Here is a 56,804-nt window from a genome sequence, read left to right on the forward strand (position 1 = left end):
GGCCAAACTCGCTNCGCTCAAACATGCCCAGCCGACTTCCCCCCGCCTGATGAGACTGGCTCGGCGGACTCAACGGGCCGGCACCGCCTGTACAAGGCAGCCCCTGGCTGGCGTTGTGCTCACATAGCGGATGATGGCTTCGCCTGGGCCTTGGGCTGGGGCTGGGGTGTGAGTGGATGTAGTTTCTTTGATGCTAGCAATGAACTGGGCAATAGGTATTCGCCGTTCAGTAATGGCAAATTCAATTGGGTGAAGGGCACGTCGAGATCTATGCCGGCTTGGCGCCAGGCATTCCACACTAAAACTGTGCAGTACGTTCCGGTCGGGTCTGCCACGCGAAAGGGTTTGCCCAACATGGTCTGCGCGTCTTGGACTGCTTGGGTGCGATGCGTCGCATCGGCGTCCACGTGATAGATGGCATAGCGTTTTGAGCGCTTGGGGTCGACGAAGAACGCCAAGGTATCGGACACGACGCCGTCTGGCCGGCCCGGTACCTCGGAGGGGGTTGCGTGCAGCACATGCCAATCGCCCGGCTGGCCGATCAGCATTCCCACATGACTGAATGGACCGCCGTCTACTGCCATGACGGCATCGCTGACGGGCTCGGTGCCTTCGCGAAAAATCAGATCGCCTGGCTGCGCCGCGTCGGGCAATACCACTTGATCTGCATAGGCTTGTGTCAGTATCAGGCAGCCGCCGAGACATAGCGCGGCTAGCCGATGTAGACGGACCGAAATCATTTCAACAGGATTTTCCAGCTGTCGTCTTCTTTGATCAGGCGATGGTTTTCAGTCTGTTCCTTGCCGTTCTTGAATTTGACCTTGGAGCGGACGGTGGCCAGTTTTCCCTCTTCGTTGATCTTCGATTCCAGGGTCTCTACGCTGTCCAAACCGTCGTTCGCCTGGATGCGTGCCTGCATCTCGCCGACGATCATTTGCACTTTTCCTTTGGCAGCCATCATCTGCGCGGCGGGAACGCTCGAAAATGAGATTTGCTGTGTGGCTTTTTCTACATCACCCTTTGCGGCGGCCTCGTAAAAAGTTTCTACTGTCGACTCGGGCTTGCCACCGGAGCATGCCGTCAAGGCCAGAGCGAATACCGCCATGAAGAAAGCCGAAAATATGCGAGAGGGGAACATCTTCTTTTCCTTGGATAAATGAGAACGCGGCATTGAACGTGCGCATCGCGCCGAATCATATCCAGATTTTTTTCGCCATGCCTGCGCATATGCATCAATTTGATGCACACGAATAACTAAACGTATCTTTACGGTTCTTTTGTTGTCATGCAGCTGATCCATCCCTATTTAAGGCGTACACTCCCGCCTGCCTCATAGGCTGACAAAAGCGCCTTTAGGCGATGTTAAGCCTGACCGTCGATATGCATATTTTTTTCGCAGCAGTAAATGGCCATCCGATTGCGCATGGCCGGCCCGGTGTCATGAATAGTGGCATTGCCCTGTCAGCACCGTTCTCTCTCTGTCTGATGTTTCCTCATCAGTCTCTTGCGCGGGTCTCTCGCCTGTGCGCCGCGATGCGTCAATGTTCCTGACGAAAATCTGAATACGACGGTTGTCTTGTTCCACCACTACGTTAAATGACGCAGCTTGCCGTCAGGCCGGCAACTGTGTTGGAGTCTATATGTCTTTTCAAATGAAACCCCTGTTTGCTGCCCTCGTTGTTGCGGGCACGCTGATTCTGAGCGGCTGCAATGACGACAACAAACAGGCCGCCCAACAACCCGAAGCTGCGCAGGTGTCCGCGGAGCAACAGGACATCATCAAGTACAACGCGTTCATCGACGCGGCCAACGGCAATTCGTTTGCCAAGGATCTCGCTGATCACTTGAAATACTACGCGGACGATATCAAGAATAAAAAGCCTCTGACCAATTATTCTGTGGTCAGCACCTATAACATCAAAGCCACGCGCGAGGAGCTGGACAAGGCCCTGGCCCTGCCCGGCAACTTGCCCGAGCTCGACGCAACTGGAAAGCCGCTGAAAGAAGCCTTGGCCAAGCTCGAGCCTATCAATGCCGAGCTGAGCAACTACGCGGAATCAAAAGGCTATCTGGCCGATGACAGCAAAAAAGCTCAGGAAAAAGAAGCGGAATTTGTCGCCGCGCTCACCGAGGTCGCCAAGACCCAGAACGCGTTCTTTGAGGCGATCGCCAAGCGTGATGAAATCAACACGCGCGCGGCCTTTGAAAAGGCTCCCAAAGACACTATCGAGTATTACCGCGCCGGCCTGATCGTGTACGCCAAGGAGGCCGCCAATCGTTCGGACGCCTTCTTTGAAACCAAGGGCGAACAGAAAGCCACGGACGCTCTCAAGGAAAGCCTGAACAAGACCGCTGAGATGGTGGACGGCTGGAACAAGAAAGTGACCGAAGCCAAGCCCGGTGGCTGCTCCAGCGTGACGATGGCGATGAACAGCTTTCTGAGCAGCGGCCGCAACGCGATTGCGCACGCCGCTCGCGGAGACTACCAGCGCGGCCAAGGCATGCTCATGGGCCCGATGCAAATGGACGCGCAGAGCTTTACCCAGGATTTCAACAATCTAATCAACAAGCTGAACGAACAACGCTGCTAAACGCACAGCGTGAGCGAGCGAGCTCAGGGCAACCCGAGCCCGCTCGCGTCTAGTTCAGCTCGGTACGAATTCCCGGTAGCAATACCGCCAACCAACGCGCGCGCCACGACAGCATAAAGGCGACGACCAGCGCCGCAGCAGCCAAGGTCATAAACCACACCAGCGCCGCCATCGTCGCGTGATCCACCGCCAGACACAGCATCAAAGCCCCTAGCAGGGATAGTCCGCCCAGCCACCGGAGCCGTCGCCCTAATGCCGGCGAGCATGCAACCTCGCCATAGACTTGCTCCCAGTGCGCCTCCATCGCCAATGCCAGCCACCCCATCCCGGCAAGGGCGAGCACAAAGGCAAACAACAACACCAAGCTATCAGGCATGGGCAGGCCCCGAGGACTCAGGCTGCAACACGGGCACCCGTTGCGCGCGCTGCTTCAGTTTGCGAGCGGCAAATAAAGCGACGACTGCACCCGCCAACATGAACAGGTCCACTCCCGCCACCGGCCAGTAGCCCGCACCCAGCGTACGCAGCAAGTGATCGCCCGTCGTGGCCCAATTGAGCAACACCGCGACGACGGCCAAACCGGCCACCGCCAGGCATTGCTCGCGCCACGCCGGATTCAACCGTCCCTGCGCGACCGGCCCCGACCGCCAAAACGCATGCACCATGGCGAACGCCCAGACACCCCAGAAAATATAGCGTTCCATCGCCTGCCGTTCCGGCCAGCCCGCTCCCATGGAATCAGGCAGCAATCGATTGGCAATCAAAATCCCCAAGGTCGCGACCACCATGCCTGTCACGGTGGTCACCGCCAACGCGTCTACCACGCGCGCCCCTTGACTGCCCTGCTTGGCGTGTTGCCGTTTGCGTTTTTCGACAAAGAATAAAAAGCCCGTGGCGATGCACACGCATCCCATCAGCCCGCCCAACACATACAGCCATCGCAATAGCCAATGACGGAAGTGCTGCAAATGCAGACCAGTCAGAAACTCGTTCACGCTATCGACCGCACTGCTTGGCGGATCCTCGCGCAACAGCTCACCCGTGGACGCCTTGAAGTGAATCCCCTCGCCGGTCAAGGCGATACGATCCGTGCCGGCGCGGTAAACACTGACGTAGCCATTCGCGTCACCGACGTGCCGCATCGCCAGGAACCCGACCTCTCCGGCCATGCCCTTTTCTGCCCAGCGGCGTTGCGCCTCGACGACCATCGCATCGACAGAAGCCATCGGCGCAGCAACGCCGGCCCGGTCATGCGGCAATCCCGTTTCCTCGGCATCCAGACGCTCGTGCAGCTCGTGCAACGGCTCCAGCTGCGTATGCGTGATGGGAAAATAAATCCCCGCAAATATCACCAGGCCGGTAAAGGCAAAGAAGAAATGGAACGGCAACGCCACCACGCCGGTGAGATTGTGCAGATCGAGCAGGCTGCGCTGTTTGTTCTTGTTGGGCCGGAAAGTGAACAGCTCCCGAAACAGCTTGCGATGCATGATCACACCGCTGACCAGGGCCGCTAACATGATCAGTGCCGCCAACCCTACGATCCAATAGCCGACATTCTTCCAATAAAACGTCAGGCTGTAGTGCATAGGATAGAAAAAGCTGCTGCCTATCTTGAGCCTGTCGTCCGGCAGAGACACTCCGGAACGGGGATCAATCGTACGCAGCGCAAACACACGCGTATCGTGCTCTTTGGCATTGGGCACTTCATAGCCGACAAACAACCCCAGCACGGGATCCCGATGCGTGGTGTACGCGCCCCAGACTGACGGCGTCGTAAAGTGCGTGGGAACCGGGCCATTGACCTTGTTGCGCAGTTGATCGATCCGTTCGGCCGAGGGCTGCATCGTTTCGAAAACGGGCTTGAGCACCTGATCAAACGACGGCATGGGCTGCGCCTCGAAACGCGAGGACGGGATCGCCCACCGATCGATCTCGCGGTCAAATACCGACAAGGCGCCAAAGAAGAACACAATCATCAACACAAACCCGAGCACAAGGCCGAACCAGGTGTGCAACCAAGCCATACTGAGGCGTAAATTCTGGAACATAGAGGCTCCGATCTCTTTTTAATTTTCGTCGGTTCAGACCAACATGTGCTGAATCAAAGAAGCCGATGCCGTCATCAGCCCGCCTCCGCCTAATAGCACCAGCCACACGCGCGGCATGCTGCGAGCGGCAAACGCCCATAAAAAAACCACCAGGAACACCAGGAATCCCAAGATGTTGCACAGGTGTTCGGCATCGTGAAACTCCATCCCTGCCGCAAACAGGCCTGCCACGCCCAGGGCGATCCCACCCCAGGTAAAGACATAGCCGCCCAGCAAAGCCGCCCCAATACGCCCGGCGATGTGAATCTGTTCTGTAGTCATATTTGATATGCGAGTCTTGCGCTGATGGCGTGTCACCAGCCCTCTGGACGGCATGCGCCCAGCCTCACTTTTTCAGCTAACTGTCAATATTGACACAAAATCGCATAGAAGAAAGAATTTTTTAAAATTCGATTATAAGATTGATTCTTGTTTAGAATTCAAGGGCTTTATATCCTCCCTGCCAGCCGATCGTACCGTCCCCAACAATGCGGCAGGAGGATCCACGCCCTCGCATCCCATTTTTCCGATGACACCCCGCCTCCCGAACCGACGCGTCACCACGCTTGCCTGCTTGTCCGCCCTTGCCATGATGGGCGCCCATCTGTCTGCCACGGCCCAATCTCAAAACGCCACGGAGGCGACGGTGACGCTGCCAGACGTCAAAGTCACTGGCACGAGCGAAAGCGATAACAACCTGCCTGCGGTCGCACCTGGCGGCAAGACCGCCACAGGCGCGCGGCTCGGGATACTGGGCAACGCCAACGTCATGGATGCGGCCTTCAGCGTCAAGTCGTATACATCCGAGTTGGCCCAAGACCAGATTGCCATGAGCCTGGGCGATGTGCTGCTGAACGATCCGTCGGTGCAGTACACGACCAACGGCGGGCATCTGATCGAGAACTTCACCATTCGCGGTTTTGGCGTCACGGCAACGGATATCGGCCTGAACGGCATGTACGGCATATTGCCCATCAGCCACGTGCCCATGGAGTTCATCGAGCGCGTCGAAGTCCTGAACGGCCCCAACGCCATGCTGGGCGGCATTTCGCCTAGCGGCGGCGTCGGCGGCATGATCAATCTGGTGACCAAACGCGCCGGCAGCAAGCCCATTACCGAATTCACCACCACGTACTCATCGAAATCGTACTTTCAGCAACAGGTCGACCTGGGCCGGCGGTTCGGTGACGATGACCGATGGGGCATCCGATTCAACGGGGTCTATGGCAACGGCGAGACTGGCGTATCCGGCCAAAAGAAAGGCCGCACGCTAGGCGCGCTGGCGCTGGACTATCAAGGCGACGACTTCAATCTGCAACTGGATGCGTATTCCAACCGCGAGGACATCGAGAACGGCAGCCCCGCGCAGTATTCCATGGCCAAACTGGGCTACCTGGTCAGTCCGCCTGACTCCAGCACGAATATGTTCCGCGGCACGCGCGGTTACTCGCGGACCTCGGGTTTCTTGATGCGAGGCGAATATCAATTCAACGATAAGACCAGCGCCTATGCCGCCTTTGGCGCCGCCAACACCGTAGCGAACGGCTTGCAGTTCGGCACACGCGTTGTCGTGAACAACGAGGACGGCGACGCCACGGGGTACGTCTACAACATCAATAGCATCACGCACACGCGCACGGCAGAGCTCGGCCTGAAAACACAGTTGCAAACCGGCCCCGTCTCGCACAAGGTCACCATGGCGCTGAACCAAATGACCTATAAATACTGGTTGTCCAACACCGCCAACACTGGCTGGGCGCAGAATATCTACGACCCGGTCTCACCCGATGTCCCGGTAGGCCCCAACGGCGCCGCCCTCAACACCGACAACGTTTACAAAGGTGTCGCGCTGGCTGACACGATGGGGATATTCGACGACAAGCTGCTGGTCACACTGGGCGCACGCTATCAAAGCGTCGAGCAGAAAGTCTCGGACAGCAAAAAATCAACGATCACCCCGGCTTTCGGCGTCGTCTATAAACCCTGGGGCGACGATGTGGCGCTCTACGCGAACTACATCGAAGGCCTCTCTCCTGGCGCTACCGTCGGTACGGGCTATGCCAATGCAGGCGAACAGTTTTCACCCTATCGCACCAAGCAAGGCGAAATCGGCCTCAAGATCCGTTCGGACAGTATGCTGAACACCTTCAGTCTATTCCGCATCGAGCAGCCGTCGGTCGTCACGAACGCCGACACCAACACGCAGAGCGTGGACGGAGAGCAGCGTAACCAGGGTTTCGAGTGGAGTTTCTCCGGCCAACTGACGGACACCGTTTCGCTGCTGGGCGGTTTCACCTACACCGATGCCCGCTACCATCGCAACACCGAGGCCCTGCAAGGCAATACGGTCTACGGTGTGCCGAAGACCGCCATCACGCTGGGCGCAGAATGGCGCACTCCCGTACAAGGCTTGAGCCTGAATGGCCGTGTGACACGCGTGGGCGAACAATATCTGAACTCGACCAACACCATCAAACTGCCCGCCTGGTATCGCTTTGACGTCGGTGCGGCCTACGCCACCAGAATCCAGAACACGCCCGTCACGTTCCGCGCCTATGTCGACAACGTGTTTGATCACGACTATTGGTCGGGCGTCTTCAACGATAATTTTGCCATGCTGTCGGCGCCTCGGACCTTCCGCCTGTCGGCCACCATCGCGTTCTGATCATGCTGGCACTCGCTCTCCTATTGGGAACCCTCGGCACGATCTGCGTCGTACTCCGTCATCCCAATCAGGAATGGCGCGAGGGGCGCCGCCTGCCGGCAGGTTGTGGCTGGCTTGGGTTGGCGCTCATCGCCGCATCATTCTGGGCCGCGTGGCAAGCCATGCGGCCAGTGGCATCTGTTTTTGTCATTGCGACGCTGCTGATGCTGACCTTTAGCCTGATCCCCGCGATCGGCCCTGTCTGGCGAGCCCGCCAGACTCATCGGCAAGATGACGACACGCATGACTGAGCGTCCCGCAAAAATACAACGAGACTGGGTCTCTAAAACCATTGCCGGCACGGTGCTGGGATTGGCGCTCGCGCTCGCGGCCGGCGGCGCCGTCATGCGTCTGTCGTCGGCCACACCCATGATCGCCGCCCAATTTGCGATGTGGATCGTGCCGCCCGTCTGGATGGGCGTACTCAGTCTGTGCTATTTATTTCGCAATGGCCTGCGCACCTGGCTGTGGCTGGGCGCGGCCACGCTGTTGGCCTATGCGCTGCTCTATGCGCCTGACGTGGTGCGGTACGCGACGACGTCCGCTGCCCCGACGCCCTGACATGGCCGGCCACATGACCACGTCCACCGTATCCACGCCCTGACATCGCAACACAGTTCATCCATGGTTCGTCCCGACATCGTTCGCCTTTACAAGAGCCTGCATACCTGGACCGGCATCATTTCCGGCATGGCGCTGTTCATTGCGTTTTATGCTGGCGCACTGACGGTATTCAAAGAGCCCATCGCGCGTTGGGTATCGCCGCCCTCGCCTGGTCTCGAATCCGCCACACTGGCTGATGCCCCTCGACTGATCGAGCAAGTATTACAGGAACGTCCGCAAGCCAGCCGCGAGTTCATGCTGTATCTGCAGGCCAGCGAAAACGTCCCTGCCCCGCTTTCCTGGCGAGAACTCTCTGCGGGAGCCCTGCCCTCCGGCCACGACGGGCAAGCCAATGCACAGCACTTTGCCGCGCGCCTCGCAAACGATCGCGTCGTGGTCGAACAACATACGCCCTCGGCTCTGCCTGAATTTATCGATACGCTGCATCGCGTCGTCGGGCTGCCCGAGGATATCGATCCCTATCGCCGCGTCATGGGCGTCATCGCCGCACTCTATGCGATCGCACTGGTCTCGGGCCTCATTGTGCTGCTGCCCACGCTGGCCAAGAGTCTGTTCGCCCTGCACATCGGGCCGAATCTGAAGCGCATGTGGCTCGATGCGCACAACCTGATCGGCCTGGCCAGTCTGCCTTTTCACATCATTATGGCGTTGACCTCGATCGTGTTCGCCTTTCACGACGATATTTTCGCGATCCAGGACCCGATGATTCATGGCGGCAAACTCGAATCCATCTGGCGTGGGCCTGCACCCCCAGCCCAACCGGACGTACAGGCCAAACCCGTACCGCGCAATCCCGCGGACATGCTGCCGCCCGCGGCGCTGCTGGCAAAGGTCAAGGCCATCGCCCCCGATTTTGTGCCCAAGACAATGCAATACACCCAGGTCACGGGCCCTCGAGCCACCGTGCGCATCTGGGGCTTTGACGACAAAGACATCGCGCGATCGGATCAAGGAGGACTCGTCAGAGTCGATCCGTATTCGGGAAACATTCTGGATACCGAATTATTGCCCGGCCAACAATCCCCAGCGGCAGTCACCCTGACCAGTTTCTTTACTCTGCACTTTGCCAATTTTGGCGGCACGCCAGTGCGTTGGCTGTACTTCGTACTGGGCCTGGCGGGTGCGTTCCTGTTTTACTCGGGGAATCTGCTTTGGATCGAATCGCGGCGCAAAGCCCAACGCAAGGGACAACCCATGCCGGTGCAAACGAAGCCGACGCGGGGAATGGCAGCCGCCACCATTGGCGTCTGTCTGGGTTGTGTATGCGGCATATCCCTGAGTGTGGCCGCAGGCAAATGGCTGCACGGCATCGTCGCCGATCTGGCCGCATGGCATATGGCCGTCTATTACGTGGCGTTCTTTGCCTGCATCGCCTGGAGTTTTTACGTCGGCGCGGCTCGCGCCAGCGTGCACCTGCTGTGGCTGGCGTCGTTGAGTACGCTCGCCATTCCGCTCACGTCGCTGGTGGCGTGGGCAATGCCATCGCTGGGTTGGTGGGCATACGGCACTGTGGCTCCGTTGGGCGTGGATGCGACGGCACTATTGGCCTCGGTTGCATGGGCTTGGCTGGCACGCATGACAGCGCGGCGCGCGATGCGTGGGCGTCCAGACAGCGTATGGGCATTGTCTACATCAACGCCCACTTGATCTCAGCGACCTCACAGTCGATTTCACTCCAACAATGGATGCACGAACGCCGATTCGCGAATCTGTTCGCAGGTGATGCGCACAAATTGCGCCACGAGTTGCGCCTGCCGTTGGTTGGCCGGATGAACGACACCAACCTCACGATGCAGTTGGTGCTCTCCCAGATCGAGAACGCGAACGGATGCTTGATGACGCCCCACGTCCTTTATCGGCACCAGCGCGGCGCCCAGCCCAGACGCCACCATTTCAAGAATGGCGTCTACATCCTGTGACTCCACCTGGTATTTAGGCACCAGACGCTGGCTCTGCAAAAAACGATCGACGACCCGTCCGCCAAAGGACGCGCTGTCATAACGGATAAAGGGCAATGTTTTTAGAATCTGCCGCCAATCATCGCCCGCGACATTCGCTGGGCAGATCACTTTGAATGGTTCCTGCAGTAAAGGTACCCATTTCAACTCTGGTGGCAAAGCGAAGAAAGGCTTTACCACGATCGCAGCATCGAGCTTGCCGTGATCGACCAGGGTTAACAGCGGCATCGAGCCTCCCAGCTCCAGATGTGTACTGACATCAGGGTACTCACCGACCAATGCCTGAATGATGCGAGGCAGGTATTGACGCTGCATGCTCTGAATCGCCCCCAATCGCAAATGCCCACGCAGCGCCGTGCGTTGGGACTGATCGCATAGCTCGTCATAAAGATGCAGTATCTGGGTCGCTCGCGCCACAGCGTCGGCACCGGCAGCATTGAGCTTCACTTGGCGTCCTCTGCGATCAAACAGCGATGTCTGCAAAGACTCTTCCAGGCGCTGGATCTGCGCGCTGGCAGCGGCCTGAGTCAAGCCGATGTGCTGTGCAGCGGCCGTGATACTGCCGTGCTTGGCGACGGCCACCAGTGTGCGAAGCTCTTTCAACATAGGTACACAAATAATATTTGTGAATCACACAAAAAAATAGAGTTTTTCAATTACTCGATCTATATATACCATCTTCTCCAGGCTAGACGAAATGGTTCAATTTCCGTTGATGCCTACCACGCCTGACGTGTCGAAGAATACGGACAAGGCAAAAGTTTTTGTTTGAATTCAAAAGCTTAAAAAATCACAAGGGGTTTTAATCATGATGCATATCCGCTTTTTCGAAAGAGGTCTTCGTACAAAGATCCCGGCGCCATCGCCGGGCTGATCATGGCCTGAGTGTAAGTAATCCACTTTCACTTTCTTCCTATCCGGAGGGGCCATGCACCGCTTTTGCGTCTTATCCGGGCTGCTCGCGATCCATAGCGTGATCGCGTGCTCACCGGCATTTGCTCAGGACTTTCCACATAAACCCATCACGCTGGTGGTGCCGTTCACCGCGGCGGGCGGCACCGACCTGACCGCTCGTCTTTTTGCCCGTGCATTGGAGCGGCAATCAGGTCAACCCGTAACAGTGTTGAACAAGCCTGGCGCAGGTGGCGAAATCGGGATGAGCTATGTAGCCAGATCCGAGCCCGATGGCTACACATTAGGCATCATCAACACACCCAATGTGCTGACCATCCCCATCGAACGGCAAGCCCAATTCGATCTGACTTCGTTCGCCCTCATCGCCAATCTGGTCGATGACCCCGCGACATTCAGCGTACATGCCGATCGGCCTATCCTCTCCATTTCCGACCTAGTAGAGGCCGCCAAACGCAATCCGGAGGGCCTGACATATGGGACAGCAGGCATAGGCTCGGCCGGGCATATCGCCATGCTTATGCTCGAACAGGCCGCTGGCATCAAGCTACGCCATGTCCCATTCAAAGGGACCGCCGACGTACGCACCGCGCTGCTTAGCAAACACATTGATATTGCAGCCGCGAATCTCAGTGAAGCGTTGGCCTTTTCTCAAGGTTCGCGCTGGCGCACGTTAGGCGTCATGAAAGCGACGCGATCCACCACGGCTCCCGACGTGCCGACGCTGGCAGAAGCCGGCTACGCGTTACAAGCCGGCTCACTGCGCGGCATCGGTGCACCTGCTGCCATCACGGCACAACGTCAACATCAAGTCGCCGCATTAATAACAAAAGCTGCCAACGATCCTTTATTCATCGAGGACGCACGCAAGGCAGAGCAAGACATCAGGGTGATTCCCGGAGACGAGTACAACAGGGCACTGCAGGAACAGCAGACGCAATTCCAGGCCCTGTGGAAAACATCCCCATGGAACCGCTGAATCCCTTGGAGTCCCATACCATGAAACAAGTCCTCTGCTGCGCCCTGCTTGCCCTGCCCTCACTGTGTTCGGCAGCCTACCCCGCTCATCCCATCAATCTCATCGTGCCGTTTCCGGCTGGCGCGGGTTCGGATCAAACGGCCCGCACGATTGCCGCCTGCATGGAAACCAAGCTCGATTCGGCTCGCATTGTCGTCCTCAACAAACCGGGCGCTTCGGGTGATATCGGCCTGACGGCTTTGGCCCGAGCCGAGCCCGACGGCTACACAATCGGTCTGGTCAATACTCCTGGCGTGATCAGCCTGCCTATCGAACGCAAAACGGCCTATACGCTAGAGAGTTTCGACTTTATTGCCAACCTGGTTGAAGACCCCGGCACGATCAGTGTCCATGCAGACAGTCCCATCCATTCGATCCAGGACTTGATCGCCGCAGCCAAAGCCAAACCCGGTGAAATCACCGTTGGCACACAAGGCGTCGGCTCCGCGGGACATATCTCCGCGCTCTCGCTTGAACATGCAGCGGGTATTCAACTTTCTCCCGTGCCATTCCAAGGAGCCGCTCCCGCCAGTGTGGCACTGCTAGGCAAAGTCGTTGACAGCACAATGGCCAACCTGGGTGAAGCCATCACATTTGCCAACGGCAAACCCTGGCGCATTGTAGGCGTGATGGGTGACAAACGGGCCGAGCAGGCACCAGACATCCCCACGTTTCACGACGCAGGATATGAGGTCATTGGCGGCTCGATGCGTGGATTGGCGGGACCACGCGGTATGCCGGCCGAGGTGATCGCCGATCTGAGCCGGGCCGTGGACGAATGCAATCACGATCAAACCTATCTCAGCCGCGCCAAGGCTTCTTTTCAACCCCTGCGCTATCTCAAACGCGACGACTACATCGCCAGTCTGAAAGCCGTCGATCGGCAGTTACGCGAGCTGTGGACGGTGAAGCCGTGGCAACAGTGAACAGCTCTCTTTTTTTCTAGCACACACAAACAGGCCCTGCATTATGCGAACAGATCAACACCCCTACGATGACATCCGAGCCTATCTGGCAGAACGCGATACCGTCTTGATCCCTGTCGGAGCCGTTGAGCAATACGGCAGCCATCTGGCTACAGGCACCGAATTGCGCATCTGCGAATCCATTGCGACCGAGATCGGTGAGCATACGGGCTTGGCGGTAACGCCCATCGTTCCCGTCAATTATTCGGCCATGTTTCTGGACTACCCCGGCACCTTGTCGGTGGAAATGCACACGATCGAATCCTATTTAAAAGACATGTGCGATGCCTTGGCCGGCCAGGGGTTTCGCCATTTCTTTTTCATCAATATCCACGCGGGCTCGCTGGGACCGATCGAGAGTGTTTGCCGCCATCTGCGTCGCAAATACGACGCGGTTGGCGGCCTGATCGATGTGTTCTCGATCATGCGCGATGTGGCTGGCGACAGCCTTCAGACGAAACGCTCGCCCAGCGGCCATGCCTCTGAAATGGTGACCTCCGTGGCATTGGCCAAATTTCCTGAGCTGGTTTTTATGGACCGCGCACGGGCCACAGAATCACTGCGCCCCTTTACCGCTGACGTCAAGACCGTCAGCAGCGGCAAAGTGTCGTTGGGCAAATCGAGTTTTGCGGTATTCAGCGACATCAGCGACTACGCTCCCATCGGCACTCAGGGCGACCCCACCCATGCCAGCGCCGGCGTCGGACACGCCATCTGGAATGCGACCGTTCAGTATATGAGCGAGGCCGCACTCAAATTCAGCACCATGTCCTTTACCTCGGAAGCCGCCGCCTCATGAAACAAAACCCACTCAAGCAGCTTTGGACTCAGAACAAACCTGTATTTGGCACCTGGGCGACCATGGTGCATCACCCCCGCTTTATGAAACTGCTCGCCACGACTGGCCTGGATTTCGTACTGATCGAAATGGAGCACAGCGACTTTTCGATCGCTGATGTGGCGACACTCTGCCTGGTAGCGCGCGAAGCAGGCATCGTACCCATCGTGCGCCCCGCAGGGTCGGACTCTCATGACTACACGCGCCCGCTGGATGCCGGGGCAATGGGTCTGCTATTGCCCAATATCGAAACGCCGGAGCAACTCGAACAGATTCTGCGTTACACCAAATACTATCCCGATGGACAACGCATTCTGAACATGCGGGGACCGCACACGGACTACATCAAACTGTCGTCACCCCTATCCCAGGCCGCGGAGATCAACGCCAACACCGCCACCGTCGCCATGATGGAAACGCGAGTCGGGCTGGACAATCTGGACCGTATCTGCCAAGTACGGGGCCTGGACGCCATCATGATAGGTCCCGATGATCTCACCCAGGATCTTGGCATTCCGGGTGATATGCAACACCCGCTGTACCAAGAGGCCGTCGAACATGTCATTGCCACATGCAGCCAACACGGCATTCCCTGGGGTTTCAGTTGCCAGGACCTGAATGCCGCCGAGCGTTGGATCGCCCGCGGTATCCGCTGGATGCCGTTCAGCAACGATGTCAACGCCCTGTTCAATACTTTCAACACGGCGGCTGCCGGCTTGAAACGCCTGGCAGCACGCGAGGAGACTGCATAATGCCCGTTCAAACGCTGATGAAAACGACCGCGCAATACCGCCCCTATGGCTGGCGCGCGAAAATTGGGCTGATCGTCCCATCGACCAACACCATCAACGAGCCCGAGTTCTACCGGCTGGCTCCCGAAGGTGTCACAATCCACACGGGCCGTGCCATCAACGCAGGTCCTGCCACACAAGAGAACTACGACCGCATGGCACAAGGCGTGCTCGAAGCCGCCGATCTGATCAAGACTGCCGAAGTGGACGTCGTGGCCTATGGGTGCACGTCCGGTTCGATTGTCTGCTCATTGGACGAACTGTGCGATGGGATGAGCGAGCGCGTCGGCGTCCCAGCCATCGCCACCGCAGGCGCGGCAGTGGCGGCATTACGTGCACTAGGCGCCAAACGCATCGCGGTGGGTACGCCTTATATTGATTTCGTCAATCAACGCGAGCGCGATTTCCTGGAACAATATGGCTTTGATGTAGTATCGATCCAAGGCCTGGATCTGGGCCACACGCAGGAAGAAAGGCGCGATATCGGGCGTGTTCCGCCACAATCTACGTTCCAGTTGGCCCGAGCCATCGATCGCGCGGATGCAGACGCCATCTTTCTATCGTGCACCAACTTGGCCACGATTGATATGATCGCTCATATCGAAGACGAACTGGGCAAGCCTGTCGTCACCAGCAATCAAGCCACTTTCTGGGCATGCTTGCGCCTGCTGGGCCTGTCTAACGCGATCCCAGGCTACGGACGGCTGCTCACAGACCATCTGGCGCCGATCTCCCGCGCCGATTACTCATTGGTATAACCCATGAGCCATCTCCCCGATCCGGATATCGACCTGGCAATCCGCCTCTTCGAGACTTTGCGTACACAGTCGTTCGACGGACTGGGCGTGACCCGCGACACCTACGGTGCCGGAGAACAACGCGCCCACGACTTGATGCAGAACACAGCACGCCAATTAGGTCTGGAAACTCGTGTTGATACCAGTGGCAATCTCTACATCACATTACCGGGACATTATCGGGATCGGCCCGTACGGTTGACAGGCTCGCATCTGGACTCTGTACCTGCCGGCGGGAATTTCGATGGGGCGGCAGGCGTGGTCGCAGGATTGTCGGTGCTGGCAGGTTGGCATACGGCCGGCTATCGGCCACAGGCCGACGTTACCGTCATGGCGATTCGCGCGGAAGAAAGCACCTGGTTTCCTTACTCATATTTGGGCAGCAAGGCCGCCTTTGGTTTGGTCGACGCCTCGGTGCTCGAGCTGCCACGCGCCGATACCCGCCAGACGCTACGTGAACATCTGTCCACCTTGTCTATTGACCCGGCCGCATTCGGACGTGCTGCGCTAAACCCCACCGGGATCGATCGCTTCATCGAGTTGCATATCGAACAAGGCCCGACGCTGGTCGACGCCGACATACCTGTGGGCATCGTTACCGGCATCCGCGGCAGTTTTCGATATCGCGACATGCGTTGGATCGGCGAATACGCGCACTCCGGTGCAGTCAACCGGCGTTACCGACGCGATGCCGTGCGTGCCGCAGCATTGTGGATGACCGCGCTGGATAAAACCTGGGCAGACCTTGAGGCTGATGGCGAGGACCTCGTCGTGACAGTAGGCCAACTATCGACCAACCCGGCTCAGCATGCCTTCAGCAAGGTGGCCGGCGAACTGGACTGCTGCATCGACGTACGCAGCATTAGCGTTCCCCTGCTCGAGCGGTTTGATCAGTTGTTGCGCGATCACGCGTTGGACACAGCGCGAGCCACCTCCACCGAGGTGCACTTTGGCCCCAAGACAGGCTCGCAACCCGCCCTCATGGACACAAAGCTGATCGCCCAATTGACTGCCTTGGCCTCGGCCCGCGCCATCCCTGCGCTGGCTATGCCCAGCGGGGCAGGACATGATGCGGCGGTGTTCGCGCAACAGGAAATTCCGACCGCCATGATTTTCGTGCGTAATCAAAACGGCTCACACAACCCTCACGAGGCCATGGACATATCGGATTTCGCGATGGCGACGCAATTACTGTCCGATATTCTCGCCGCTGACCACACGGCTATGTAGTCATCAAGAGTCCCCGGCAGTGCCTACAGGTGCACAACGGCTCTCCTTTTTCGTTCCGGCTTGAATGCCGGGATTTCTCGAGGCAACCCACCGATGAAATGTCTGATCGTTCAACCCATTCATGAACAGGGGCTGGCAATGCTGCGCACGGCGGGCATCACCTGCGTCACCCCTAAATCTGCATCCATGCAAGACGTCGCCGACGCCATTAGAGACTGCGATGCTGTCATTACCCGTAATGCGGGCTTGAACACGCTCGCCATCGAATCCGCTCCGAAACTGCGTATCATCGGCAGCCACGGCGCGGGTACCAATGCCATTGATCTCGCGTCAGCCGAACGGCTGGGAATTCCTGTTGTAAACACTCCCGGCGCCAACGCACGTTCCGTGGCAGAACTGGCCCTGTCGATGATGTTGGCGCTGGTCAAACGCACGGTGGTGCTGGATCAGGCTGTGCGCAAGGGCAATTGGGATGTGCGGTATGAGCCCGGTTTGCAAGAACTTTCCAGCATGTCGCTGGGCATCGTCGGCTTTGGCCAGATCGGACGATTATTGGCACGGATGGCGGCTGGCGGTTTTGGGATGGCAGTACGTGTGTACTCTCCCTCGGTCGCACCCGAGGAAATTACCGATGCCGGTTTCGAGTCCATCGATAGCCTGCCCGAGCTAGTCCATCAGGTCGATGTCCTGTCCTTGCACCGTCCCTCCCGTCCTGGCACCGGTCCACTACTGACGGATACTCTGCTCGCCTCTATGAAACCGGGGTCGCTCATCATCAATACCGCGCGAGGCGACTTGGTAGATGAAGCCGCACTCGTACGCCATCTAGCATCCGGTCAGATAGGTGGAGCAGGCCTGGATGTATTTGCCCAAGAACCACCCGCGATTGACTCGGCGCTACTACACATGCCTCACGTCCTCTTGGCGCCTCATGCGGGAGGCAGTACTGAACAAGCTCTGGCCCGTACCGCCCGAGCAGTCGCCTCTCAGGTGATTGACGCGCTACAAAATCAACGGCCCGCCCATCTGGTTGCACCTGCAGTGTGGGAGCGGCGACGCGACCTGATCAGATCCGTGTGAGATAAATCGCCATTTGCCAACTTTTGAACCCGATCCAGTCCGAATTTGCGGCAATGAGATCTCGAACCACTCGTCCGCAGGCCTGAGGACGTATCCTGCCGCCCTTACCAATACTGCGCCAAGCGTTGGGCGATGGCCCTCTCCATTGCAGAAAAATCAGTACAAATGCAGACCTCCCTCTCGAAATCATCAATTTTTACATCAAATGATGCTAAATTTGATGCTAATCATATAGAACGCGGGAGCAGATCATGCGAACAACCATAACGTTGGACGATGAATTGGTTGCTAAAGCGAAAGATTTTTCCGGCATTCAGGAAACATCCGCATTACTCCAGCAGGCTTTGAAACAAATGGTGGAAATCGAGGCCTCACGGCGCTTGGCGCGCATGGGCGGCTCTTCGCCCGATCTTAACCCGGTGCCTCGCCGCCGGTCGGACCCTGTCGATGATCCTAGCTGACACTTCCATTTGGATCGATTTCCTTGGCAAGCCAGGCAATCTGGTGCTTGAACATCTGCTTGACGATGGCCAAGTCACCACGCATCCCTACATCATTGGGGAACTTGCATTGGGCAGCCTGTCCAATCGCGATGTCATTCTCAGCAGTCTGATGGCCTTGCCTCAAGTCAAAGCAGCCACATTTGAGGAGGCGTTGCATCTACTGCATCATGCAGAGCTGTATGGTCTAGGTATAGGATATGTCGACCTACACTTGCTCGCCTCTACGCTGATGACAGATGATGTCCGTCTATGGACTCGCGACAGGCGCCTGCAACAAGCATGCGCGAAGATAAACGTTCCGACCTATTCACCCCATTAGCCACTCATCCCACTTCCGCCGTCTCCCTGGCCCGATACAATACCGGGCATGAATTCCGCACCGCAAAAATCCCCTACCGATTCCCTGGCCGGCCATACGCCGATGATGCAGCAATATCTTCGCCTCAAAGCCGAAGCGGGGCCGTTGCTGCTGTTCTATCGCATGGGCGACTTCTACGAAATGTTCTACGAAGACGCCGAGCGCGGGGCTCGCTTGCTGGGTCTGACCTTGACCAAACGGGGCGCCTCGAACGGCACGCCGATTCCCATGGCGGGCATTCCGGTGCACGCCATGGAGCAATACCTGGCCCGTCTGGTTGCCCAGGGTGAATCCGTCGCCATTTGCGAACAAATCGGCGACCCTGCGGCCTCTAAAGGTCCGGTCGAGCGGCGCATCGTGCGTATTGTCACGCCCGGCACCCTCACCGACGAAGCGCTGCTGCCAGCCAAAGCCGACCGCGCACTGGCTGCCGTCTGCATCAGCGGTAAAGCACGCAACCAACGCGCCGGATTGGCTTGGTTGAACTTGGCCAGCGGCGAGTTTCGCGTGACCGAATGTGCCCCCGCGCAGATCGAGTCCGAGTTACATCGTATTGCGCCAGCAGAATTGGTCTACGCAGAAAGTGCCGAGTTGCCCCTGTCGTTCGACGGCGCCCGTACGCGCGTCCCCGATTGGCATTTCGAGAGCGATGGTGCACGCGCGCATCTGTTGGCGCACTTCAAGACCGATACCTTGTCGGGCTTTGACGTGGACGACATGCCGGCAGCCATCTGCGCGGCGGGCGCGTTGCTGCGTTATGCCGCACGGACGCAATCGCAGGCCTTGGCCCATGTGCAGAGCATTGCCGTTGACCGCCCGGGCCAGTATGTATTGATGGACCCGGTCACGCGCCGCAATCTGGAGTTGACTCAAACCCTGAGTGGTGAAGACTCCCCGACCTTGTTCTCATTGCTCGACAGTTGCCAGACACCGATGGGCAGCCGGTTGCTGCGACGTTGGCTGCATCACCCCTTGCGCGACAATGCGCCTGCGCAAGCCCGGCAACAAGCCATCGCCGCCTTGCTGGCGGGTCGCATGGACGTGGAGCAGACCTTTGGTGCCGCAGGCTTGTTGGAAACACTGCGTGACGCACTGGACGCATTTCCCGACGTCGAACGCATCGCCTCGCGCCTGGCGCTACGGTCGGTGCGCCCCCGGGAACTGGCCAGCTTGCGAGACGCGTTGTCCGCCCTGCCCACGTTGCGCGAGTTGCTCGAGCCGATGGAGAGCACGCCTCGCCTCGCGCAGCTCGCAGCCCATCTCTCGCTGGACCCGGCCATTGCCGATCTGCTGAACCGCGCGATTGCCCAGGAGCCGGCTGTCGCCATCCGCGACGGCGGCGTGATCGCTGCCGGCTTCGATGCCGAGCTGGACGAGCTACGGGCGTTGGCTGCAGACGGAGGAGATTTCCTGCTGCAGCTGGAGGCTCGCGAGCGTGAGCGGACCGGCATCAATAACCTGCGCGTCGAGTTCAATCGCGTGCATGGTTTTTATATCGAAGTCACCAAGGGCCAGACCGACAAGGTGCCCGACGACTACCGCCGCCGCCAGACGCTCAAGAATGCCGAGCGCTACATCACGCCTGAACTGAAGTCCTGGGAAGACAAAGTCCTGTCCGCCCAGGACCGCTCGCTGGCTCGGGAAAAATGGTTATACGAGCAGGTCCTGGATGCACTGGCAGCGTTCGTGCGCCCGCTCTCGGAGTGCGCCGTCTCACTGGCAGAACTGGATACCCTGGCCGCATTGTCTGAGCATGCACGCCGTCATGGCTGGGTCGCGCCCGAGCTGACCGAGCAGGCCGATATTTCCATCGAGGCGGGCCGTCACCCGGTGGTGGAGCGTACGATCGAGCGCTTTACGCCTAACAACTGCTCGCTCGACGCCACGCGCCGCATGCTGTTGATCACCGGCCCTAACATGGGCGGTAAATCCACCTATATGCGGCAGATCGCCTTGATCGCATTGCTGGCACGTACGGGCAGCTTTGTGCCTGCACAACGCGCCACCATCGGCAAACTGGACCGTATTTTCACGCGCATTGGCGCGGCAGATGATCTGGCGGGCGGACGCTCGACTTTTATGATGGAGATGACCGAGGCAGCTGCAATCCTCGCAGCCAGCACGCCGCACAGCCTGGTGTTGATGGATGAAATCGGCCGAGGCACTTCCACCTATGACGGTTTGGCGTTAGCGTGGGCAATAGCGCTGCGTCTGATTACGCACAACCAGGCCCTGACCTTGTTTGCCACGCACTATTTCGAATTGACACGTCTCCCTGCCGAGCAGCCCACTGCCGCCAACGTGCACTTGGCAGCCGCCGAATCCGCGGGAGGCATTGTGTTCCTGCACGAGGTCCGCGAGGGGCCTGCCAGCCGCAGCTATGGGATTCAAGTCGCCCAACGAGCGGGGATTCCCGCAGCGGTCATTCGCCATGCCTCACGTGAACTGGAACGCCTGGAAGCCCAAGGCGCACCTACGCCGCAGCTGGGCCTGTTCGCCGCAGCCCTGGACGCCGACGCGCAAGCCAATGCCGCCAGCGATCGTTCCGAAGAATCGGCGGCGCTGGACACGCTGCGTGACGAACTGGCCCACATCGATCCCGACAGCCTGACGCCACGCGAGGCGTTGGAAGCCCTTTATCGCCTCAAAGCTTGCCTACCGTGAACATCAACGAACCCTTGACTCTGCTTGGCGGCATCAGCGCCGCCGACTTTATGCGTCGCTTCTGGCAACGCAAGCCGTTGCTGATCCGGCAGGCGATGCCGAATTTCAAACCGCCGGTCAGCATTGCGAATGTGAAAAAGCTGGCGCGCCGCGATGATGTGGAATCACGCCTGATCTGGCGCGAGGACGGCGCTTGGCAAATGGAAAACGGCCCCTTTGCGCGCCTGCCCAAACCTGCGGAGCCGGACTGGACGCTGCTCGTGCAAAGCGTGGATCTGCACGACGATGCCGCCATGGCGTTGTTGCAGTTGTTCCGTTTCATTCCGGATGCACGTCTGGACGACGTCATGATCAGCGTGGCCTCGGATGGCGGCGGTGTGGGGCCGCATTTCGATAGCTACGATGTTTTCTTGCTGCAAGCCTCGGGGCGCCGTCGTTGGCGCTATGGCCGGCAGAAGGATCTGACCCTGCAACCCGGCTTGCCGCTCAAGATACTGGACAACTTTACGCCCGAACACGATGTCATCCTGGAACCGGGCGACATGCTGTATCTGCCGCCTCAGGCGGCGCACGATGGCGTTGCCGTCGGCGGCGACTGCATGACGATTTCGATCGGGTTTCGCGCGCCCACACAGGCCATTCTGGCACGCGGCCTGCTGGAGGCTGCCGCGGATCAAGCGATGGCACGCATCGGCTTGCTCGGAGGCCCGTATGGCGAACCCGCATTGCCTGGACCAAAGCTCGATGCGCTTTATCGTGACCCGGGCCAACCTGCAGTCGAGACCCCCGCCGCCCTGCCCGACGACCTCGTGCAGGCCACCCTGGACACCTTGGCCAAAGTCCGTTTCGACGATGCGCTGGCCTCTCGTTTCCTGGGCTGCTGGCTGACCGAGCCCAGCAACCTGAGCGTGTTCGATCCGCCGGCCGAACCGGTCGTCGACCTAGGGTCGGAATGGCCGGACAGCGGCTATCTGGAGTTGGATCGCCGCACCCGCATGCTGTATCGCGGCAAGCAATTGTTCATCAATGGCGAAACCGCTATCGTCACCGCCCACCCTGCATTACGCGCCCTGGCCGATGCCCGCCGCCTGTCATGCGACGACCCGCGCTGCCGCAAACTGGGCGAAGATGAGCGCGAATGCCTGATGGATTGGCTGGATGCCGGTTGGTTGCATTATCGGCAAGCCTAGGCCATCGGCAACCGTTCCGAACGGCTTGATCAAACGACGAATATCTCGCGGCCAATGTCACTGTCAGACTCGGCGCTCTGGTTGTCATCGGCTCGTTCGGGAAAGAACAGCCGCAGTTTCACCAGACGCCACGCCTCGATAAAGTCCTCCATACGGCTGACCACATCGTCGTGAGACATCTGTACGACAGGCAGACGATGAACCAAAAACATCGGCCCATAACGGTCAGTCAGCGCGATAGCCCCGAGATCGCGCATGTGCAATAGAAAGTTCATGTATAGGCAGACTTGCGGATCCAGCGTCTCCATCTGACCTTCGTCTGCTAATAGGGCGCTGATCATCCACGCCCCCCGGTCCACGTCGTTAGTGATACAGATGATAAGAGCGTCGTCCAGCGCGATAGTGCAAACGCCCTCGTCGAAGGAGAGCGGCAAACCCATGGTCGCGCTCAACTGTTCGAGGTGCGTTTCAGAAGTCGTCATAGTATTCATGGTCATGGTTTCAATCATCATCAGGAATCAAAGCCGAGACGCGGCAGCACGCTCATCACCGTTGGGTCGTGTCATATTCGACGCCATGCCTACGCCGTCGCATCAGAAACCCGTCCCGGTTCTGCAGCGCAGTCCGAGGTTGAGGTGAAATTTCCCTCACCGATGGCGGTGTTTTCTCATGCAGCTTGAATCCAGTACGAGCAACGCCGACACGGAAGCTGTCGTACCGGCCACGAGCCAGTACCTGTGGATCAGGGAGGTTGTAACGGTCGGGAATAATGCTGGACGTTGAGGCGAGCTTGATACCCTCGATATTCACTCCCGCTAACCGCATCATGCTGCGCACCCAATCCGCACAATTCCCCGCCCGAACGGCACGGTGGCCTTTTTCATCGGTCGCGGTATAGCCATCCGCCCCCTTGATCATTTCAGCGCTACGCGTGTTGTATAGGCTCTCCAGGCCGGCCGCCAGTTCGGCGAGTGCTTCGTCGCTCATCGAGCTAGGAACTTTGGGCGCCTCGCCACCGAAATTCCTGGCCCGAATTTGAGCCAAATCTTCGTCGGAATTTTTGGCGCGAACCGCTGATGGCCGTGATAATGGGTAGAGCGAGTCACGCACTACTTTTTCGGCTTCTGAGGCCGACTTGTTGTTATTCTCCACGAACATTGGCTCTGTTACCAGGTTGTCAATATAGTCATTGAGCCTTTTGGCGTCGGTCAAAAATGACGCTCTGAGCCGATCCGCCGTCCAGTTCGGGCGCCAGCCGGCCGGCTTCAACTCGCTAAGCCGGGCAGCAAGTGGCTCAAAATCCTGCGTTGTCAACGCATTCGAAAGCGAGGCGAGTTCAGACTTCGGCTGACGAACTGCCTTTTCTCGGATGCGCGCCATGATCAAATCAATTCGGAGAGGGTCGGATGACGCGAGCTTTTTCTGCTGGGTCGCAATAGCGTCCTTTACGAACGTCTCATATACGGCTTCGAAGGAACCATCCTTCTTATACTTCTTGAGTTCTTCCGAACTGGGGGTGGCCTCCCAATTGTCGGGTTTGAGTTTTCGCATCGCGGCAGCCAGCTTGTCGTTCGAGCTTTGCCACACCTCGTTCGCGATAGTCCTGGACACTTGTCGCATCTCTAGTTCTTTCCGAACCGCCTTGAGATCCAACTCTAAGGATTCGATATTCGATAGTTTCTCAATTTTTTGAGAAAGCTGATGAATGGCACTTTGGTTCTTCCAAAGATCCGCCAACAAACCATTGATCTCGGATGCGGAAAGTTTCTCAAGCTGCCCGCGCTCGCTAGCAGAAAGCGTCTTGCCGTCCTCCAGCAATCCGTTAACGCTATGTCTGAAACGATGGGCATCTTGTCTAATGTAGTTCTCCAGGTCAGTTCGCTTTGCGCGTGCCTTGCTTGAGGCGACGTATGCGTCCTGTACGATTTCGATTCGCTCCCTCATGGTCTCAAAAACCTTGCGCATTGACGTGTCGGGTGGCGAACGCTGCAGCGACTCGAGCGATAGCCCCCCAAGGAGCCCTTGAGCGCGAAGCGATTGAAGCACCTCCGGACACCATGGCCTCTCTACGGGGATGACGGGGACGGGAGCGGGAGGTGCAGCTTGGGCAGCGGCTGCAGCTTGAGCGGAGGCTGCAGCCTGGGCGGCGATTGCTTCTTTGCTGTCGAGGTTCATTTCGGCGAAATGATCAAACAGCATCTGGATTCGAACGAGCTCCCGCATGGCGCTGGCCTGCTTATGTTGATAGCTCTTCAGTTCGCTACCCAACTCTTCCTTGGAAGCATTCCTGCCGAAAACATGATAGAGAGGTACATCATTCGGCTCATCCTTTATTTCACTTTCACGCTGGATGATCGCAGTCTGGATGATTTTTTTAATCTCTGTCATCGGCAAACGTATGCTGGTGACATCCTTCATTTTTCCGCTCCCTATGACACCCAACGGGTCAGTAGGAACAGATTTACCGATTTTCAGATCTGCCGCTGAAATAACCGTCGGATGGATCACGTCATACTCATCCTTTCCATTCATGCTCCGAATCACAGCCCCCTCCGAGAGCCCGATCGTCCCGCAAAGCAGCAACTCGTCCGTGAGCCTTTCAAACAAAGACTGGTTTGCCCGTAACGTGTCCGCTATGTAGGCAAAATCGAGTTTGGTAAGTTTCCACACATGCTTTTCGGAATCCAATGTCTCGATATACATGACTGCGTGCCGAGGGTTTTCGCTGATCAAATGAATAACACCCGCGTCCTTATCGAGGGTAAATCCTGAGTAGCGAGAGTGGGCGGGATCTCCCGCACCGGCTCCGAACATCTCATTAAACGGCCTTTCAGCGCGGCCTACGGTCGACCGATTCTTGAAAGCCAATCGCTCTAACGCTTGAAAGTCGTTTTTCGTGAGATCACAGAGCCGTCCCGTCGTCTTGTCAATTAATCTGCTTTCTACGTATTTACTGACGAGACGATCAAAGGCCAACTCCTTGGTACTGATCGAGCCTGCGTCAGCGTCTGTACGAAAATAGGCGTGCTTAAGCGATGCCAGACAGTGCGCCAGGGTTTTCTCGGCAACGTTTTTTTCCCCGGGAACGCTTCCCTGAGGTACAAGCATCAGCTGTGCCGCTCCACTCTCGGACTTAATAGCGTCGTGATTTCCCTTACTCGACATGTCGCTGTCCGTCGTGAAACGAATAACCTCTGATCCGGTCTGGCTACGCCTCAGCAAAGACTTATAGTCTTTCAAAGGATTGAAATTCTGAGCGTCTGACACACGTCCGCCCGTGGATTGCGGACGATAATCATCCAGACCTCTCATCGTAATGGATGCAAATTGAACGTCGGCCTTGCTTCTGAGCTCGGCAATCATCCTAGGCGTGACGAACGCGCCCTTTTTGGAGGATAGAAGATCGATCTCCGCTTCGATTCGTGCGATGGCGGCGAGACGGACCGCTTTGATCGACGCCTTTTCTTGATCAGTGCCACGGAATGATCCTTTTTTTTCTGCGCTGCTGATCTCCGAATTCAATCGACGGGCGCTTGCCTCCGTCTCAGAGTTGATAGACCCAACCTTCAAGTACTTTTCTCTAAGCTCGGATTTGAGTTGCGCGAACAACTCTTGCTGCTGACCTAACGTCGACGCCGTATGAACACGGTACCCAAGCCACCCCCAGAAGCCCCAAGCTGAAACGGTAGACCGTGTGCCGAACTCATCGCTCTGGGTATTTTTGTCCGTAGACGGGTGCGCAACCACCGCATCGTTCAGGGAATCCGGCGAGAAAGTTGTAGAAAGTAATTTGCCGACCATCTTGACACTCCATTGCTTTAATAGCGCTACGCTGCGGCGCTTCGCTAGGCACGCGGCCCATTAATCAATAGGTTCGGATTCGCTGTTGCCAATTGGTGGCAACTTCGCAAAATGTCTTGAGAAGGGGCAGAAAATCATCCGGACTATGGATGCCAATAGGGACCTGCTTGAAGAGGCATGCGACAGGATCATCCGGCCGCAGGGCGAGGACGGCGCCTTCCGTGCCAGCCCCCAGAAAATTCGCTTGTCCCATGTCCTGCAGAAACGCGTCCCCGCTGGGTACGTCACCTAGCTCCGCATACAAGAGCACACTCTCGATGCTAGAGGTCTCCAGACTGACTGTGACCTGCACATCGCTCTCGAGCGTGAGATAAAGGGCGGCGCTGTCCTCAGGTTGGTGTGCGCCTAAAAGACGCGCGAGCTCTGTCAGAAAGATCTGTCCACTCATTTGCATCGTCCGCTCCGGAGACGTAGTTGTGCTACTTAGCTGTCTGACTGAGTGGCGCTATGTAATTTAAAGTTCCAACCAGGACCCGGAGCGGCGGGCTGTGCACAAATCCCACAGAAATTCGTATCCATCTCCCACAGTTAGCGGAGAGGACGAGGCATCTGAAACATTAAGAAATATCGAAAACGTATCAGTAAAGCTTGTTACGTTTTAGATGCCACCGCTTTAATTTTTACACGCCAGCGCTCGCCTGATTCCTGTAGCCTGACTACTGGTTTCCCCTAATGGGAATCTGATTTCCCCGATTTGGGGCCGCATGATCGTCATTTCACAGGAGTCTCAACATGATCAGCAAAACCTTGATTCTTGCTTCGGTATTGGCCGTAGCGCTGACCGCTTGCGACAAGAAGGAAGACACCTCGAGCCCCGCCGGCTCGGCACCGTCGACCACCGCACCGGCGCCAGCGGCACCCGCTCCCACGGCACCCACCCCGGCTCCGGACAGCTCGAGCACCACGCCGGCCCCGGGCACCTCGACCACGCCGGGTTCGGGTGGCTAAATCACCTCTCTGGCGAAATTCGCCAGACGTGAAAAAGGGNGGCGATGATCGTCGCAGCCCTTTTTTGTTGCCGGGCTGGGCCAAGCCGGGCCATCCAAAATAAAAACGCCCCCGCAGGGGCGTTTTTAAGAGACAGGGCCATGGACCACCGCCCTGCTCGAACATCAGACCATTTTGTCCTTCAGCACGCCCAACAGACGCTGTGCCGTTGAACTATTGTCACGCTGGCCGCTGGCGTTGAGCACCGTCACCTGTGTCTGACCACCGACTTCGGTCAGATGGATGCGGTATTGCGCCGCCTGGGTTTGTTTGTCACCAGAGAACATCCGGCTGAAGAAACCCGGCTCGCTTTGCTGAGCGCCCGTATCCGTATCCACATAGCGCACGAAATACTCGCCAGCGGAACGATCACGATCATCCACAGCAAAACCGCCCGAATCCAGCGCCACCCCAACCCGACGCCATGCGCGATCAAAGGACTCGTCGACCACCAGCATGGCACCATCGGCCCGTACGTCCTGCTGGACCTTCGGCGACTGCGGCGAAGCCTCGGCCTGAGCCACCAGCTTGCGGGCGCTGTCGACGTCAGTGCCCAGATACACCATCAGGCGCGCCAGCATGGCGGCATTCAGACCGGGGTCTTCTTTGCCGTGTTCCCATTGCACTTGGGAGTCATCGGAGCCCACACGCTTTTCAAACATCTGCTGGTGCGAGATATAAATCTCGGTACGCCCATTGACGCGCTCGACACGCGTACGGAATTTCTCGCGCTCACCGCTATCCCACACCGAATCCAGAATGGAACCTAACGCCTGACGCAGCCAGCTCTCGGGGATCTTGGCACGGTTTTCGGCCCAGTTCGTGTCGATCAAACCGGCCTTGGGATTGTTGTTCGCAATCGTAAAGCCAGTGTCTGTCCAGAAATCGACCACTTTGGGAAAGACTTGCTCAGGAGGCAAATCGACTACCAACCAACGCAAATCGCCATCACGCTCGACTCGCATGTCGCTGCGCTCGGGCAGCACATTGCTAGTCTGTGCTGTCGAAGAGGCGACTTGCTGGCCCTGCTCTTGATATTGCGAGAACGTGGTGCTGCCCGATGCAGGAGCACGATAACGTGGATCGCTCGATGCCTGAGTCAGATCCGGAGGGATGCTCAGCGGTTCGCCACGTTTTGTGCTTTTGTAATCGACCGACTCTTCGCCGCCGAGAAATTCATTCACATCGCTGCAACCCGACAGCAATGCCAGAGCCATCAATGCCGACGCAGCGGCATGACGTTGGTTCATACGCATCCTCACTTAAATTAGAGCAGACCCGTTTCCTGGAGCGTGCGACGGACCGTATCGTGATGCTGCGCGCCGAGTTCGACCAGCGGTAACCGGTAACCCAACGACGTACGGCCCATCTGGGCAAGCGCCCATTTCACAGGAATGGGATTGGCCTCGACAAACAAGACCTTGTTAAGACGAGCCAGGCGCGAGTTTAGTTCACGCACTTTGGGCACGTCACCTGCCAAGGCCGCAGCACAAAGCTCGCGCATGAGCCGTGGTGCGACATTGGCTGTCACTGAAATATTGCCTCGAGCGCCCAACAGAATGAGTGCGGCAGCGGTAGGATCATCGCCGCTGAACACCTGAAAATCTGCGGGAGCTTCGCGCAACAACAACGCCCCGCGGCCAATATCGCCGGTCGCGTCCTTGATACCGATGATGCCTGGCACTTGCGCCAGACGCAGCACGGTTTCGTTGCTCATGTCAGCGACCGTACGGCCTGGCACGTTGTACAGCACCGTCGGCAGATCCACCGCCTCGGCAACGGCGCGGAAATGCTGATAGAGGCCCTCCTGGGAGGGCTTGTTGTAGTAGGGCACCACGGACAGGCCCGCCTGGGCGCCCACGCGCTTGGCGTGACGCGTCAGATGGATCGCCTCGTCAGTCGAGTTGGCGCCGACGCCAGCGATCACGGGAATACGCCCTGCCGCGTGTTCTACCGCCACGCGGATGAGCTCGGCATGCTCGTCCATGGACACCGTGGGAGACTCTCCCGTGGTGCCGACCACCACCAGGGCGTCGGTGCCTTCGGCGACGTGCCAATCGATCAGAGATCGATACGCCGGATAATCCAGGCTGCCATCAGGCTGCATGGGCGTTACCAACGCCACCATGCTGCCCTGAAAAGTAATCGTTGAGGAATCGGGGGATGCCATGAAAATGGGCTCCGAACCCGGCGCAACATGCACCGGGCGAGAAACAGGTCAGTCGAACCGTCGAGTTTACCGGAATATTGGCAATTACAAGAACCATGTCACGATGGTCGAGCCCAATTCCATAAAGGGCCGCATCAAGGTCCACAACACATCGGTCGCCAGCAGTACCAGCACGATCAACAAGCCATAGGGCTCGATCCGGGAGTATTGCCAGGCCAGTCGATTAGGCAGCAGGCTGAATACGACGCGGCCACCGTCCAGAGGCAAAATAGGCAGCAAATTGAGCGCCATTAGCACCAAATTGACGTTAATACCCGCCATGCCGACCTGATACCAGTAGCCCTCTTCGATACCGGCAGCCAGGAACAGGCGCATCGAGATGACCCACAGAATGGCCATGACCAGATTGGCGGCAGGCCCTGCCAGGGCCACCCATAGCATGTCCTGCTTGGGCCGGCGCAGGCGTCCGAAATCCACCGGGACAGGTTTGGCCCAACCGAACAGCATGCCGGGACCGCCCATCAATTTGGACATCAGCAAGATCGCCACCGGAACCAATATGGTGCCGACGGGATCGATGTGGCGCATAGGATTGAGCGTGATGCGCCCCGCCTGCTCGGCAGTGGGGTCCCCGAACATACGAGCCACATAACCGTGGGCCGCCTCGTGCAGGGTGATCGCGAAAATAACGGGGATCGCGTAGATCGCGATAGCTTGAATGATGTCGGACATGAGGCGCCGGAGTTATCTTTTTATATCAGACCAAGCCCAACGTGGCAGGGTCACCCCGGCCACGCCGCAGCACTGCCGGCTCGTTGCCGGTCAAATCAATAACTGTAGTGGGAGATTGCGGGCAAGCGCCTGCATCAATGACGGCAGCCAGCTCATGGGCATAGCGATCACGGATGTCCTCGGCGTCGTTGAGCGCCTCGTCTTCGTCCTTGGGGATCAGCGTCGTAGACAGCAACGGCGCCCCCACCTGCTCGAGCAACGCCAACGTCACCGCGTGCTGCGGCACACGGATCCCGATAGTCTTGCGAGACGGATGAGATACCCGGCGCGGTACCTCGCGGGTCGCCTCGAGAATAAAGGTCCAGGGCCCCGGCGTCGCCGCCTTCAGCAAGCGATATTGACGATTGTCGACCCGCGCAAAATGGCCGATCTCGGCCAGATCGCGACACAAGAGTGTCAAATGGTGACGTTCGTCCAATCCGCGCAACCGCCGCAGCGCATCGGCGGCCGCTTTGTCGTCGAGATGGGCCACCACCGCATAACTGGAGTCGGTAGGCACCGCCACCAAGCCGCCATCGCTCAGCCATTGGGCGGCTTGTTTGAGCAAACGCGGTTGCGGATTGTCAGGATGAATGGAGAAAAAGAGAGCCATGGGTTTATCCTAGCATCCTTAGCGCTTGCTCAGGAGAAACAAGATGCGCATGGATGACTCGCGGGAAAGTCAAAATATCGAAGATCGACGCTCAAGCGGCCCGCGGTTCGGAGGACGACGTGGTTCGATCGGCATAGGCACCATCGTACTGGCTTTAGTGGCGATTTATTTCGGCGTGGACCCCTCGGTCGTCCTGCAAATGGCCGATGGCACCGCGCCGGTGCAACAACAGCAAACCTCGACCCAGCCTCCGGCCGACGATCCACAGACGCGCTTCGTGTCCAAAGTCCTGGGCGAGACCGAAGACGTCTGGAGCACGATTTTCCAGGAAAATCTCAATCGGCAATACGTTCCGCCCAAGATGGTCCTGTTTCGCGGCGCGACGCCGACCGCCTGCGGTACCGGGCAATCGGCCATGGGGCCGTTTTATTGCCCGGCGGACAGCAAGGTCTATATCGATCTGAGCTTCTTTGACGAAATGGAGCGCCAACTGAACGCGCCGGGGGATTTTGCCCAGGCCTACGTCATTGCCCATGAGGTGGGCCACCATGTCCAGCACCTGCTGGGCATTTCCGACCAGGTCGATCAACTGCGCCAGCGTAACCCCAGCCAGGCCAACGCCCTGTCGATCCGCATGGAGTTGCAGGCAGACTGCTTCGCCGGGCTATGGGCACGCCGTGCCGACCAGGCTCGCAACATCCTCGAAAGCGGTGACATCGAAGAAGGCCTGAACGCTGCGACGGCCATTGGCGACGACACCCTGCAAAAGAAAAGCCAGGGCTATGTCGTCCCCGATGCCTTTACGCATGGATCCTCCGCGCAGCGCGTACAGTGGTTCAAACGCGGCCTGGACAGCGGCGACCTGCGCCAATGCGACACGTTTGCCAGCAAGAGCCTTTGATCGCCTCTCGTTGATTCTCCGGGCAGATCGGCGCGACAGATGGACCGTCCAGACTGCCTACCATGTCGGCTCGCCGAATGGTAGGCAGCACCGCTTTGCAGCCGGCTAAACGGTTGCGGCCTGCCGACAACGCCATGATCTTGTAATATTACGGCCCTTTCGGGCGCCTCGCTGGGTGCCCCGCTGCATCCCCTGAACGACAACAGCCCCAAACGGCGCATGGCCACTACGCAAGCCCCCCTCATTACCCCGGCAGAAGTCCGCGAAATCCTGGCAGAGCCCAAGGAAACCGCCAAAGCGGTGACCTGGACGCCTCGCCCTGCGCCCGGACAAGCCCAATGGGTAGAATTCGTCTCGTCCTGCCGCTTGCGCGGCGAGACACGCGACGACATCATTTTTCGTACGCTCTATCGTCCGGCGCGCACTGCCGTGCACGGACAAGCCATCATCACCCTGGCAGAAGCCTGTTCGGCCAGCCTGTTCATCGGACCGCATCGCGTGCTGGGTATTGATACCAACGATGCCTACCACACGAATCTGGCTGGCTCAGACCTGCCGCTCTACCGCAACGTACTCGATCAGCGCACCCACCAGCATATCTGGCATCACGAAGGCGAAGGTTATGCCGAGCCTGTCGTCCCTGCGCTGAACGACATCGCCTCCCTGATCCCTTATTTCCTGCAACGCGCCAATCTGACGCTGGCAGGTGGCTTTGCCCACCCGCTCAAAGGCCGTCAGATTGAACTGCTCATCTGAATATGACCGCATTTCTGCCCCCGGCCGGCTGGACGGTCGTGCCCGCCGGAGAACGCGCTGTACGCGCCATCACGCCCGTTGCCATGGGCCTGGACGGCCAGCATGCCACGTTCTACATCGCTCATCCCGACGACAATTCGTTCTTTTTGACCGATGCAGGCGAAGCTGCCATGCATGCCGCCACCTATGGCGTCGAACTCACCCCCAAACGGCTGGACCAGTTGAATCAGACCCCGGGCCTCAGCCTGGCACACTTCGACCATAGTGGCGCCATCACGGCCGCCGGCCCGCAATCGCAATTGCAGGATGCGCTGTGGGATGCGATCAAATTGACGACTGCGCTGACCTTTCAGTGCAGCCAATGGATGCCGAAATTCAGCCGCCTGCGTTTTCGCGCCGAAGTCGGCCGCACGTTGGCCGAGGCCGTGGGCGCTGAACGATTGGTCCAAAGCGCAAAAGCACGTGCCAGCAGCGGCCACACGGCCGAATTCGCCTATGCGGTGCGCAGCACCGCTGGCGCCTCGCTCACCTACATCGAACCAATCGCCCTCAAAGCAGGCAAAAAAATCGATTGGACACAGGTCTACCAGACACACGGCAAAATGTCGGACGTCAAAATGGCCGATGCGGATAACAGCCGCCTGGTCATCCTCGAGGACGGCGCAGCCGCCGAGGAATTCAACAAAGCGGTATCGATTCTGGAACAGTCCGCGATTGTCAGACCGCTGGGCAAAGCTCGCAGTTGGTCGGAGATCTTTGCCAATTGACTGAATAGGTTCGCCTATCCCGTCACCCCTGTCAGGGCATCGACAATCGCGCACCCATGGCTGATCGCCTGGTGCACGGCTTCGCGCGGACTAAATACAAAATTCCCCTCGGCAAAGCTGGGGACTTCATACTCATCACCCGATTCCTGTACGGAGTCAGCCTGAACCACGAATACCGAAGCGGTAAAGACGGGTGACCCCGACGCGTTTGTCTTGCTGTCTTGGACACCCCGGGTGACTTTCGCCGTCAACCGATATCCTTTGTAAACAAAATTATTTGGATGCACTCGTAGGCCCTCTCTAAAGGGCAGCATACCGCGCATATCGTGACAAGCCTGATAAGTTTTGTAACGGACTGAGGAATCGTCCTTTCGAGGCGGCGCATGAATTGTCGGTCAGGCTAAGTTATCCAGAACGGGGGCGAACGGCAGCGTGCGCTGGCCCTCGTACCTCAAGGTTCGGCCCCCCCCCTGATCGTCAAACACCAACATCGCCGCTCATTTGCCATCGCGATTTTTTATATGCTATAGTTCGGCCTCTTCGCAGTACTCAGCGGTGGCTGTAGCTCAGTTGGTAGAGTCCTGGATTGTGATTCCAGTTGTCGTGGGTTCGAGCCCCATCAGCCACCCCAAATCGCTCTGAGTTTTCATGTGGATAAAAGATCAAAAATCCCACCATATGAAGATTAGAACAAGAATTGCGATACTAGAATTTAGCCCGCCATTGAGCGGGCTTTTTCATTTCTGTGCTTAGCTCGGTCATATATTAGGCTTGACCGAAACACGATTGCTCTCGGTACAGACACAACCGCAAAGCCATCACTGATTAAGCAATCGTTTGAGCAAGTGAGCTCTAAAATCTCCCATGCTCGGTATGAACAATTGATCTCACATTCACTCCTGGTCGGCTTGCCCCTCCACACGCCGCCTGCCTCTCCGTAAAACGAATCCAAGCGTCATACGAACGCCCACTTGTTGCTCGCCCACGACGAAATGCGAGCTAACAGCTACAACTTGGTATCCTGACGCACCTGCCATGTATAGGCATGACACCCTTGCGAGAGTCATTCAGAGCTGCATATGGATCGCTTCGACGAGCTTTTACATGAATACTGGCCCCATTTGGTATTCGGCATCAGCGTAGTAGCCGGTACGGGTGCCGCCGTCCATGCCGCCATGACCAAACAGGACGTACGTGCGGCAATCGGCTGGGTCGGGGTGGCCCTGTTTTCCCCCCTGTTTGGGGCGCTGTTTTATTTTGTCGCCGGGATAAACCGCATCCGTCACACCCGCGTTTCGCAGCAACGAGACGAAACTCCGCTGTCCTACGCCAGCTACGAACAGGAACCCATCGACGATGTCGTGCCCTACTCGGCTAGCCAATTCTCGTCGCTCAGGACACTGGGTGACCAGATCAGCCATTTCCCTGTCGTAGGCAACAATTCCGTCACCCCCCTGTCAGGAGGCGACGAAGCCTACCCTGCCATGATGCAGGCCATTCGCCAGGCGCGCCATTGCATCGCCATGCAGAGCTATATCTTTGACAGCGACCCCATCGGCCGGGAAATGGCACAGGCGCTGATCGAGGCTCACGAACGCGGCGTACAAGTCCGCGTTCTGATCGATGCAATCGGCAGCAAGTATTCCCGTCCCCCTATCGTGCGCATGCTGCACCGCGCGGGCGTACGCACCGCGCTGTTCATGACAAATCCCCTGGGCGTGCTGCGCATGCCGTATGCCAATCTGCGCAGCCACCGCAAGATCCTCGTTGTCGACGGCGACCTGGGTTTTACCGGCGGTATGAACGTACGCGCCGCCTTTGTCAGCGCCCTATCGGGCGAGCAGACCAACAAAGACGTGCATTTTCAATTGGAGGGCCCGGTCGTCACGCAGCTCATGTCGGTGTTTGCACACGACTGGACATTCACGACCCACGAGATGCTCGAGGGCGAGCCGTGGTTTCCTCCCCCGGCCTCGACGCCGGCAGGCACGGTACCGCTGCGTTGCGTTCCCTCAGGGCCCGATCGCGCCGTCGTCAGCACGCGCAATATGCTATTGGGCGCCCTCGCCGTCGCACAGCACCACATCCGCATTCAGTCGCCGTATTTCCTGCCTGATCAACCGCTGATCCTGGCGCTGGCAACCGCCGCGCGGCGCGGCATCACCGTCGACGTCGTGATCCCCGGCCGCAATAATTTGCGCTTGGTCAATTATGCGATGACGGCGCAACTGGACCAGATCATCCGCACGGGATGCCGCGTCTGGCGCTCATCGGGCTCGTTCGACCATTCCAAACTGATGACAGTGGACGGCGCCTGGTCGTATATCGGATCGTCCAATATGGATCCGCGCAGCCTGCGGCTGAATTTCGAGCTCGACACCGAAGTCTACGATCACAACCTGGCCCAATGGATCGGCCATCGCGTGGATGCGTACATCGCAGGTGCGAGACAAGTCACCCTCGAGGAGCTCTATGGGCAGCCGTTCATCAAGCGGCTGCGCAACAAGATTATCTGGCTGGCTTCACCGTATTTGTAGTGCACAGGCGTTTTTGTAAAGCGTTTGTATACGCGACCGCCCAACATACAGTACGACACGCAGCGTTTTTCCTGAGCAGGTATAACCGACACGTACCTATTCAGGAGCAACGTGATGAAGCAACCATATCCTGCCCGCCATCCCATCGCCCGCTTACCCCGTCCGAGCATAAAGCGATTGTTCACAGTGCTTCTTTTGCTCGTGGGTGGATTGAGCGTTGAGGCCGTCAAACCCGTGCAGTGTTCATTGATAGTCAATAGCCGGAGTTATCGTCCTCGCGCACCCTCATCAAAGTAGCCCCATCGATGAGACGCGCGGACAATTGAGGCCAGGAGGACGTATTTACGTACCATCGCAACGCATAACCTGACTGACCCTGCTTGAGGGCCAATATGCCCCTGCGAACGATAGGTCGAAGCCCCATATTCAGCAGATCCATGATATGAATACGGAAAGCAAGAAACCGTATCCATAAAAAGGGAGGCATTTGATGCAGTCAGACACCGTCTCATCGCCGCAGCGAATCGGCGTACCCCGCGAGATATTTCCTGGCGAAAAGCGCGTCGCCACGGTTCCCGAAGCGGTAGAAAAACTCGTCAAACTGGGTTTTCAGGTCGCAGTCGAGGCTGGCGCCGGCGAGGCGGCCAACTTCAGCGACGAGTCCTATTCGGCTGCGGGTGCAGAGATCGTCCAGGGCGCTGCGGCGCTCTGGGCGGAATCCGACATCGTCTTCAAAACACGCCCCCCGAGTGCCGAAGAAGTCGCCCTGATGCGCGAAGGCGGGACTCTGATTGGCTTCATCTGGCCCGCCCAAAACCCGGATCTGATGCAGCAACTCGCCGCAAAAAAGGCAACCGTGCTGGCCATTGACTGCCTACCACGCACGCTGTCACGCGCCCAGAAAATGGATGCTCTCACCTCCACGGCGGGTGTCAGCGGCTATCGAGCTGTCATTGAGGCAGCCAATGCATTCGGGCGCTATTTCAACGGACAGATCACCGCGGCAGGTAAAGTGCCGCCCGCCAAAGTCTTCATCGCAGGCGCCGGTGTGGCAGGCCTGGCGGCCATAGGGACAGCGGCCAGCCTGGGCGCTATCGTACGCGCCAACGATACCCGTGCCGAAGTCGCCGATCAGGTCAAATCCCTGGGCGGCGAATTCGTCAAAGTCGATTACGAAGAAGAAGGCAGCGGTGGTGGCGGCTATGCCAAGGTCATGAGCGAAGGCTTTCAGGCCGCGCAGCGCCAGATGTACGCCCAGCAGGCAAAAGACGCGGACATCATCATCACCACAGCCCTGATCCCCGGCAAACCTGCGCCCAAGCTCATCACCGCCGAGATGGTGCAATCGATGAAGCCCGGCAGCGTCATCGTCGACATGGCCGCAGAGCAAGGCGGCAATTGCGAGCTGACCGTACCCGGCGAAGCCGTCGTGCGCCATGGCGTCACGATCATCGGCTACACCGATCTGGCCTCACGCCTGGCCAAACAGTCGTCCACGCTGTACGCCACCAACCTGCTGCGCCTGACCGAGGAACTGTGCAAGGCCAAGGACGGGCATGCCGTGATCAATATGGAGGACGATGCGATCCGGGGCCTGACGGTAATCAAGGATGGCGCCATTACCTGGCCCGCTCCACCGCTAAAGCCTGCGACGCCTCCTGCCGCGGCTGCCAAATCGGCGGCCCCTGTCGCCGAAAAGAAGAGCGGTCACGGGCATGGCAGCAGCGGTCCATTGCCAGCCAAAACGCTCGCGATCGTTTTTGCTGTGGCCGCAGTGGCCTTTTGGTTTATCGGCGCCTATGCACCGGCGGCCTTCCTGGGGCACTTTACGGTATTCGTACTGGCGTGCTTCATCGGATACATGGTGGTGTGGAATGTGACCCCTGCACTGCACACACCGCTGATGAGCGTGACCAACGCCATTTCCAGCATCATCGCCATCGGGGCGCTAGTTCAGATTGCGCCGCCCACGGCGGGCTTGAACGATCGGCCCGATGCGCTGATTCACTGGTTGGCCTTTGCTGCGCTCATCCTGACAGCGGTCAATATGTTTGGCGGCTTTGCCGTCACCCGTCGCATGCTCGCCATGTTCCGTAAATAAGAAAAATAAATAAAGGAAAGACATCATCATGTCCCAAAGTCTCGCCACGGTGGCCTATCTCGGTGCCGCCATTCTCTTTATCTTGAGTTTGAGTGGCCTGTCGAATCCTGAAACTTCACGTCGCGGCAATCTGTTCGGCATGATCGGCATGGCGCTGGCCGTATTGGCGACCGTGTTCGGCCCCAGCGTCAGCACCTCAGGCATCGCCTGGATTGTCATTGCGCTGGTGGTCGGCGGCGGCATCGGTCTATATGCCGCCAAGGTTGTCAAAATGACCCAGATGCCTGAGCTGGTGGCGCTCATGCATAGCCTGGTGGGTCTGGCGGCCTGCATTGTCGGATTCGCCAGCTATATCGACCCCACCATGAAATACGAGGGTGCGGAGAAAATCATCCACGAGGTGGAAATCTACATCGGTATTCTGATCGGTGCGGTCACGTTCTCCGGCTCGCTGATCGCGTTCGGCAAACTGGCAGGCCGCATCGGCGGCAAGCCACTGCTGCTGCCCGCTCGCCACTGGCTCAATCTGATTGCCCTGCTGGTCGTGATCTGGTTCGGCCGGGAGTTTCTGGCGGCGCCCGACGTCAATGCTGGCATGTTGCCGTTGATTGTGATGACAGTGATTGCCCTGCTGTTCGGCATACACATGGTCATGGCCATCGGCGGCGCGGATATGCCCGTAGTCGTCTCCATGCTCAACAGCTATTCGGGCTGGGCGGCGGCTGCCACCGGATTCATGCTGAGCAACGATCTGCTCATCGTAACGGGCGCATTGGTTGGATCCTCGGGTGCGATCCTGTCGTACATCATGTGCACGGCAATGAACCGCAATTTCATCAGCGTCATTGCCGGCGGCTTTGGCTCGGGCGGCGGTACGCCCGCCAAGAAAAGCGATGCAACGGAGCCCCAAGGCGAAGTCGTGCCCGTCAGCGCCGCCGAGACATCCGAGATGCTGCGCGACGCCAAAAGCGTCATCATCGTACCGGGTTACGGTATGGCGGTGGCCCAGGCTCAACACACGGTGTATGAGATCACCAAGACGCTGCGCGAAAAAGGCGTGGATGTCCGCTTTGCCATTCACCCGGTGGCAGGCCGTATGCCAGGCCACATGAATGTGCTGTTGGCCGAGGCGAAGGTGCCCTACGACATCGTGATGGAGATGGACGAAATCAACGAGGATTTCCCCGATACGGACGTCGCCATCGTCATCGGCGCCAACGACATCGTCAACCCCAGCGCCGCGGAAGACCCGGCCAGCCCCATCGCCGGCATGCCGGTGCTAGAGGTCTGGAAGGCCAAGACCTCGATCGTGATGAAACGGTCGATGGCATCGGGATATGCGGGCGTGGACAATCCGTTGTTCTACAAAGAAAACAACCGCATGTTGTTTGGCGATGCCAAGAAAATGCTGGATGAAGTGCTGGTCGCGCTGAAGGGTTGAGCCGGTATTACACGCCAATGAGCCGCTATCATCATCGATAAAATGAATGGTAGCGGCTCATAGAGCTTGCCATCCTCATGCTTCGAACGGCATGACTATTTTTTTGTGACATCCAATGGATTGAAGGCCGCTCGAGCATGCGGCTCCAGCTCGTGTACCAAGCGTTTAAGCAGTGACACAAACTGCTCTCGCTCATCGTCGTTCAATGGCGCCATCTGTGCGTTGTAGGTGGTCTCTGCCATACCGCGTGTTCGACGCAACATGTTTCGTCCTGCGGCGGTCAAGGTCAAACGCAGTTGGCGTTTATCCACACTGTCGACTTGCCGCAGGAGCCAGCCATTGCGCTCCAGCCCTTGGACGACCTGAGAAATACTGACTTTATTCATCCCTAAGGACAAGGCGAGTTCGCCCTGGGTCAGTTTCTTTTTCTCGTGCAGCGCAATCAATACTGCATACTGTGCGGGAGACAATCCAATCGATGCGAATTCGGCTTCCAGAATGGATACGAAAATCTGATGCGCGCGCCGAAGCAAGAACCCGGGCCGGTCATAAAGTTGATCCAGACGTTCGATCGCAGAATTGGGCATGCTTAATGGCGTAGAAAAAGGCTAAAAGAATTTGCGTGCAGGCCAATAAACGCTGGCCTGACGCCCTCAAGACACCCGAGGGGTATGGCCGCTCAACTCTTGGCCAGCATGCTCGGGCAGGGAACGGTAACACGGGATGGCCGCTGCGCAACATAGTGCCAGCAGACCAAAAGCGATCGCATAATCGGCGCTGGCGGGCTCAGCGCGGCTGGCCCAGGTGGCGGACCATTCGATGAGCAACGCGGAAAATGCGATGCCCACCGTAACCGCGAGCTGCCAAGCCATCGTGTTCAATGTCGTGGCCGAAGCAACTTTTTCAGCAGGCAAATCCGCATAGGCAATCGCACTAAGCGCGTTGAACTGAATCGCCCGAAAAAAACCCGTAAGCGCCATGACCAGGGAAATGGCGATCATATTCCAGCCGGGCAGAGCAAAGCATGCACACGCCAATAACCCTGCCGTGCACATCAGTCCATTGCCGATCAACATCCGGCGGAAACCCCAACGCCCCAGCATCTTCGCCGTTTGCGTCTTGGCAAAAAAGGCGACCGTACCGCTGAGCAACAGGACCATCCCACTCTGCACAGCACTGAATCCCAATCCCAATTGCAGCATGAGCGGCAGCAAAAATGGCAGTGCCCCATAACCCACGCGAACGAGACTGCCTCCCCAGAACCCTGCAGAGAACGATTTTCCCTGTAGCAGCGAGAAATCCAGCATCGGATGCGCCAAGTGCCGCCGATAATGGATATAGAAAACGAGCAATCCCGTCAACGCCAACACCCACGCAAACAGCCACAACGGATCGTCCGCCTGCCGTACGGATTCGACGCCAATTACGATGAGCGCCAATATGGCCGACAGCAGCAACCACTCCCCCCAATCAAACACACTGCTGATACGCGTACGCAATTCCGGCATCACATAGCGCGCTGCCCATAACCCCGCGAGCCCCACGGGAACGTTCGCCCAAAAAACCCAATGCCAGCTTAAGTAAGTCCCCAATATTCCACCCAGAGGCGGCCCCAGCATCGGGCCCAGCATGGCAGGCGTAACCATCCAGGCCAGGGCCTGTACCAGCTTTCCTTTGCCCACGGCGTGAATCAGCACATTACGGCCAACCGGTACCATCATTGCAGCGGCGGCACCCTGCAGGCCACGAGAGGCGGCGAGCGCCTCTACGCTCGTAGACATCGCACACAATACGGAGCTGATGACGAATAGCAATACAGACCCGCAAAAGGTCGTCCTCGATCCCCAGCGTGCCGCAAATAGTCCACTGAGCGGAATAAATATCAGCGAACAGAGCAGATAGATCGTCATCGTCAGGTTCAAACCTAGCGGGTCTATGCCGTATTGCAAGGCGATCTGAGGAATGACGGGGCTGATGATAGTGGCGTCCAATTGCTCCATGAACATGGCAGAGCCAACCAGCAATGCGAGCGGACGAAAATCCTCACTCGCGTCGGACACGGGACGCAAACGAAAAGCCATGAATATGTTTCAAGCCGCAGCCAATACAAGTCGAAGCCACGGATTCTCCATCAAGATCAGCTGCCTTCAAAATGAAATTAGTAAAGGTACTAACAATTTTTTCTTCTTTTGAATTAAGCACAAATCATGGGACAGTATCCATCTTTCGCGCAGTGGTGCGACGTCGACACACTGTGCCTGCAGCATCAACGAGGATCGCCCCATGGCTACTTTCAAACTTGTCACACCCACCTGGGTCTCACAGAACCTGAACGATGAGACGCTGGTCCTGATTGATGCGCGCTCGCCTGCCGATTACTGGCGCGGCCATATCGCTGGCGCCAGAAATTTTGATCCCGCCTTGCTGTCGATCGTGCGCACGGATCCCGCCTCCCTGACACGGTTCCAGGCCGTACTAGCGTGGGCGCTATCTGCCTTGGGCCTCACCGCAGAATCGCACGTCGTGATTATCGGCGCACAAAATGATGCCCCCTCGGCCAAGACCGCCTGGGCATTTGCTTATGCAGGAATCCAGCATATTTCACTGTTGGACGGTGGCTTGGCGGCCTGGCCTGGCGAACATGTCACGACGGCAGCTTCCTGGCCGGCGACCCCATTTGTGTTGACGCCTCAATCAGAATATTTGGCTACCGCTCAGGATGTACTGGCCGCGACCCAGCAGAACCGCGCTGTCCTGGATGCCCGGTCACGGGAGGAATTTGACGGCGTACGCAGCAATGCCGGCCGCAAAGGCCGCATTCCTGAGGCCAAGTTCTGGGACAACAGCCTCGAATTGAACGGCGACGGGCAATACGCCGGCACCCATGGAGTCACCTCCCAGGCACAGCAGATTGGCATTACCCCTCAGGACAACCCCATTGTCTATTGCGGAGGCGGAGGACGTGCCGCGCGCACCTTTGTTGCCCTGCAACTGGCCGGGCAACAGACCGCGGTCTATCCCGCCTCGTGGCTGGAATGGGGCACCGACCCGCAGTATCCCATCCAATCGCCCAGCGCCTGATCCTAGAAAAAACGACCATGTCTCTTTCCGCCACTCTCCCCGCTGCGCCCCCCGTTACGAACGGCATCTATGTCGATGACGAAAAACTGGACAGGATTCAGTCTAAAGTCCTGGATTTCACGCAATATCCTCATGATGTTGCGACGTTGGGCGACATCAATATTGCGCCCTACTCTGCGACGGTAGGTGCGACTGTGCACGGTCTGCGAATAAGGCCCGATAGCGACGTTGCCCCTGCCGTGCGCGACTTTCTATATAGAGGCCTGCTACGCCATGGATTTCTGAGCTTTGAGCCGGGAACTGTAGACGCTCAGTCCTTTGAACGGCTGGTCTCACTGTTTGGCCAAGTAAAGCTCTTGAATACGCCGTACACCCCTGGCTCGGGAAAGACGGGACAGCTCAACGCCATCGACTCATCCATCAAGCGCACGCGGATGAACTACATCTGGCATATCGACCAGTCGTTCCAGAACGTGCAGCCTCCTTTTACGTCCTTGTTCGCTCAAGAAGTGCCCGGTACCGGTGGAGACACGGTGTTCTCCAATGCGACCGCAGCCTATGACCTGCTCGACCCCGCATTGGCGGCCTATTTTGAATCGCTGACGGCAGTGCATGACGTCGAGACCCAGGGATTCCTGACGTTGGCGTATCACGACCTTGCACAACGCGCGGGGCAGCGTGAGAAATATCCGTCGATCGAGGTCCCTCTCATTCGCACACACCCCGAAACAGGACGGAAGCAGATCTTCGCCAACGAACTCTATACCCAGCGCATCCTGGGTGTCACGCGACGCACCAGTCAAGCTTTGCTGGACGTGCTGTTCGACGCTATCTCTGCCCCTGAAGTGCAGGCGCGCCATCGCTGGACGGACGGCGTAGCCTTGATCTGGGATAACCGCACAGTACAACACCGTGGGGTGCCCGATTTTGGCGGCAAGCGTCGCGTCCTGCATCGTGCACTGGTGCTATGAGCCTCACCACGATCGCACCTCGAACATAACCATAAACACATATCGCAACCGCACAAGGGATCCGCATGCAGCGCAGAACTTTTCTTCAATCCGCCAGCGTGTTGGCAGCGGCCAGCCTATTTTCCGTAGCGCGAGCCGCTGAGCAAAGCGCAGTCCGTATCACGTTGCCATCGGCCGGCAGTGCCGGGTCTGCGTGGCGACCGCTGATAGACAGCCAGCATTTGAATACTGACTCAACATTGAACTTGAACTGGATCACGGCAGATCCGGGGAAAATGCAGGTTCAGCTCAGCGCCGGCTCACTTGATGTCGGCGTGTTTGGCGCGGTGGGCCTTGCCACGCTGGTCAATCGCGGCAGTGACATCGTATTGTTCGGCCCCGCATTGAACAACCACGGCCGCTGGATCGTGCGTAACGACAGCCCCTATAAAGAGCCAAAGGACCTGATCGGCAAGACCATAGCGACGACGGCCGAGACCAGTGAGACGTATCTGCAGGCCAGAATTGCGGCCTCGCTGATCGGCATCGATCTGAAAAAAGACGTCAAGGTCATCCATGGCTCACCGACCGCAAATCTGGCATTGTTTGAACGCGGCGATGTCGAAGCCATCATTACGCTGGAGCCCACGGCAACACGCTTGGTGGGCCGCGGTGCACGCGAAATCGCCCGTGTGGCGGATCTCTGGAAACAGGCCACAGGCCAAACAGAAGACCCCTTTCTCGTAGGCCTGGCGGCCAGCCGCACGTGGTTCGACGCCAATCGCGAGACGGCAAAACAATTGGCAGCGCTGTTCGAACGATTCGGCCAGGCAATACATGCCAATCCAGACAGCCTGAAGACCATCGCTCAAGACCTCGGGATCAAAGCCGATGAAACCCAGGCGATCGACTTATTGCCGCAACGCCTGGCGCCAGCCTATTCCACTCGCTGGGATGACGGCGTATTTGCCACCATCGACAAACAAATCCAGACAGCCGTGAAACTCGGACTGCTGGATCGAACGCCTGACCGCACTATTTACGTAAAAGCCTGATGGACGCCAAAGAACTGACTCTGGACGTAACGCGTCCGACCCATCCAGAACGCGCCGTGCCCGTGGGGCAGCGCCTGCGCGGCGCATGGCATCGGCTGGCGCCACAGATACTTTTCTTTATCGTACTGATCGCGTCTTGGGAAGTGATGGCGCGCGCGGCGCACTCCCCCCTGGTACCTAACAGCGCCGCCATCGCCCATGAGTTGATCAAAATCTGCCTGAGCGGTTTTGCCCCGGTCGAGATCGGCAATACCTTCCTGCGTATGTCGCTGGGATTTCTACTGGCACTGGCCATTGCCTTGCCTATAGGGATACTGACCGCGGTGTCTCGCTTTGCGGAGCGGTTCTTTGAGCCGGGCATTATTCTGGGGTTGACCGTGCCCGGCCTGGTCTGGGCATTGCTGTGCGTAATCTGGTTCGGCGTCAGTCTGGCGTCACCCGTTGTCGCGGTGGCTTTGGGTGTGCTGCCCGCACTCATCATCTCAGTGCAACAAGGCGTCCGTTCGCTGGCACACGAGCTCGTCGAAATGGTACAGGTATTCCGCCTGCCCACGTCGATCGTATTGCGCCGCATCTGGCTGCCCGTCCTTTACAGCTTCATCGTTTCAGGGTGCAGAGTCGGTTTTTCCATTGCCTGGAAAGTGATCGTATTAGTCGAGATCTTTGGCATGTCCGACGGCGTGGGCTATCAACTCAATGCGCAGTTCAGCACGCAAAATGTCGAAGGCGTGATTGCATGGACGCTCTCCTTTTGGGTCGCCATGCTACTGGTCGAACACGGCATATTTCAGCCATTGGAGCGGCATGCGAATCGTTGGAAAAAAGGGACTGCGGTATGAGCAGCAATATCCATATTGAGTCCATCGAAAAGCGATATCCGGCGCGTGGCGCCGATCCCGAGAAACTGGTTCTGAGGGCATTCGACTTTCGTATTCGTTCCGGCGAATTGGTGGCGCTGGTCGGCCCTTCCGGCTGCGGCAAGTCAACGGTTCTGAATCTCATCGCAGGCTTGGATAAACCCACGCGCGGGGCCGTGGCCTTTGACCGGCCTGTCGATGCCATCAATCTCAGTGTCGTCTTTCAACAACCGCGGCTGCTCGACTGGCTCAGTGTCCAGGAAAATGTCGGTATTGTGCTGACGCGCAGCCATGCAGCCTTGTCACAACAACAGGCAACGGTTCGAAGCCTGCTCGAGAAAGTCGAACTGCCGGAACACGCAAATGCCTATCCACAATTTCTGTCCGGTGGGCAGCGTCAACGCGTGTCGATTGCGCGGGCTTTCGCGACTACCCCCGATGTCCTGCTGCTGGACGAACCATTCAGCGCTTTGGATGAGCTGACCGCCCGACGCCTGCGCCTGCTGTTGCAATCGTTATGGCTGGACGAAAGTCGCCAACGCCCTACCGGGGTACTGGTCACTCACAATATGCTGGAAGCGGCTTTTCTGGCAGACAGAATCGTCGTGATGGGAGGAACACCGGCTGAAATCCGCGACGTGATCCAGGTTGAGATCGAGCGCCCCCGTCACCCGGACGACCCCGCGTTATTCGAGGTGCATCGCCGGGTAATGGAGGCACTGCAAAGCAGCTAGGCCAGTGCCAATGCCGCTCAACTCCGAATAAACGCGAGCAAGTCCGCATTGAATTTGTCCTTGTGCGTATCAGTCAGGCCGTGAGGCGCACCGGGATATTCAATCAACTTAGCGTTCTTGATCAGCTTGGCCGACGCCCGGCCCGCGGCATCAATTGGCACGACCTGGTCATCGTCGCCATGAATGACCAGCGTCGGCACGTCGAATTTCTTGAGGTCTTCCGTCATATCGGTTTCGGAGAATGCCTTGATCGAATCATAGGTATTCTTGTGCCCGCCGAGCATGCCCTGCATCCACCACAGATCGATCAGCGGCTGCGACACCTTGGCGCCGGGGCGATTGAATCCGTAGAACGGTCCCGACGGGAAATCACGATACAGCTGCGAGCGATTGGCCAATTGGGCCGCGCGCAGGCCATCGAACACCTCGATGGGCGTTCCATTGGGATTGCTGGGCGTCTTCAGCATAAATGGCGTCACGGCCGAGACCAGGACAGCTTTTGCAACGCGCTTGGTGCCATGACGGCCGATATAACGCGCGACTTCGCCCCCGCCGGTGGAGAACCCGACCAGGACCACGTTCTTCAGGTCCAGCGTTTCGATGACGGTAGCCAAATCATCGGCATAGGTGTTCATGTCGTTGCCCTTCCACGGCTGGCTGGAACGTCCATGGCCGCGCCGATCGTGCGCGACGGTACGATACCCTTGTGAGGACAGGAACAACATCTGCGATTCCCAGCTATCGGAGTTCAACGGCCATCCGTGGCTGAAAACGATGGGCTGGCCTTCGCCCCAGTCCTTGTAGTAGAGCTGGGTGCCGTCCTTGGTCACGATGGTTGAGCTGGACGCGGCAGCACCACGCTGAGCCGTCCCGGCTGGCGCGACCGCCTTGGCCGCAGCGGGCTGAGACATGCCGGCGGCCAATAGGGTCCCTACGGCGGTGGCCCCGCCAATCAGGACATTGCGGCGCGATGAAGTTTCTTTGCTTGCGGTATGGTCAGACATGAGATCGGTCCTCGTCGTTTTCAATGGGATGTGATCGACGAGGAGGCTCTGCTCCAATGCACCGATCACGTTCGTTGATACTGCGAGGAGATCGTATGTCTGGCGCTATTGAGGCGGTAGCCATGCGAAAGGACGCATGGTGTTGCCTGCCGCGCAGCAATGCTGCGGGAGGGTGTATCAGGGCCCCAGGGGCTGGCCCGCCCTACACGATTCGAACGTGTGACCGCTCGCTTAGAAGGCGAGTGCTCTATCCAACTGAGCTAAGGGCGGGTATTGAGGCCGTGCGTATGATAACGCGCGGCAATTGTACCGTCTCACGGCGGGCGGCTTGAGTCCACAGAATGTAAAAACTCATCGGAATCGTGATAAATATCCCGCGATCTGCGCCTGATACCCTGAGACGTACGACACAATCATTACATTTTACATGCCGTTGCAGTAGCATCCTGGCACCGGAACGTGACGATGCTACATTGCCTCGTCGTCTTATCTCTGCCTGATTATGCTTTCGGATACGGTTTCCTCGTTTTCTGGCGCGTTGCGCCCCCTGGTTTTAACCGCCCTGCTCGCCGCGGCGATGCCTGCGGCAGCCGGGATCACTTACCAGCTGGAGCGGCCGTCGGCGGCGCCAGGCGAAACGGTGCAAATTCAAGCCGTTCTCTTTAATGATGGGACAGCGGCGACGAACTGGCGTCCCCCCACTCAACTGGTCGTACAGTGGCGCGGAACGGACGGCAATATCGTGCGCAGCCTGGCAACACTGGCCAGCCCGCAGGCGGCAATGAACATCCCGGTCAACAATTTTGCTCGCATGGCATGGACGACTGTGGTGCCCCAACAGGCGAAAGGCCTGCAGGCGCTATCCATCGAAGGCGAACCCGCCATGATGGCGTTGGACGTCTCGGGCCGGGAAACCGGTACGCTGGCCAGCACGCCGGCAAACAGTCCGGTGATCGATCCAGCTACGGGCCAGCCCGTGCCTGCCGCAGCCGTCTCGGCGGCTGGCGCACAACCCGATGCAGGTCCGGCACCCGATCAGTCAGCACTGGCGCAAGTGGAGAACAAGCCTTCGGGATTCGATGCGTTCCGCGGCGCGCTCTCGGAGTATGAACCGATTTATTTCGATATCGGTACGCGTGGCGGGACGACGGCCCGCTTTCAGATCAGTGCCAAATATCGCTTATTCAATCCGCCCAGTGGCCGTGCGCCGACCTTTGGAGAGAACTTCTACATCGGCTATACGCAACGCTCGCTGTGGGATCTGGAAGGCGATTCCATGCCGTTCATCGACACTACGTTCAATCCCAGCGTGTTCTGGCTCAACGACAACATGTGGAACTCGAACAACCAGAATTGGCGTCTGGGCCTGAATACAGGTGTCGAACACATGTCCAACGGCAAGGACGGAGACGACTCGCGCTCGTTGAACGATTTCTATGTCCAACCGGCCATCAACTACCGATTCGATAGCGGCAGCACGCTGACTTTCGCACCCAGGATCAAGGCCTATTTTGGGGTGGAGGACGAGAACTCCGACTACACCGACTATGCGGGACATGTGGACTGGAATCTGCGTTGGGCGCAAGACAACGGCGCGGTGATATCCGCGATGTATCGCCAGGGTGCAAGCCGTCACCGTACGACTCAGCTGGATTTTGCCTGGCCGCTGAAACGGACCTGGCTGGATATGAACGGCTATCTGCATCTGCAGTACTTCAACGGCTATGGCGAAACTTTGCTGGGCTATAACCAGCGCAACGAATCGCAGTTCCGTATCGGTCTGTCGCTAGTGCCATAATGGTGCGTATGCTGTATCGCTGACGAGGCCCGCATGACTGTGCGGGCCGCCTACGTGGTACGCCCCGCCAACACATACGAGCCTGACCATGTATTTCGATATCTCTGCACTGAAAGGGAATAACGCCTACAAGCTGATGACGGCGACGATCGTGCCGCGTCCGATCGCGTGGATCGTGAGCCAGGATGAACAAGGCCGCAATAACGCCGCACCGTTCTCATTTTTTGGCGCGATGTCGGGCGAGCCACCTGTGGTGTGCATTGGCATAGGCACGCGGCCGGAGGGCACGCACAAGGATACGGTCGCCAATCTGCACATCGGCGCCGGGTTCGTGATCAATATGGTGTCTTCGGAACTGATGGCTCAGATGAACGTCACGGCGATCGATTTCGCGCCTGGTGTGGACGAGCTGCAAGCGGCCGGCCTGGAAATCGCCGCCTCGAACAAGGTGGCGCCGCCTCGTATCGCGGCCAGCCCAGTCGCCATGGAATGCCGCGTACAGCAGCATCTAGATGTCTCTGCCCATCGGCGCATCATCGTGGCCGATATCCTGGCCATGCATATTCGTGATGATGCCGTGCTGGATGCGGAACGGTGCCATATCGACACGCCCAGCCTGGACCTGGTGGGCAGAATGCACGGCGGCGGCTGGTACAGCATTCAGAACAAGCTGGTAGAGCTGCCTCGCATGACCGAGACCCAATGGCGTGATCTCACGCCTTCCGAAGAATAAAGCCTGGCCTCGCCGGATAGCCGGCGGCGCATTTGCGCAAAGTTCGATAGCCGTACAGCGCCAAGCGCATTTTCCCAAAATGTCCGACAATTCCCGTCCAGGGCACCCGATCTAGAGGCAGCCCGCAAACAGGATACGGAGAAGGCAGTGGCTGGGACACGGAGTGGCAACTGGTATTTTGGGTGGAACATTGTCGCAGCAGCCACCCTGCTGACCTTGCTGACGGTGGGCATGCGCATGGGCGTAGGCCCATTTTTTCTGCCTATTGCCCGGGACTTGGGTTTCAGCCGCAGCCTTTTGTCGGGCATCGTCGCCATCGGCATGCTCTGCTATGGACTCGCCATGCCGGTGGCGGGCCTGCTGGTCGCCCGGCATGGCACGCGTTTTGTCCTGTTGCTGGGTACGGCGATTGTGGTCATCTCGAGTATCTGGTCCGTCAATGCCCACAGCGCGACGAGTTTCTTTCTGTCCTTTGGCGTGCTGTTGTCGATCGGATTGGGCTTTACGAGCCCCGTCGCGCTGACGCCTGTGCTGACTCGTTGGTTTACCCGGCGGCGCGGGATGGCGTTGTTCTTTTTGTCTACGGGATCCATGGCCGGAATCGCGATCATGACGCCCGTGCTGACTTTCGCTATTGAGTCTACGCACTGGCAGACTACGCTGCTGGGCTTTGCAGTGGTGTTCACGGCCATCACCGTTCCACTGGCCCTGTTCGTCATTCGCGATCAGGCGCCAGAACACACAGATCTGACGCCCGAGCAGATCGCCCGTAAATCAAGCAGCCGCCGCACCAGCATCCCTGAAAGCCTGAGCTTTCGCGAAGCCACGCGCACGCAACCATTCTGGCAGATCACGCTGGGACTCTTTGCCTGTGGGTTCAGCATGAACCTGCTGGGCACCCACGGTATGCCTATGCTGATGGATCATGGTTTTGACGCAACGACGAGCTCGCTGGGAATCGGATTGATTGGGCTGGTAGCGATATTCAGTACGCTGGTGCTGGGCCGGATTTCGGACAGCCTGCCGCGACGCCATATTCTGGCGGCGATTTATTTGATACGCGGCCTGGGGTTCTTTGCACTCATGGTGGTCGGTACGCACTGGGAACTCTATCTGGCAGCGGCGGTCGGCGGTATTGTCTGGGCTGGCAGCATTGCGATGTCGTCGGCGATTCTGGCCGATATCTATGGCGTTCGCATTGTGGGGGTCCTGTATGGCTGCGCCTATCTGGGCCATCAGGTGGGTGCGATGATCAGTTCGTGGCTGGGCGGCTGGGGCTATGAGACCTTTGGTACGCATTGGGTGGCCTTTGGCAGTGCGGGTGTCATTCTGCTGCTGGCCTCGTTGATATCTATACGTTTGCCCGCACAGGGATTCACGTTGATGGCGACGCCCAAGATGGCGCACTGAGTGGTATCGAAGGACATCTCGCGATTTCAACGCGTGAATGTCAATCCTCATTCATCCAGCGCCACAAGGTAGAGCGGCTGATGCCCAGGTGGCGNGCGGCTTGTTGGCGCCGCCCGCCGCACGCCTCGAGCGCCTGGATGGCGCGCGCTCGCAAAGACGCCTCGCCCGTGTTATTGGCCAAGGTTTGCGTACCCTCAAAGAGCTCTGGGCAATCATGTCGCAAGGCATCGTAATCAATCGCCTCAGGACTACCGTATTGAGAGAGGTATACGGCAATACGTTCGCTCATGTTTTCCAGCTCCCGGACGTTGCCAGGCCAAGAATATTGCTTTAACTGCGGCAACCACGGCGCAATGAGCGCTACGGTGTCTCGCGCTGGCATTGCGCCCAATCGGGACAGGCACCGAGCGACCAAAACGTGCAGCAAAGGCCCAATATCATCGGGGCGCTCCCGCAGTGCGGGCACGGCGAGACGCAGGGTATTGATGCGGTAATACAGGTCTTGGCGAAAACGCCGCTGCTCAATCATGTCGCGCAACGGCTGATGCGTGGCGACGATGATCCGTACATCAACGGGAATCGCGGCCGTTGCGCCGACACGGGTAATCTCGCGCTCTTGCAGCACGCGTAATAAGCGGCTTTGCAGGGGCAGCGGCATATCGCCGATCTCGTCGAGAAATATTGTCCCTGTGTGGGCAGCCTCGAACAGACCACGTTTACCGCCACGCCTGGACCCCGTAAATGCGCCCTCCTCGTACCCGAAGAGTTCGCTTTCCAGCAAGGACTCGGGAAACGAAGCGCAGTTCACCGCAACGAAAGGCCGATCGGCGCGGCGGCTGTCGTTGTGTATGGCTTGGGCGAATAGCTCTTTGCCGACGCCGCTCTCGCCCGCAATCAAGACGGTCAGATCGGTTTGAGCATAGCGGCGCGCTGCCTGTACCGCACGCAGAAAGCCCGGACTCTGGCCAATCAGCTCGTCGAATCGGTATTTCGCCGCATTCTGCCGGCGGCGTTGCTGCACCCGCAGGCTCGTATCTGCCTCGTGGATGCGGCCCGCGTCATAAAGCGTCAGCGCCGCGCCGACAATCGCACCCCGTTCGCGGATGGCCGTGCGGTTGACGATCCAGTCACGGCCGCCAAAGCGTTGCAAGCCTGCGCTTTCCTGCTGGCCCGTGTCCAATGTTGTACGCAGCGTCAGCTCGGGCCGCAACTGATCCAGAGCTTGCCCCGTCACGTCCTCGTCGTTGGCCGTCAACAAGCGTTGCATAGGCGGGTTGACGGCAATGATGCGATGATCCCGGTCTACAGCCAGCACGGCATCCTGCAAGCTGTGCAGTACGCCGTTGAGCTGTTCATAACGGCCAGCTTCCAGACGCGCGACACGCGCCAGTTCGATGGCGTCTTCGAAGCCCTTGCGCACGCTGGCCAGGGAATACGCCAACAGCCCATGCAACCCCGCCTGTTCAGCCAGCTCGACGACGAGACTGGATCCCACGATGACCTGAAAATTGTCGCGCCTCAGTTGCTCGAAACGCTGTCGCGCATCGTCGGGCGTCTGATATGCATGCTGCACGATCTCGATATTCAGGAGGTCTTTGACCGCGTCCAATTCGGGAATGGTACGCCCGTACATCACGACACCAACTCTGTTGGCAATACGCCGGGCCTTGATCAGGGCCTGCAGAATGTCGAAGCCCCCTAATTGAATCGTAGCAACCGGGGCCTGCAACCCGGCACGCAGAATACTGGCGTTGGAGCCCGCGCTCACAAAGGCGTCGACCAGTCCGCGGCTCAAGCGGTCCTGCGCAATGTCCAGCGCGCCGCCAAATGTGCCGTCTACGACTTCGATGTGAGCACGGCCGGTGTACTCGGCCACGACTGGCATGGCGAATTCCCGAATCTGCCGGTAGCTCAGGAAACACAGGCGAGGCAGGTCGGCACGTGTCGTCAGGTCTGCGTAGCTCATGGCGGTCCGTTCGTTTCAATGAGACATATTGACGTCTCAATTATGTCTCATAGAACATTCAAACCAAATCGATAAAAATAATTCATTTAAAAATCAAATAGTTATAAAAACAAAAAACTGGCACGGCCTTTGCATAAAGCATGTTTCTCACGCAACGCCTATGGACTGGAGGCTCGCTTTGGCGCTCGAACACATTACCGTGCTGGATTTGACTCATATGCTTTCGGGGCCCTACGGCACAATGCTGCTCGCCGACCTGGGTGCGCGCACCATCAAGGTCGAACCTCCGGGCAGTGGTGAAGGCACCCGCCGTTTGCTCGAACATGATCCCGATTACTCGCGCGACGGCATGGGCGCGTATTTCCTCACGTTGAACCGCAACAAACAAAGCGTGTGCATCGACCTGAAAAGCGAAACCGGCCTGGCGGTATTCAAAGACCTGGTACGCAGCGCGGACGTAGTGTTCGACAATTTCAGCGTCGGCGTGACGCAACGACTGGGCATCGACTACGCCGCACTATCAGAGATCAACCCGCGCATCATCACCTGCTCGGTGACGGGCTTTGGCAGTACCGGCCCCGACACGCAGCGCCCGGCGTTTGACCAAGTCGTACAGGCCATGGGCGGCGGCATGTCGATCACCGGCACGCCTGAACAAGGGCCCACGCGTAGCGGCATTCCGATCGGTGATCTGGGCGGAGGCGTGTTCGGGGCCATGGGTGTACTGGCCGCGTTAGCCGAACGAGAACGCACCGGCCGTGGGCAACATGTCGATGTATCCATGCTCGACGCACAGATCTCGTTGCTGAACTATATGGCGACCATGCATTTGATGTCTGGCATCGTACCCCAGGGCATAGGTAACAGCCATTTTGTGCATGTGCCCTATAACGCCTATCCCACTGCAGACGGCTACATCATTGTGGCGTGTATCGGTGATGCTTTCTGGAAACGGTTTCTGGAATGCATCGATCTGCCTGCGTTGCGCAAACCGGAATACGATTTGCAGCCAGGGCGTTTTGCTGCCAAAACACAGATCGACGCTATCGTCAGCGACGAACTGCGCAAACACCCGACCACGTACTGGTTGGAAAAATTGTCGGCGGCACGCATTCCATGCGGCCCGGTGAACAATTTCCAGCAGGCATTGAACGACGCGCAGGTGCGGGCACGGGATATGATCGTCGAGGTGCCGTTGAAGTCTGGACAGATGCTATCCATGCCCGGCAATCCCATCAAACTGTCGGCAGCAAACGAACGTCAATATGGCAGCCCGCCGGATTTAGGAGAGCACACGGACGCGGTGCTGGGTACCCTGCCTGGCTATGACCATGCGCGCCTGGCCGTACTGCGCGATAACGGCGCCATTGCCTGACCAGGAGCCGACCATGTCTCTGAACACCGTGATCATTACGGACGTTGCCCCGCGCGATGGGCTGCAGAACCAGCAGGTTCCTGTTTCCACTTCAGCCAAGTTTCAACTGATCCAGCTATTACACGAAGCAGGCGTGACAAGCATCGAGGCGACGAGTTTCGTATCGCCAAAGGCTGTGCCGCAAATGGCGGATGCAGCGGAATTGATGGCAGAAATCAACCGGCTTCTGCCACAACTGCGAGCATCGGCGCTCATTCCCAACCTGAAAGGATTGGAACGCGCCCATGCAGCAGGTGCGCGGGAAGTCGCCGTCGTACTGTCCGCGACGCAGACGATGAATCAGAAAAATATCAATATGGATCTCGTCACGGCAACGAACGTCTGCGAAGACACGCTGCACGCCGCACACGCGCTGGGCTTGCGCACACGCGCCTATATCGCAGTGGCCTTTGACTGCCCTTTCGAAGGTCCCACGGATCTGGACACGGTTGTAGCGTTGGCCGAACGTATGCATCAGGCAGGCGCAGAAGAAATTGTCATCGCTGACACCATAGGCTCGGCCTCGCCAGGTATGGTTAAAAACCATTTTGAAAGACTGGCCAGCGTGCTACCGATCGAGAAACTCGCGGCCCACTTTCATGACACGCGCGGCATGGCTACAGCTAATGCCTGGGCTGCAATACAAGCCGGCGTGCGGCGTTTCGACGCGAGTGTGGGAGGCATCGGCGGGTGCCCGTTTGCACCAGGTGCAGCCGGCAATGCTGCGACCGAAGACCTGGTATTGATGGCCGAACGCAGTGGCTTTACGACAAACATCGCGCTCCCGGGCTTGCTGAAAGCCATCGACTTTGCCGAAGCACAACTGGGCCGTGCCCTAGGCGGACGCAGCATCGCGTGGCTGAGGCGGCAATACGCAGCCGATAAGACCGCGTCATGATCAGCACATGACACGCGTCATCAACAATGCATAACAACACCAAGGAGACACACATGCCTATCCATCATTTCATCCAGCAGCGCCGTCAACTATTGACCCGCGCACTCACCTCGATCTGTGTCGCGATTACCGCATTCGGCGGTCCGCTGGCGCATGCCAATGAAACAGCAAAACAGTATCCCTCCCGCCCCATACGTCTCATTGTCCCGTTCGCACCCGGCGGAGTATCAGATACCGGCGCGCGCCTGGTCGCAGACAAACTCGGCCAACGCTTGGGACAGCAAATCATTGTGGACAACAAGCCCGGTGCATCGGGCAACATCGGCACGCACATGGCCGCCCAAGCCGCACCCGACGGCTACACCCTGCTGCTGGGATTTGATGGCACGCTGGTCATCAACCCATACGTGCACAAGGACATCCCATTCGATACGCTAAAAGACCTGGCCCCCGTGAGCAAGATCGGTGACGCTGCGCTGATCATCGTGGCGAACCCCAAAGTCCCAGCAAATACGTTGCAAGAGCTGATCGCGTACTCCAAGACACAACCTAAGGGCATTTCCTATGGCAGTGCCGGCGTAGGCAGCACGCCGCATTTGGCGGGTGAACTGTTGCGTCAACGTACGGGGATAAAGTTGGAGCACATTCCTTATAAAGGCGGTGGCCAGGCAATGGCGGACGTCGTAGGCGGCACACTGCCGCTGTTATATACCGCAGTCGCGGGCGCCTATCCCTATGTTGAACGCAAGCAGCTCAAAGCCATCGCCGTCAGCACAGAAAAACGCCTGCCCTCGTTGCCTGATGTGCCTACCGTATCAGAGTCCGGTGTGGACGGATTTGTATCGAACTCTTGGATAGGAATCCTGGCCCCGGCAAAAACACCGGCGGATATCGTCTCGAAGCTGCAACAGGCGATTCATGATGTAGTTCACACGCCCGAAACCGAAGCGCGCCTGGCAGGCCTGGGAATCACCGCGTCCGGTAATACCCCGCAGGAGTTTCGCCGACAGATCGAGACTGATCTCAAGACCTACAAGGCAGTCGTAAAAAGCGCGAATATCCAGGCTCAATGAACCGGAATAACTACGCCGAAAAATCGGCGGACAGCATACGCAGCCCATGAGGCGTACGGATATGGGCGATCAGGTGCGGCGATGTGCCGGCAGGCAGCGCCCGCACCTGTACTTTGCTGTTGTGCAGGTTCAACGCATCCAACGCATCACATATGCGATCAGGTTCGGGATGAAAGAGCTCTAAGGCTTGCAGTGTGCAGCCCTTGTCATCCAGCATGTTGGCGGGATGCGATGGAACGTCCCATTGGATCAAAGTGGGAGCCACGCCGCTCTCGGGCAGACTGCCATCTGCGGGAATCGTGATACGCCAGGCCAACGCACCCCGGGTCATGCTCTCGATCGGGCCCGTATCCCACGAGCAAGCAGCCTGAGCCGCAACGATATCGTCGGTACGTATCACCCAGGTTCCCAGCCTGGGCATCGACCCAGGCGCCATCTGGTCCAGTTCGAACCATCGAGACCGTTCCGGCGCCGAGGCGGTAGGATCGGCCGCGATGACTTCCAGATAAACATCGTCGCCCAGCCGCAGCAGTTTATTATGCGTGCCCATGCGAGGATGCTGCCCCCCTGCTTGCAGGGACACACCCAAAGCCTGTTCGACAAAACGTGTGCCACT

Annotated in this window: 53 protein-coding genes, 2 tRNA genes and 1 pseudogene (1 of these 56 only partly in view); 35 read left to right on the forward strand and 21 right to left on the reverse strand. The window is 58.2% G+C overall.

Translation table 11 applies throughout. The features are described 5' to 3' along the window. Positions 1 to 119 precede the first annotated feature (119 nt). Together ACNA0J_RS19405 and ACNA0J_RS19410 are read right to left on the reverse strand one after the other, a co-directional pair. Positions 120 to 740, reverse strand: a complete 621-nt coding sequence (locus tag ACNA0J_RS19405) for a YiiX/YebB-like N1pC/P60 family cysteine hydrolase (RefSeq protein ID WP_415820503.1) — start codon at positions 738 to 740, stop codon at positions 120 to 122. After that, a complete protein-coding gene (locus ACNA0J_RS19410) occupies positions 737 to 1,300 on the reverse strand; it encodes a DUF4878 domain-containing protein (protein WP_415820504.1) in 564 nt (187 codons plus the stop codon). Before ACNA0J_RS19410 ends, ACNA0J_RS19405 begins: the two co-directional genes overlap by 4 nt. A 340-nt stretch (positions 1,301 to 1,640) precedes the next feature. Between ACNA0J_RS19410 and ACNA0J_RS19415 the strand changes: the two genes are divergently transcribed. After that, entirely contained in the window at positions 1,641 to 2,591 is a 951-nt protein-coding gene (locus ACNA0J_RS19415; RefSeq protein ID WP_415820505.1) for a DUF3829 domain-containing protein, read from the forward strand. A gap of 49 nt (positions 2,592 to 2,640) precedes the next feature. Here the strand turns inward: ACNA0J_RS19415 and ACNA0J_RS19420 are convergent, their stop codons facing one another. The 3 genes from ACNA0J_RS19420 to ACNA0J_RS19430 are packed head-to-tail and all read right to left on the reverse strand — an operon-like array spanning position 2,641 to position 4,960. Further along, entirely contained in the window at positions 2,641 to 2,967 is a 327-nt protein-coding gene (locus ACNA0J_RS19420; protein WP_415820506.1) for a DUF3325 domain-containing protein, read from the reverse strand. Further along, on the reverse strand, positions 2,960 to 4,639 hold the full coding sequence (locus ACNA0J_RS19425; RefSeq protein ID WP_415820507.1) for a PepSY-associated TM helix domain-containing protein: 1,680 nt from the start codon (positions 4,637 to 4,639) through the stop codon (positions 2,960 to 2,962). The genes ACNA0J_RS19420 and ACNA0J_RS19425 overlap by 8 nt, the downstream gene beginning before the upstream one ends. A 33-nt stretch (positions 4,640 to 4,672) precedes the next feature. Then, a complete protein-coding gene (locus ACNA0J_RS19430) occupies positions 4,673 to 4,960 on the reverse strand; it encodes an iron uptake protein (protein WP_094822418.1) in 288 nt (95 codons plus the stop codon). Positions 4,961 to 5,324: 364 nt separating this feature from the next. On the opposite strand from ACNA0J_RS19430, the gene ACNA0J_RS19435 reads away from it, so the two are divergent. The 4 genes from ACNA0J_RS19435 (at position 5,325) to ACNA0J_RS19450 (ending at position 9,653) form a co-directional block, all read left to right on the forward strand. Continuing rightward, positions 5,325 to 7,343 carry a TonB-dependent receptor gene (locus ACNA0J_RS19435; protein WP_415820508.1) on the forward strand — a complete coding sequence of 673 codons (2,019 nt, stop codon included), beginning with the start codon at positions 5,325 to 5,327 and terminating at the stop codon, positions 7,341 to 7,343. Positions 7,344 to 7,345: 2 nt separating this feature from the next. Beyond that, positions 7,346 to 7,633 (forward strand): hypothetical protein, encoded by a 288-nt coding sequence (locus ACNA0J_RS19440; protein ID WP_415820509.1) that lies wholly within the window; start codon positions 7,346 to 7,348, stop codon positions 7,631 to 7,633. After that, complete coding sequence (locus ACNA0J_RS19445; RefSeq protein ID WP_415820510.1) at positions 7,626 to 7,943, forward strand: hypothetical protein; 318 nt, start codon at positions 7,626 to 7,628, stop codon at positions 7,941 to 7,943. The genes ACNA0J_RS19440 and ACNA0J_RS19445 overlap by 8 nt, the downstream gene beginning before the upstream one ends. Positions 7,944 to 8,006: 63 nt before the next feature. Next, positions 8,007 to 9,653: a PepSY-associated TM helix domain-containing protein gene (locus tag ACNA0J_RS19450; RefSeq protein WP_415820511.1), complete on the forward strand. Its 1,647-nt coding sequence runs from the start codon at positions 8,007 to 8,009 to the stop codon at positions 9,651 to 9,653. A gap of 23 nt (positions 9,654 to 9,676) precedes the next feature. Here the strand turns inward: ACNA0J_RS19450 and ACNA0J_RS19455 are convergent, their stop codons facing one another. Beyond that, positions 9,677 to 10,570, reverse strand: a complete 894-nt coding sequence (locus tag ACNA0J_RS19455; RefSeq protein WP_415820512.1) for a LysR family transcriptional regulator — start codon at positions 10,568 to 10,570, stop codon at positions 9,677 to 9,679. Positions 10,571 to 10,892: 322 nt separating this feature from the next. Here ACNA0J_RS19455 and ACNA0J_RS19460 point away from each other — a divergent pair, with 322 nt between their 5' ends. The 11 genes from ACNA0J_RS19460 (at position 10,893) to ACNA0J_RS19510 (ending at position 22,310) form a co-directional block, all read left to right on the forward strand. Beyond that, positions 10,893 to 11,855, forward strand: a complete 963-nt coding sequence (locus tag ACNA0J_RS19460) for a tripartite tricarboxylate transporter substrate binding protein (RefSeq protein WP_415820513.1) — start codon at positions 10,893 to 10,895, stop codon at positions 11,853 to 11,855. Between the two features lie 20 nt (positions 11,856 to 11,875). After that, entirely contained in the window at positions 11,876 to 12,820 is a 945-nt protein-coding gene (locus ACNA0J_RS19465; protein ID WP_415820515.1) for a tripartite tricarboxylate transporter substrate binding protein, read from the forward strand. A 43-nt stretch (positions 12,821 to 12,863) separates the two neighbouring features. Continuing rightward, positions 12,864 to 13,658, forward strand: a complete 795-nt coding sequence (locus ACNA0J_RS19470) for a creatininase family protein (protein WP_415820516.1) — start codon at positions 12,864 to 12,866, stop codon at positions 13,656 to 13,658. Next, a complete protein-coding gene (locus tag ACNA0J_RS19475; RefSeq protein ID WP_415820517.1) occupies positions 13,655 to 14,449 on the forward strand; it encodes an HpcH/HpaI aldolase family protein in 795 nt (264 codons plus the stop codon). Before ACNA0J_RS19470 ends, ACNA0J_RS19475 begins: the two co-directional genes overlap by 4 nt. Beyond that, positions 14,449 to 15,246, forward strand: coding sequence for a maleate cis-trans isomerase family protein (locus ACNA0J_RS19480; protein WP_094837462.1), 798 nt, complete (start codon positions 14,449 to 14,451; stop codon positions 15,244 to 15,246). Before ACNA0J_RS19475 ends, ACNA0J_RS19480 begins: the two co-directional genes overlap by 1 nt. 3 nt (positions 15,247 to 15,249) lie before the next feature. Further along, positions 15,250 to 16,515: a Zn-dependent hydrolase gene (locus ACNA0J_RS19485; protein ID WP_415820518.1), complete on the forward strand. Its 1,266-nt coding sequence runs from the start codon at positions 15,250 to 15,252 to the stop codon at positions 16,513 to 16,515. 93 nt (positions 16,516 to 16,608) lie between these two features. Next, positions 16,609 to 17,595 (forward strand): hydroxyacid dehydrogenase, encoded by a 987-nt coding sequence (locus ACNA0J_RS19490; RefSeq protein WP_415820519.1) that lies wholly within the window; start codon positions 16,609 to 16,611, stop codon positions 17,593 to 17,595. A 251-nt stretch (positions 17,596 to 17,846) separates the two neighbouring features. Beyond that, positions 17,847 to 18,056 (forward strand): type II toxin-antitoxin system VapB family antitoxin, encoded by a 210-nt coding sequence (locus ACNA0J_RS19495; RefSeq protein WP_415820520.1) that lies wholly within the window; start codon positions 17,847 to 17,849, stop codon positions 18,054 to 18,056. Beyond that, positions 18,043 to 18,417: a type II toxin-antitoxin system VapC family toxin gene (locus tag ACNA0J_RS19500; protein ID WP_415820521.1), complete on the forward strand. Its 375-nt coding sequence runs from the start codon at positions 18,043 to 18,045 to the stop codon at positions 18,415 to 18,417. Before ACNA0J_RS19495 ends, ACNA0J_RS19500 begins: the two co-directional genes overlap by 14 nt. A 48-nt stretch (positions 18,418 to 18,465) precedes the next feature. Next, a complete protein-coding gene (gene mutS / locus ACNA0J_RS19505; protein ID WP_415820522.1) occupies positions 18,466 to 21,120 on the forward strand; it encodes a DNA mismatch repair protein MutS in 2,655 nt (884 codons plus the stop codon). A gap of 50 nt (positions 21,121 to 21,170) precedes the next feature. Next, on the forward strand, positions 21,171 to 22,310 hold the full coding sequence (locus ACNA0J_RS19510; protein WP_415820558.1) for a ribosomal protein uL16 3-hydroxylase: 1,140 nt from the start codon (positions 21,171 to 21,173) through the stop codon (positions 22,308 to 22,310). Between the two features lie 29 nt (positions 22,311 to 22,339). On the opposite strand, the gene ACNA0J_RS19515 is transcribed toward ACNA0J_RS19510, so the two are convergent. The 3 genes from ACNA0J_RS19515 to ACNA0J_RS19525 all read right to left on the reverse strand — a co-directional run bounded on the left by ACNA0J_RS19515 (position 22,340) and on the right by ACNA0J_RS19525 (position 26,559). Further along, positions 22,340 to 22,822, reverse strand: a complete 483-nt coding sequence (locus tag ACNA0J_RS19515; protein ID WP_415820523.1) for a CesT family type III secretion system chaperone — start codon at positions 22,820 to 22,822, stop codon at positions 22,340 to 22,342. Between the two features lie 34 nt (positions 22,823 to 22,856). Next, positions 22,857 to 26,111 carry a hypothetical protein gene (locus ACNA0J_RS19520; protein WP_415820524.1) on the reverse strand — a complete coding sequence of 1,085 codons (3,255 nt, stop codon included), beginning with the start codon at positions 26,109 to 26,111 and terminating at the stop codon, positions 22,857 to 22,859. A gap of 64 nt (positions 26,112 to 26,175) precedes the next feature. Beyond that, positions 26,176 to 26,559 (reverse strand): type III secretion system chaperone, encoded by a 384-nt coding sequence (locus ACNA0J_RS19525; RefSeq protein ID WP_415820525.1) that lies wholly within the window; start codon positions 26,557 to 26,559, stop codon positions 26,176 to 26,178. A gap of 344 nt (positions 26,560 to 26,903) precedes the next feature. Between ACNA0J_RS19525 and ACNA0J_RS19530 the strand changes: the two genes are divergently transcribed. Continuing rightward, on the forward strand, positions 26,904 to 27,119 hold the full coding sequence (locus tag ACNA0J_RS19530; RefSeq protein ID WP_415820526.1) for an endopeptidase: 216 nt from the start codon (positions 26,904 to 26,906) through the stop codon (positions 27,117 to 27,119). Positions 27,120 to 27,283: 164 nt separating this feature from the next. Here the strand turns inward: ACNA0J_RS19530 and bamC are convergent, their stop codons facing one another. The 4 genes from bamC to ACNA0J_RS19550 form a co-directional block, all read right to left on the reverse strand. Beyond that, a complete protein-coding gene (bamC, locus tag ACNA0J_RS19535; RefSeq protein WP_415820527.1) occupies positions 27,284 to 28,414 on the reverse strand; it encodes an outer membrane protein assembly factor BamC in 1,131 nt (376 codons plus the stop codon). Between the two features lie 11 nt (positions 28,415 to 28,425). Then, positions 28,426 to 29,328: a 4-hydroxy-tetrahydrodipicolinate synthase gene (dapA, locus tag ACNA0J_RS19540; RefSeq protein ID WP_415820528.1), complete on the reverse strand. Its 903-nt coding sequence runs from the start codon at positions 29,326 to 29,328 to the stop codon at positions 28,426 to 28,428. 84 nt (positions 29,329 to 29,412) lie between these two features. Continuing rightward, the gene (locus ACNA0J_RS19545; protein WP_415820529.1) at positions 29,413 to 30,060 is read right to left on the reverse strand and encodes a site-2 protease family protein; all 648 of its coding nucleotides are present in this window, start codon (positions 30,058 to 30,060) and stop codon (positions 29,413 to 29,415) included. A 25-nt stretch (positions 30,061 to 30,085) separates the two neighbouring features. Further along, positions 30,086 to 30,712 (reverse strand): L-threonylcarbamoyladenylate synthase, encoded by a 627-nt coding sequence (locus ACNA0J_RS19550; protein ID WP_415820530.1) that lies wholly within the window; start codon positions 30,710 to 30,712, stop codon positions 30,086 to 30,088. A 43-nt stretch (positions 30,713 to 30,755) separates the two neighbouring features. Between ACNA0J_RS19550 and ypfJ the strand changes: the two genes are divergently transcribed. The 3 genes from ypfJ (at position 30,756) to ACNA0J_RS19565 (ending at position 33,136) form a co-directional block, all read left to right on the forward strand. Next, entirely contained in the window at positions 30,756 to 31,613 is an 858-nt protein-coding gene (gene ypfJ / locus ACNA0J_RS19555; protein WP_415820531.1) for a KPN_02809 family neutral zinc metallopeptidase, read from the forward strand. A 219-nt stretch (positions 31,614 to 31,832) separates the two neighbouring features. After that, positions 31,833 to 32,369 (forward strand): hypothetical protein, encoded by a 537-nt coding sequence (locus ACNA0J_RS19560; protein ID WP_415820532.1) that lies wholly within the window; start codon positions 31,833 to 31,835, stop codon positions 32,367 to 32,369. A 2-nt stretch (positions 32,370 to 32,371) separates the two neighbouring features. Then, positions 32,372 to 33,136 (forward strand): DUF1828 domain-containing protein, encoded by a 765-nt coding sequence (locus ACNA0J_RS19565; RefSeq protein ID WP_415820533.1) that lies wholly within the window; start codon positions 32,372 to 32,374, stop codon positions 33,134 to 33,136. Positions 33,137 to 33,150: 14 nt separating this feature from the next. Here the strand turns inward: ACNA0J_RS19565 and ACNA0J_RS19570 are convergent, their stop codons facing one another. Then, positions 33,151 to 33,423, reverse strand: coding sequence for a hypothetical protein (locus tag ACNA0J_RS19570; protein WP_415820534.1), 273 nt, complete (start codon positions 33,421 to 33,423; stop codon positions 33,151 to 33,153). A 268-nt stretch (positions 33,424 to 33,691) separates the two neighbouring features. Here ACNA0J_RS19570 and ACNA0J_RS19575 point away from each other — a divergent pair. From ACNA0J_RS19575 to pntB, 4 genes are all read left to right on the forward strand, one after another. Beyond that, a tRNA-His gene (locus tag ACNA0J_RS19575) sits at positions 33,692 to 33,767 on the forward strand. Positions 33,768 to 34,215: 448 nt separating this feature from the next. Continuing rightward, positions 34,216 to 35,673 carry a phospholipase D-like domain-containing protein gene (locus ACNA0J_RS19580; protein ID WP_415820535.1) on the forward strand — a complete coding sequence of 486 codons (1,458 nt, stop codon included), beginning with the start codon at positions 34,216 to 34,218 and terminating at the stop codon, positions 35,671 to 35,673. A gap of 490 nt (positions 35,674 to 36,163) precedes the next feature. Then, complete coding sequence (locus tag ACNA0J_RS19585; RefSeq protein WP_415820536.1) at positions 36,164 to 37,774, forward strand: Re/Si-specific NAD(P)(+) transhydrogenase subunit alpha; 1,611 nt, start codon at positions 36,164 to 36,166, stop codon at positions 37,772 to 37,774. Positions 37,775 to 37,802: 28 nt separating this feature from the next. Further along, the gene (gene pntB, locus ACNA0J_RS19590; protein WP_415820537.1) at positions 37,803 to 39,215 is read left to right on the forward strand and encodes a Re/Si-specific NAD(P)(+) transhydrogenase subunit beta; all 1,413 of its coding nucleotides are present in this window, start codon (positions 37,803 to 37,805) and stop codon (positions 39,213 to 39,215) included. Positions 39,216 to 39,310: 95 nt separating this feature from the next. Here the strand turns inward: pntB and ACNA0J_RS19595 are convergent, their stop codons facing one another. Next, a complete protein-coding gene (locus tag ACNA0J_RS19595; protein WP_415820538.1) occupies positions 39,311 to 39,802 on the reverse strand; it encodes a MarR family winged helix-turn-helix transcriptional regulator in 492 nt (163 codons plus the stop codon). Positions 39,803 to 39,868: 66 nt separating this feature from the next. Further along, positions 39,869 to 41,296 (reverse strand): MFS transporter, encoded by a 1,428-nt coding sequence (locus ACNA0J_RS19600; RefSeq protein ID WP_415820539.1) that lies wholly within the window; start codon positions 41,294 to 41,296, stop codon positions 39,869 to 39,871. A 202-nt stretch (positions 41,297 to 41,498) separates the two neighbouring features. Between ACNA0J_RS19600 and ACNA0J_RS19605 the strand changes: the two genes are divergently transcribed. From ACNA0J_RS19605 to ACNA0J_RS19625, 5 genes are all read left to right on the forward strand, one after another. Further along, positions 41,499 to 42,296: a sulfurtransferase gene (locus tag ACNA0J_RS19605; RefSeq protein WP_415820540.1), complete on the forward strand. Its 798-nt coding sequence runs from the start codon at positions 41,499 to 41,501 to the stop codon at positions 42,294 to 42,296. Between the two features lie 17 nt (positions 42,297 to 42,313). Continuing rightward, positions 42,314 to 43,267 (forward strand): TauD/TfdA dioxygenase family protein, encoded by a 954-nt coding sequence (locus ACNA0J_RS19610; RefSeq protein WP_415820541.1) that lies wholly within the window; start codon positions 42,314 to 42,316, stop codon positions 43,265 to 43,267. Between the two features lie 65 nt (positions 43,268 to 43,332). After that, positions 43,333 to 44,301: an ABC transporter substrate-binding protein gene (locus ACNA0J_RS19615; protein ID WP_415820542.1), complete on the forward strand. Its 969-nt coding sequence runs from the start codon at positions 43,333 to 43,335 to the stop codon at positions 44,299 to 44,301. Beyond that, complete coding sequence (locus tag ACNA0J_RS19620; RefSeq protein ID WP_415820543.1) at positions 44,301 to 45,140, forward strand: ABC transporter permease; 840 nt, start codon at positions 44,301 to 44,303, stop codon at positions 45,138 to 45,140. Before ACNA0J_RS19615 ends, ACNA0J_RS19620 begins: the two co-directional genes overlap by 1 nt. Beyond that, positions 45,137 to 45,892, forward strand: coding sequence for an ABC transporter ATP-binding protein (locus tag ACNA0J_RS19625; RefSeq protein WP_415820544.1), 756 nt, complete (start codon positions 45,137 to 45,139; stop codon positions 45,890 to 45,892). Before ACNA0J_RS19620 ends, ACNA0J_RS19625 begins: the two co-directional genes overlap by 4 nt. 17 nt (positions 45,893 to 45,909) lie before the next feature. Here the strand turns inward: ACNA0J_RS19625 and ACNA0J_RS19630 are convergent, their stop codons facing one another. Together ACNA0J_RS19630 and ACNA0J_RS19635 are read right to left on the reverse strand one after the other, a co-directional pair. Next, positions 45,910 to 46,896, reverse strand: a complete 987-nt coding sequence (locus ACNA0J_RS19630) for an alpha/beta fold hydrolase (RefSeq protein ID WP_415820545.1) — start codon at positions 46,894 to 46,896, stop codon at positions 45,910 to 45,912. A gap of 193 nt (positions 46,897 to 47,089) precedes the next feature. After that, positions 47,090 to 47,166 (reverse strand) — tRNA-Arg (locus ACNA0J_RS19635). A gap of 232 nt (positions 47,167 to 47,398) precedes the next feature. On the opposite strand from ACNA0J_RS19635, the gene ACNA0J_RS19640 reads away from it, so the two are divergent. From ACNA0J_RS19640 to ACNA0J_RS19650, 3 genes are all read left to right on the forward strand, one after another. Beyond that, entirely contained in the window at positions 47,399 to 48,694 is a 1,296-nt protein-coding gene (locus ACNA0J_RS19640) for a phospholipase A (protein WP_415820546.1), read from the forward strand. Between the two features lie 88 nt (positions 48,695 to 48,782). After that, positions 48,783 to 49,427, forward strand: coding sequence for a flavin reductase family protein (locus tag ACNA0J_RS19645; protein WP_415820547.1), 645 nt, complete (start codon positions 48,783 to 48,785; stop codon positions 49,425 to 49,427). Between the two features lie 147 nt (positions 49,428 to 49,574). Then, positions 49,575 to 50,837: an MFS transporter gene (locus ACNA0J_RS19650; RefSeq protein ID WP_415820548.1), complete on the forward strand. Its 1,263-nt coding sequence runs from the start codon at positions 49,575 to 49,577 to the stop codon at positions 50,835 to 50,837. Positions 50,838 to 50,877: 40 nt separating this feature from the next. Here ACNA0J_RS19650 and ACNA0J_RS19655 read toward each other — a convergent pair. Next, the coding region (locus ACNA0J_RS19655; protein ID WP_415820559.1) for a hypothetical protein at positions 50,878 to 50,931 on the reverse strand (54 nt) is incomplete at its 5' end. A gap of 1 nt (position 50,932) precedes the next feature. After that, a pseudogene (gene prpR, locus ACNA0J_RS19660) lies at positions 50,933 to 52,803 on the reverse strand (propionate catabolism operon regulatory protein PrpR); the annotation flags it as partial. Positions 52,804 to 52,981: 178 nt separating this feature from the next. On the opposite strand from prpR, the gene ACNA0J_RS19665 reads away from it, so the two are divergent. The 3 genes from ACNA0J_RS19665 to ACNA0J_RS19675 are packed head-to-tail and all read left to right on the forward strand — an operon-like array spanning position 52,982 to position 56,188. After that, positions 52,982 to 54,178, forward strand: a complete 1,197-nt coding sequence (locus tag ACNA0J_RS19665) for a CaiB/BaiF CoA transferase family protein (RefSeq protein ID WP_415820560.1) — start codon at positions 52,982 to 52,984, stop codon at positions 54,176 to 54,178. Between the two features lie 13 nt (positions 54,179 to 54,191). Next, complete coding sequence (locus tag ACNA0J_RS19670) at positions 54,192 to 55,115, forward strand: hydroxymethylglutaryl-CoA lyase (protein WP_415820549.1); 924 nt, start codon at positions 54,192 to 54,194, stop codon at positions 55,113 to 55,115. A gap of 53 nt (positions 55,116 to 55,168) precedes the next feature. Then, a complete protein-coding gene (locus tag ACNA0J_RS19675; protein WP_415820550.1) occupies positions 55,169 to 56,188 on the forward strand; it encodes a Bug family tripartite tricarboxylate transporter substrate binding protein in 1,020 nt (339 codons plus the stop codon). Positions 56,189 to 56,198: 10 nt separating this feature from the next. Here the strand turns inward: ACNA0J_RS19675 and ACNA0J_RS19680 are convergent, their stop codons facing one another. Further along, positions 56,199 to 56,804, reverse strand: the 3' portion of a protein-coding gene (locus tag ACNA0J_RS19680) for a VOC family protein (protein ID WP_415820551.1). Its footprint extends 48 nt past the window's final position; the window shows 606 of its 654 coding nt (coding positions 49–654); its start codon lies off the right edge, out of view; it ends in the stop codon at positions 56,199 to 56,201.

Origin of the sequence: Bordetella tumbae (assembly GCF_965139195.1) — a bacterium.
Lineage (GTDB): Bacteria > Pseudomonadota > Gammaproteobacteria > Burkholderiales > Burkholderiaceae_B > Bordetella_A > Bordetella_A tumbae.

Excerpts from the sequence above, each read along its gene's own strand:
- ACNA0J_RS19405 (WP_415820503.1), bottom strand. The coding sequence starts at position 740 with ATGATTTCGGTCCGTCTACATCGGCTAGCCGCGCTATGTCTCGGCGGC.
- ACNA0J_RS19410 (WP_415820504.1), bottom strand. The coding sequence starts at position 1,300 with ATGGATCAGCTGCATGACAACAAAAGAACCGTAAAGATACGTTTAGTT.
- ACNA0J_RS19415 (WP_415820505.1), top strand. The coding sequence starts at position 1,641 with ATGTCTTTTCAAATGAAACCCCTGTTTGCTGCCCTCGTTGTTGCGGGC.
- ACNA0J_RS19420 (WP_415820506.1), bottom strand. The coding sequence starts at position 2,967 with ATGCCTGATAGCTTGGTGTTGTTGTTTGCCTTTGTGCTCGCCCTTGCC.
- ACNA0J_RS19425 (WP_415820507.1), bottom strand. The coding sequence starts at position 4,639 with ATGTTCCAGAATTTACGCCTCAGTATGGCTTGGTTGCACACCTGGTTC.
- ACNA0J_RS19430 (WP_094822418.1), bottom strand. The coding sequence starts at position 4,960 with ATGACTACAGAACAGATTCACATCGCCGGGCGTATTGGGGCGGCTTTG.
- ACNA0J_RS19440 (WP_415820509.1), top strand. The coding sequence starts at position 7,346 with ATGCTGGCACTCGCTCTCCTATTGGGAACCCTCGGCACGATCTGCGTC.
- ACNA0J_RS19445 (WP_415820510.1), top strand. The coding sequence starts at position 7,626 with ATGACTGAGCGTCCCGCAAAAATACAACGAGACTGGGTCTCTAAAACC.
- ACNA0J_RS19450 (WP_415820511.1), top strand. The coding sequence starts at position 8,007 with ATGGTTCGTCCCGACATCGTTCGCCTTTACAAGAGCCTGCATACCTGG.
- ACNA0J_RS19455 (WP_415820512.1), bottom strand. The coding sequence starts at position 10,570 with ATGTTGAAAGAGCTTCGCACACTGGTGGCCGTCGCCAAGCACGGCAGT.
- ACNA0J_RS19460 (WP_415820513.1), top strand. The coding sequence starts at position 10,893 with ATGCACCGCTTTTGCGTCTTATCCGGGCTGCTCGCGATCCATAGCGTG.
- ACNA0J_RS19465 (WP_415820515.1), top strand. The coding sequence starts at position 11,876 with ATGAAACAAGTCCTCTGCTGCGCCCTGCTTGCCCTGCCCTCACTGTGT.
- ACNA0J_RS19470 (WP_415820516.1), top strand. The coding sequence starts at position 12,864 with ATGCGAACAGATCAACACCCCTACGATGACATCCGAGCCTATCTGGCA.
- ACNA0J_RS19475 (WP_415820517.1), top strand. The coding sequence starts at position 13,655 with ATGAAACAAAACCCACTCAAGCAGCTTTGGACTCAGAACAAACCTGTA.
- ACNA0J_RS19480 (WP_094837462.1), top strand. The coding sequence starts at position 14,449 with ATGCCCGTTCAAACGCTGATGAAAACGACCGCGCAATACCGCCCCTAT.
- ACNA0J_RS19485 (WP_415820518.1), top strand. The coding sequence starts at position 15,250 with ATGAGCCATCTCCCCGATCCGGATATCGACCTGGCAATCCGCCTCTTC.
- ACNA0J_RS19490 (WP_415820519.1), top strand. The coding sequence starts at position 16,609 with ATGAAATGTCTGATCGTTCAACCCATTCATGAACAGGGGCTGGCAATG.
- ACNA0J_RS19495 (WP_415820520.1), top strand. The coding sequence starts at position 17,847 with ATGCGAACAACCATAACGTTGGACGATGAATTGGTTGCTAAAGCGAAA.
- ACNA0J_RS19500 (WP_415820521.1), top strand. The coding sequence starts at position 18,043 with ATGATCCTAGCTGACACTTCCATTTGGATCGATTTCCTTGGCAAGCCA.
- mutS (WP_415820522.1), top strand. The coding sequence starts at position 18,466 with ATGAATTCCGCACCGCAAAAATCCCCTACCGATTCCCTGGCCGGCCAT.
- ACNA0J_RS19510 (WP_415820558.1), top strand. The coding sequence starts at position 21,171 with ATGCGTCGCTTCTGGCAACGCAAGCCGTTGCTGATCCGGCAGGCGATG.
- ACNA0J_RS19515 (WP_415820523.1), bottom strand. The coding sequence starts at position 22,822 with ATGATGATTGAAACCATGACCATGAATACTATGACGACTTCTGAAACG.
- ACNA0J_RS19520 (WP_415820524.1), bottom strand. The coding sequence starts at position 26,111 with ATGGTCGGCAAATTACTTTCTACAACTTTCTCGCCGGATTCCCTGAAC.
- ACNA0J_RS19525 (WP_415820525.1), bottom strand. The coding sequence starts at position 26,559 with ATGAGTGGACAGATCTTTCTGACAGAGCTCGCGCGTCTTTTAGGCGCA.
- ACNA0J_RS19530 (WP_415820526.1), top strand. The coding sequence starts at position 26,904 with ATGATCAGCAAAACCTTGATTCTTGCTTCGGTATTGGCCGTAGCGCTG.
- bamC (WP_415820527.1), bottom strand. The coding sequence starts at position 28,414 with ATGCGTATGAACCAACGTCATGCCGCTGCGTCGGCATTGATGGCTCTG.
- dapA (WP_415820528.1), bottom strand. The coding sequence starts at position 29,328 with ATGGCATCCCCCGATTCCTCAACGATTACTTTTCAGGGCAGCATGGTG.
- ACNA0J_RS19545 (WP_415820529.1), bottom strand. The coding sequence starts at position 30,060 with ATGTCCGACATCATTCAAGCTATCGCGATCTACGCGATCCCCGTTATT.
- ACNA0J_RS19550 (WP_415820530.1), bottom strand. The coding sequence starts at position 30,712 with ATGGCTCTCTTTTTCTCCATTCATCCTGACAATCCGCAACCGCGTTTG.
- ypfJ (WP_415820531.1), top strand. The coding sequence starts at position 30,756 with ATGCGCATGGATGACTCGCGGGAAAGTCAAAATATCGAAGATCGACGC.
- ACNA0J_RS19560 (WP_415820532.1), top strand. The coding sequence starts at position 31,833 with ATGGCCACTACGCAAGCCCCCCTCATTACCCCGGCAGAAGTCCGCGAA.
- ACNA0J_RS19565 (WP_415820533.1), top strand. The coding sequence starts at position 32,372 with ATGACCGCATTTCTGCCCCCGGCCGGCTGGACGGTCGTGCCCGCCGGA.
- ACNA0J_RS19580 (WP_415820535.1), top strand. The coding sequence starts at position 34,216 with ATGGATCGCTTCGACGAGCTTTTACATGAATACTGGCCCCATTTGGTA.
- ACNA0J_RS19585 (WP_415820536.1), top strand. The coding sequence starts at position 36,164 with ATGCAGTCAGACACCGTCTCATCGCCGCAGCGAATCGGCGTACCCCGC.
- pntB (WP_415820537.1), top strand. The coding sequence starts at position 37,803 with ATGTCCCAAAGTCTCGCCACGGTGGCCTATCTCGGTGCCGCCATTCTC.
- ACNA0J_RS19595 (WP_415820538.1), bottom strand. The coding sequence starts at position 39,802 with ATGCCCAATTCTGCGATCGAACGTCTGGATCAACTTTATGACCGGCCC.
- ACNA0J_RS19600 (WP_415820539.1), bottom strand. The coding sequence starts at position 41,296 with ATGGCTTTTCGTTTGCGTCCCGTGTCCGACGCGAGTGAGGATTTTCGT.
- ACNA0J_RS19605 (WP_415820540.1), top strand. The coding sequence starts at position 41,499 with ATGGCTACTTTCAAACTTGTCACACCCACCTGGGTCTCACAGAACCTG.
- ACNA0J_RS19610 (WP_415820541.1), top strand. The coding sequence starts at position 42,314 with ATGTCTCTTTCCGCCACTCTCCCCGCTGCGCCCCCCGTTACGAACGGC.
- ACNA0J_RS19615 (WP_415820542.1), top strand. The coding sequence starts at position 43,333 with ATGCAGCGCAGAACTTTTCTTCAATCCGCCAGCGTGTTGGCAGCGGCC.
- ACNA0J_RS19620 (WP_415820543.1), top strand. The coding sequence starts at position 44,301 with ATGGACGCCAAAGAACTGACTCTGGACGTAACGCGTCCGACCCATCCA.
- ACNA0J_RS19625 (WP_415820544.1), top strand. The coding sequence starts at position 45,137 with ATGAGCAGCAATATCCATATTGAGTCCATCGAAAAGCGATATCCGGCG.
- ACNA0J_RS19630 (WP_415820545.1), bottom strand. The coding sequence starts at position 46,896 with ATGTCTGACCATACCGCAAGCAAAGAAACTTCATCGCGCCGCAATGTC.
- ACNA0J_RS19640 (WP_415820546.1), top strand. The coding sequence starts at position 47,399 with ATGCTTTCGGATACGGTTTCCTCGTTTTCTGGCGCGTTGCGCCCCCTG.
- ACNA0J_RS19645 (WP_415820547.1), top strand. The coding sequence starts at position 48,783 with ATGTATTTCGATATCTCTGCACTGAAAGGGAATAACGCCTACAAGCTG.
- ACNA0J_RS19670 (WP_415820549.1), top strand. The coding sequence starts at position 54,192 with ATGTCTCTGAACACCGTGATCATTACGGACGTTGCCCCGCGCGATGGG.
- ACNA0J_RS19675 (WP_415820550.1), top strand. The coding sequence starts at position 55,169 with ATGCCTATCCATCATTTCATCCAGCAGCGCCGTCAACTATTGACCCGC.